Below are 57,164 nucleotides of genomic sequence, written 5' to 3' on the forward strand. Positions count from 1 at the left end.
TCGCCCCGCCGCGTCAAGGTCCCGGTCGAGCTGGTGGCCAGAGGCTCGGGCGAGCTGCCGCCCTCCTGAACACCGTGCGTGAGCGGCGTTCGTCTCGCTAGGGTCGAGTTGTGCCTCTTCCCGCCGCCGACCTCGCCCGGCTTCTTCGCAACCGGCCGGAGCTGGCCGCCGTCCCCTCCGCCGAGGCGCTCGAACGCCTGCTCGCGGCGCCGGAGCTGGCCGTGCCCGCCCTGCTCGCGCTCGACGCCGACTGCCACCTTGTCAGCCAGGCGCTGCAGATCCTGGGCGGTGAGGCCGGCCGCGCGGCGCTGGCCGAGCTGCTCCACGACCCCGGCGACCGGCTCGGCGAGACGATCGAGACCCTGGCCGCGTGGGGCCTCGTGACCCTCGACGGGGCCGGCGACGGGGGCGGCGACGGGGGCACGGTGAGGTCCCCGCACCCGCAGGGGCTGTGGGCGAACCCGTTCGGGCTGGGCCGGCCGTTGCGCGAGCTGACCGCCGAGGATCTGAAGTCCCTGGTCAAGGGGCTGGGCGGCAGGCCCAAGGGCCGCAAGTCGGAGGTGCTCGCCCAGGCGGCGGAGATCGTGCGCGACGGCCGGGCCGTCCGCGCCCGCGCCGCCGCGTTGCCGCGCGAGGCGGCAGCGCTGCTGGAGTCGATGGCGGACGGGCAGCCGGTCTTCCAGCACGCCGTCTGGTACGGCACCGTCGATGCGGACCATCCGGTCACGCGCCTGGCCGAGGCCGGGTTCGTGGTGCGGGACGGCTGGGAGTACGAGATGCCCATGGAGGTCGCGCTCGCGCTGCGCGGCGACGGCTGGAAGCCGGAGCTCACGGGCCAGCCGGACGTGCCGTCGGTGGAGCTCACCGGGCCCGCGGACGGGCTCGCCGCCGCGCTGGCCGCCGTTGACCAGGTGGAGGCGCTGATCGAGCTGACGGGAACGCAGCCCATCGCCGAGCTGAAGGCGGGCGGGGTGGGCGCGCGGGAGCTGAAGCGGGTGGCCAAAGCGCTGGACGTTCCCGAGCAGGCGGTCGTGCTCTGGCTCGACCTCGCCTTCGGCACCGACCTGATCGCCTCCGAGGCCGGCGAGAGGCTGGCCGGCACCACTCTGGCCGACGAGTGGCTGGGCCTGGATCCGGCTTCGCGGTGGCAGGCCCTGGTGGAGTCCTGGCTGGCGATGCCGCAGGCGGCCACGTTCAGGGTGACGGGCTGCTGCGAGGAGCACATGACGCCGCAGGCTCCGCCGTACCAGTTCGAGAGCGGGGCCGGCGAGATCCGGCGGGCCGCGCTGCGCGTGCTCCGGACGCTGCCTCCCGGGCGGGGGTCGAGCCCTGAGGGGTTGCTCCCGGCCGTGGGCTGGCGGACGCGGGCGGTCAAGGAGTTCGCGCCGGCCGCCGCCGAGTTCGTGGCCGCCGCCCTGCGCGAGGGCGAGCTGCTCGGGATGGTCCAGGAGGGTGCGCTGACCGAGCTCGGCCGCGCCCACCTCGACGGCGCCGGCGTGGCCGGCCGCTTCCCCACGCCGACCCACACCGTGACCCTGCAGAACGACCTGACCGCGATCGTGTCAGGGGTGCCCGCGCCGCAGCTGACCGCGTTCCTGAACGGCTGCGCCGACCTGGAGTCACGCGACCGGGCCAGCGTGTGGCGCTTCTCGCACAAGAGCGTGCGCCGGGCGCTGGACGCGGGGACGACGGCCGACGGCCTGCTCGACGAGCTGGCCCGCGTCGCCGCCAAGGCCGTCCCCCAGCCGCTGCGTTACCTCGTCACCGACGTCGCCCGCCGGCACGGCGCCGTCCGCGTCACCTCCGCCGCCTCCGTGGTGACCGCGGAGGACCCGGCGCTCATCACCGAGCTGTGCGGGACCAGGGCCCTGCGCAAGCTGGCGCTGCGCGCCATCGCCCCCACGGTCGCCCTCAGCGCCCTGCCTCCCGACGAGACCCTCCAGCTGCTGCGGCAGGGCGGCCACGCCCCGGTCGCCGTGGCCCCCGACGGCACCATCAAGGCGGAGCCGCCCCAGCGCCGCCGCCTGCCCGTGGAGCCCGACCCGGCCTGGGACGCCACCGCGATCCTCCAGGGCGGCGAGCCCGGCACGCCCGCCGAGGCCCTGTCCGTGGCCTCCGTCACCGGCGAGCCGATCGTCATCGTCTGGCAGCGGCGTGAGCACTACATGGAGGACATCGAGCTCACCCGCGGCACGGTGTCCGGCTACTGCCACGACTGCGGCGCCGAACACACCTTCCAGCGGGCCCGGATCAAGGAGGCGCATCTGCCCTGATCGCCGGCGGGATCACTGGCGGGGTCACTGGTGGGGTCACGACGAGCGGGGGCGCCAGTCGCCGCGGTCGAGGTCGAGGTCCTCCGGGGTGTGCAGCCTGACCATGGTCCTGGCGACCCCGGGCGGCACGCGGTGCGGGGTCAGGAAGGACACCGACACCATCACCGCGAACGCGATCGGCACCGTCCACGCCGCCGGCTGGCCCAGCAAGGCGCCGGCGGGCCCGTCGTACGGACCGGCGACAATCGTGACGAGCACGGCCGCGCACGCGAGCCCGCCGCCCACGAACAGCCCGGCCAGCGCCCCCGTGGTCGACAGGCGGCGCCACCAGATGCCCAGCACGAGCAGCGGGCAGAACGACGAGGCCGCCACCGCGAACGCCAGCCCCACCACGTCCGCCACCGGCAGCGCCCGCGCCCACAGCGCCAGGGCCAGCGGCACCGCGACCGCCATCAGCGTGGCGATCCTGAACGAGCGCACGCTGCCCTTGAGCAGGTCCTGCGCGATCACCCCCGCCACGGACACGGTCAGCCCCGACGACGTGGACAGGAACGCGGCGAACGCCCCCGCCGTCACCAGCGCCGTCAGCAGCTCGCCCAGCGTGCCGCCGACCATCCGCGCGGGCAGCGTCAGCACGACCGTGTCCGTGCGGACCAGGTCGGGCGCGTAGAGGCGGCCGAGCCAGCCGTACACGGCGGGCATCAGGTAGAAGGCCCCGAGCAGCGACAGCACCACCAGCGTCGTGCGGCGGGCGGCCCGGCCGTCCGGGTTGGTGTAGAAGCGCACCAGTACGTGCGGCAGCCCCATGGTGCCCAGGAACGTGGCCAGGATCAGCGAGTACGTCGAGTAGAGCCCGTACTCCTTGCCCCCGGCCAGCGGCACCTGCCAGGTGGCCGCGTCCTGCGGGCCGACCGCGGGCGCGCCGTCGGCCTTCCACGCCATCAGCAGGAACACCAGCGGCAGGGCCAGCGCCGTCAGCTTGAGCCAGTACTGGAACGCCTGCACGAACGTGATCGACCGCATGCCGCCGGACAGCACGTTCACCGCCACGACGACCGCGACCAGCAGGCCGCCGACCCACACGGGCGCGCCGGTGATCTCCCGCAGCACCAGGCCCGCGCTCTGGAACTGCGGCATCAGGTAGAACCAGCCGATCAGCACGACGAGCACGCTCGCGGTGCGGCGCACGGCCATCGACTCCAGCCTGGCCTCGGCGAAGTCCGGCAGCGTGTACGCCCCCGAGCGCCGCAGCGGCGCCGACACCAGCACGAGCAGCACCAGGTAGCCGCCGGTCCAGCCGACGGGCAGCCAGAGCATGTCCACGCCGAACGACAGGATGAGCCCGGCGATGCCCAGGAACGAGGCCGCCGACAGGTACTCGCCGCCGATGGCCGAGGCGTTCCAGAGCGGGCTGACGGTGCGGGAGGCGACGTAGAAGTCGGAGGTGGTGCGGGAGACCCTGATCCCGAACGCCCCGATCAGCACGGCCGCCACCACCACGATCAGCACCGCGGTGAGGCTCATCGGCGTTTGACCAGTTCGGCGAAGTGGCGCTCGTTGCGCTCGGCCTGGCGCACGTACAGCCAGGCGCCGATGACGAAGGCGGGGTAGATGAGCCCGGCGAGCACCGCCCACGGGAGCGGGACGCCGAGCAGGTGGACCGAGCGCAGCTCGGGGATGAGCAGGAACAGCAGCGGCAGCCCGCCGACCACGCACGCCAGCACCGTGCAGACGAAGAGCGCCAGCCGGACCTGGGTGCGCAGGAACGAGCGCATGTAGACCTCGCCGAGCCTGGTCTGCTCGTCGATCTCCCGGGTGGCCGGGTAGCGGGGCCGGCGCGCGGCGGCCGTACGCGGGCTCACCACGGCCACCCGGCGCAGGGTCTCGCGCCGGGACGCCTCGGCGCGGGGCAGCGGGGCCCGGCGCCCGGGACGCGGTTCGGGGCTCATCAGGACCTCGCCTTTCTGGCTCTGCGCACCAGCAGGTCGCGCAGCTCGCGCGTGTGGCGGCGGCTGACCGGCAGTTCGGTGTCCCCCACCCGCACCGTGCACTTGCCCGAGTCGATGTGCAACTCCTCGATGTGCTTGACGGCCACCAGATGGCTCCGGTGCACGCGGACGAACCCGGCCGAGGCCCACCGCTCCTCCAGGGTGGCCAGCGGGATGCGCACCAGATGGCTGCCCGTCGCCGTGTGCAGCCGCGCGTAGTCCCCGTGCGCCTCGACGTAGATCACGTCGGCGCTGGACACGAACCGCGTCACCCCGCCCAGTTCGACCGGGATCGTGTCGGTCTCCCCCGCCTCCGCGGGCACGTCGGCCGAGACCGCCACCCGCCGGATCGCCTCCGCCAGCCGCTCCGGGCGTACCGGTTTGAGCAGGTAGTCCTCGGCCTTGATCTCGAACGCGTCCACGGCGTGCTCCTCGTACGCCGTCACGAACACCACCCGGGGCGGGTTCGCGAACTGCGACAGCAGCCGCCCCAGCACCACGCCGTCGAGCCCGCGCATCCGGATGTCGAGGAAGACCGCGTCGATCGGCCGGCCGTCGGCGATGGCGCGGTCGAGCAGCCGCAGCGCCGCCGCGCCGTCCCTGGCGGTGGCCACCTCGCCGATGCGGGGGTCGGCACGCAGCAGGTACGACAGGTCTTCGAGGGCAGGCAGCTCGTCATCGACCGCGAGGACCCGTAGTTGCGCCATAGACAGTGATAAAACCGACAAGAAAGATCGAGGTCAACGGGCAGAGACGCCTGGGTGATATTTCGGCAACCTGATGTTGACCTTGGTGCCCGCTCCCTGGGCCGTCTCGACCACGAGGCCGTACTCGTCGCCGTAGACCTGGCGCAGCCGTTCGTCCACGTTCGCCAGCCCGACGCCGCCCGTGGGGGCGATGTCACCTGCGAGGATGCGGCGCAGCCGGTCGGGGTCCATGCCGAGCCCGTCGTCCTCGACGCTGATGCGGCACTCCGCCCCGGCGTCCTCGGCGATGATCGTGATGCGGCCGACGCCGTTGCGGCTCTCCAGGCCGTGCCTGACGGCGTTCTCGACGAGCGGCTGCAGGCACAGGAACGGCACCGCGACCGGCAGCACCTCGGGCGCGATCCGGAGCGTCACCTGGAGCTGGTCGCCGAACCTGGCCCGCTCCAGGATCAGGTAGCGGTCGATCGAGCGCAGCTCCTCGGCGAGCGTGGTGAACTCGCCGTGCCGGCGGAAGGAGTAGCGGGTGAAGTCGGCGAACTCCAGCAGCAGCTCCCTGGCCCGCTCCGGGTCGGTGCGCACGAAGGAGGCGATCGTGGTGAGCGAGTTGTAGATGAAGTGCGGCGAGATCTGCGCCCGCAGCGCGCGTACCTCGGCCTCCATGAGCAGCGTGCGCGAGCGGTCCAGCTCGGCCAGCTCGAGCTGCGAGTCCACCCACCCGGCCACCTCCTGCGCGGCCCTGACCAGGCCGGCGGAGGCGTCCTGCCCGTAGGCGGCCAGGGCTCCCACGACCCGGTCGTCGGTGGTGAGCGGCACCACCACGGCCTGGCGGATCGGGCATTCGAGCAGCTCGCAGTCGATGGTCAGCACCTGGGTGCGGCCGTCCTTCAAGGTGGCCGCCGCGTGCTCGAACGCCTGGTCGGCGTGGTGCTCGCCGGCGCCGTCGTAGACGAGCAGCCGCTCACCGTCGGTGATGGCCAGCGCGGCCGAGCCGAGCAGCGCGCGCAGGTGCCGCGAGGCCCGCTCGGCGCCGTCGGCGGTCAGCCCGGCCCGCAGCGGCGGACCGGCCAGCGAGGCGGTGTGCAGGGTCTCGAACGTGGCCCGCTCCGCCGGGCTGGTGCCCAGCTCGCGACGGCCCCGCATGACCCGCCAGAGCACGATCGCGGGCACGCTCACGAGCACCGCGACCACGGCGACGCCCACCACGTACTCCACGCCGCCAGAGCTTAACTCAGAGGCCCTCCTTCGTCGGTCCTCTGAGCAACTCCCGTGTCCATTGGCTCGCTTCGCTCACAGTGCCTTGGCTATCAGGTCCGCGTACGACTCCGCCTCCTCGGTGGAGTCGTACTTGGTGCGCGGCCAGAAGAAGCCGCGCAGCCCGTCCTTCCTGTTGCGCGGCACGATGTGCACGTGCAGGTGGGGCACGCTCTGGCTGACGCGGTTGTTCATGGCCACGAACGTGCCGGCGACCTGCAGCCCCTCCTCCACCGCCCGGGCCACGGCCTGCACCCGCTCGAAGAACGGCCCCACGTCGGTCAGGTCGGCGAGCGTCTCCACGTGGATCCTCGGCACCACCAGCACGTGCCCCTTGAAGACCGGCCGGACGTCCAGGAACGAGACCGCGACCTCGTCGGAGTGGACCATGGTCGCCGATCGCTCACCCGCGATGATCTCGCAGAACAGGTCAGTGCTCACCGCCCGACCCTATCCGCCTCATCCGCGGGGCCGCCCCGCCCGCTCGGCGAAGGCCGTCCAGCTCGTCACGTTGGGCGCCGACCACTCGGCGGGGGCGTGCAGGAAGTGCTCGCCCACCCGCTCGCGCAGCCGCTGCGGCACCTCGGCCACCTTGGCGCCCCGGCAGTGGTAGACCAGCCCGCCCGCGCGCTGCCCCATCGCCATCCACGGCAACCACGGCGAGACCCGGCACCACGAGAACACGCACGGCACGTCCGGCACGCCCGAGTCCAGGTCCTTGGCCGAGGCGAAGAACTGGAACAGCTCCATCGCCCGGTAGGTGTCGTTCGCCGAGTTGTCGGGGTAGTCGGCGACCTTCAGGGGCGAGGGGTAGGCCAGGCGGATGTCGATGTTGTAGACCACCTGGTCGCCCAGGCGGGTCGTCGGCACCGGGTAGGCGCCGAGCCGCTGGTTGACCGGGTCGTTGAAGACGTGCTGCACCTCGACCGTCCGCTCCGTGAGCGGGTTGTCCCAGGTGTCGAGCACCTCCCTCGTCTTCGGGTCGAGGTAGAGGGCGGCCTCCCTGGTCAGCAGCTGCCAGCCGCCGTCGGCCTCGACCGCCCTGGCCACGTTCAGCCCCTCGAACCCGAACAGGTGGTGCGGCCCGCCGTCGTCCTGCCAGCCGTACACGTCGCCGGTCCAATAGGAGATGGTCTCCGCGCCGTCGGAGGAGGCGCGCACCCGGATGAAATCCATGATCCCCACAGTAACCGGGCGGCGCTCTACTTGACCGATACGGTGAAGACGGCCTCGCCCGACTGCTGCCTGCTCTGCTCGTCCGGTGGCGTCGTGGCCTGGCCGCACCGCCAGCAGTCGTACAGTTTGATCTCCGTCGTGCCCGGTCGCTTGCTGTTGAAGACGAAGTAGGTCGTGCCCCCGGCGCCGACCCCGCCGCCCTCGGTCTTGTGCTCCTCGCTGATGAACGAGGCGACCTTCGGGTCCGGCACGGCGACCAGCTTCCACTCGTCGCCCACCGACGGGTTGTCGGCGACGGCCAGCGAGAAGCGCTGGCCGGGGCGCAGCTCGACGGGCACGGTGGTGCCCTTGGCGCCCTTGACCACCGTGCCGAAGTCGCTCACCGCTGAGCCTCCGCCGCACCCGGCCGCCAGCAGGGCGAGCGTGGCGGCGGCGATCGTTCGACGCATCACCACGGCAGGGTATCTGCCAGTGCGGGCGCCGGCCGTACCCGTCCCCTTCTACCGGCGCGTGTGGCGGTTGCGCCGCAGCATCATGCGGCGGACGACGAAGGCGATCACGGCGCCGGCCGCGGCGACGAGCAGCACGGGCCGCTTGCGCGCCTGCCCGGCGGCGTCCTTCACCTGGTGCGGTGTGCCCTCGCGAACCTTGCCCGCCACCTCGGACGCCTTCTCCTTGACGGATCCGGCCATGCCCGCGGCCCTGTCCTTGGCGGTCTCGGCCACATGGGCGGCCCTGGCCTTGACGTCGGCCTTGGCCGCCAGCGCCCCGACGGTCTCGCCCAGCTCCCTGCGGGTTTCCTCGATCTCTTTGCGCACGTTGCCCTCCTCGTGGTGACCTGTCCCGCGTGCCGTCTCACGCGTGTGGTGCGTCCTGCTGTGGTGGTGATGACGCGGCGACTCCGCCTCGGCCCACTCCCGTTCCAGGGCCTGGGCACGCTCGTCGTCGTAAGGGGGTTCGGGGGCGAATGTCTCGTGTGCCGTCCGCTCCTCCTCCACCCGCCGGGCGTTCTCGGCCGCGCCCGGCCTGGTCGGCGGCACGTTGATGGACTCGCGTTCGGTCGGCGTGCCCACAGTCTGCCTGCGGGCGCCGACGTTTCCGGCATATTGCTCGCTGTATCCAGGGTCGGTCTCGCTCATCGCCGCGCCCTCTCCTTGACCATGTCGATGTCGGCCCTGACGCTCGCGATGGTCTCCGACGGGACGGGCGGCCCGGCGCGTCGCACCTGACCCTTACCGACCAGGCCGAGCAGCGCGGCGATGACGAAGAGCAGGCCCGCCACGATGGCGGCGGCGGCCCACGCCGGCAGGACCAGGGCCAGCAGCAGAATGACGGTGGTCACGAGTGCGGCGCCGCCGAAGAACGCGGCCATTCCCGCCGCGCCGAACAGCCCCGCTCCGAAGCCCGCGCGCTTGCCTTTTTCCGCCAGCTCCATCTTCGCCAGGCGGAATTCGTCCCTCACGAGCCTGGAGAACTGCTCGGAGAGGTCGTTGACCAGCTTGTGGGTGTCGTTCACAACGTTCGCCTCCTCGCTGAGGAAGGCGACTACCCAAACGAACGGCCTTCTATCATGCGGTTTTACCGCTTGGCGACCTTGAGCAGAAATCCGAGGGCCGACAGCACCGGGTCTTTCTGCACTTCGCACCAATTGTCTGGCTGCTTGGGCTTGCTCCACGGAGAGGGGAGCTCGCACGAGGGAGCCTGCGGCTTGGGCCGCTCACACCACGATCCGGGAGGGTTCATACCAATATGCTACAACTTCAGGTGGGGCTTATATAAGCCTTTCCTCACCTCTTGCGCAGATGAGGTGGATTAGCGCCGCCACCCTCCGGTAGGGGTCGGTCCGGCCCGCGCGTTCCTCCACCGCCAGAATTTCGTCAATCTCCTCGGGGACGGGCGCTCCGTCCGGCGCGGCGTCGCAGAACACCCGCACGCCGTACCACTGCGGCACCTCCAGCCCCTGCACGGCCAGCCGCCGCGTGAGCTCGTCGAGCCGGTCGGCCCTGGCGGGGACGCCGAGCCGATTGACGTAACCGGTGCCCTCGAACGCCTGCAGCGCCCCCGCCCAGTCGCCCATGAGCCCGTTGCGCATGGCGAGGGCGTCGCCGTTGCGGACGAGGAGCGAGAGCCGGCCGCCTGGCGCGAGGAGGCGGGCGAGGTCGGCGAGCAGCGGGTCGGGGTCGTCGAAGTACATCAGCACGCCGTGGCACAGGACGATGTCGAAACTCCCCGGCCCGAACAGCTCCCGCAGCCGCCCTGCCTCGGCCTGGACCGTCCGGATGCTCATGCCCGGCTGGATCCCGGCCTCCAGGAGGCGGAGGAGGTCGCGGGAGGCGTCGAGGGCGGTGACGTGGTGGCCCCTGGCGGCCATCCTGAGCGCCTGCGTGCCCTGGCCGGAGCCCACGTCGAGGATGCGGCAGGGGGTCTTGGGGAGGTGCGCGGCGAGCTGGCGGGTGACGAGGTCCTGCCGGACAACGTCCCGCAGCGCCCCCAACCGGGCCGCCCACCTGCCCTCTGCCCCTGAGAACCTCATGTGCAGGATCCTAGGCGGACCCGATCTTCCCCTCCTCGCGGGCCCCCGGCCGCAGGCGCGGCGGCGGGGAGCCGCCGACGCGGTAGCCTGCCGGGGTGCTGGTACACGGGGTCTGGGCGGCCGGCGGGCTCGCCTTCTGGGCGGAGATCGCCGAGGCCGGCGACGCGTCCTCCGGGGCCGCCCCGCGCCGGCCGCAGCGCCATCCGACGGGGCCCGCGCCCCACCCGTTCGCCTCCCCCGCGTCCGGCGTCGCCGCCGCGCTCGGCCTCGACGACCCGCCGTCACGGACGCTGGAGCTGCTCCTGCCTGGCTCGGCCAAGGAGCCGCTGCCCTCGCCGGAGACCGGCCGGCTCGCGGAGACGACCCGGCCGCGGCTGCGCCTCTGGCAGGTCCCCGTCGTGGTGCCGACCGTCTCGGAGGCCCTGCACGTGCTGGACGGGCACACCGGCACCGCGACCATGCGCCACTGGGCCGCCGTGGCGGCCTTCGCCCGCGACCTCGTACGCCGGGGCCGCGTCATCCCCCAGCTCGTCCCTTCCTCTGCGGGTGGCCGTGAGCCCGAGGACTCGATGGCCATGTGGGCCGTGCCGGAGGCCGACGCGCGGGCCGTGTGGCGGCCGGTGGTGACCGGGGCCGACGCCGGCTACTTCCGGGAGCTGGCGCTGGCCATGCCGCCCGCGTGCCGTACCTCCCAGGTCGAGCGGCCGTCCGCCGGCGTCCTGCTCGACGCCCTTGAGACGTTCGCCGACGCCCTCGTCCGCCAGACCCTCACCGAGCCGCTGGTCGCCCGGCCCAGGACGCTGCACGAACGCTGGCTGGCCGCCCTGACCGGCGCCGCGCCGCAGTGCCCCGACCTGCCCGGGCTGCGCGAGGAGCTGGAGCGGTGGCACGAGAGCGTCGCGTCGGCCGAGGGCGCGACCCGGGTGTGCTTCCGGCTGCTGGAGCCCGCCGACACCGAGGACTGGCGGGTCGAGCTGGCGCTGCAGGCCGCCGACGACCCCAGCCTGTACGTCCCCGCGGCCCACGTCTGGACCGGCGAGACGGTGACGGGGCTGCCCGGCAGGCCCGAACGCGACCTGCTGGCCGGGCTGGGCCGGGCCGTCCGGCTCTACCCGGAGCTCGACCGCGCCCTGCGCGGGCCCACGCCGAGCGAGCTGGCGCTGGACACGGCCGGCGCGTTCGGGTTCCTGCGGCAGGCCGCGCCCCTGCTGCAGGCGGCCGGGTTCGGGGTGCAGCTGCCCCGCTGGGCCGGGCGTACGAGGCTGGGCCTGAAGCTGACCACCAGGGCCAAGGCGCAGACGGCGGCCACCGGGCAGGGGTTCGGCATGCGGGAGCTGGTCGACTTCCGCATCGACCTGGCGGTGGGCGACGAGACGATCAGCGAGGCGGAGCTGGCCGAGCTGGCCCGGCTGAAGGTGCCGCTGGTCCGGGTGCGCGGCCAGTGGGTGGAGCTGGACGACCGGCAGCTCAAGGCCGCGCTCAGGGCCGTGGAGGGCGCCCGTACGGGGGAGGCGAGCGCCGCCGACCTCCTGCGTCACGTGGTGCAGGAGGACGACGCCGAGCTGCCGCTGCTGGAGATCGACGCCGACGGCGTGCTCGGCGACCTGCTGTCCGGCCAGGCCGAGCGGCGGCTGACGCCCATCGCGACCCCCGCGGGGCTGGACGCCACGCTCAGGCCCTACCAGGAGCGCGGCCTGGCATGGCTCAGCTTCCTGTCGGAGCTGGGCCTGGGCGGCGTCCTGGCCGACGACATGGGGCTGGGCAAGACGATCACCACGCTGGCCCTGCTCGTCCACGAGCGGGCCGGCGCGCCCACGCTGCTCGTCTGCCCGATGTCCCTGGTCGGCAACTGGCAGCGGGAGGCCGCCAGGTTCGCGCCCGGCCTGCGCGTCTACGTGCACCACGGCAGCGGGCGCGACGCGGCGCTGATCCCCGGCGCCGATCTGGTGATCACCACGTACGGCACCGCCCAGCGCGACCTCGAGACGCTCAAACGGCACGAGTGGCGCAGGGTCGTGTGCGACGAGGCCCAGGCGATCAAGAACAGCGGCACGCTCCAGGCCCAGGCCGTGCGCTCGATCCCCGCCGGCGGCCGGCTCGCCCTCACGGGCACCCCGGTCGAGAACCACCTGGCCGAGCTCTGGTCGATCATGGAGTTCGCCAACCCGGGGCTGCTGGGGCCGCGCTCGCGGTTCAGGACCCGCTTCCAGGAGCCCATCGAGGCCCAGCAGGACGAGCAGGCCGCGCGGGCGCTGAAGCGGGCGACGGGGCCGTTCATCCTGCGCCGCGTCAAGACCGACAAGTCGATCATCTCGGACCTGCCGGAGAAGCTGGAGGTCAAGGAGTGGTGCCCGCTCACCACGGAGCAGGCCACGCTCTACCAGGCGGTCGTGGACGACATGCTGGCCAAGATCGACGACAGCGAGGGCATCGAGCGGCGCGGCCTGGTCCTGGCCACCATGGCCAAGCTGAAGCAGGTCTGCAACCACCCGGCCCACCTGCTCAAGGACGGCTCCCGCCTGGCGGGCCGGTCCGGCAAGCTCACCCGGCTGGAGCAGCTGTCCGAAGAAATCCTGGCCGAAGGCGAAAAGGCCCTGCTTTTCACGCAATATGCGGAGTTCGGCACCATGCTGCAGCCGTACCTCGCCCAGCGGCTCGACACCACGGTCCTGTGGCTGCACGGCGGCCTGCCGAAGAAGACCCGCGACCGCCTGGTCGACCGGTTCCAGAACGACGAGGAGCCGATGCTGTTCGTGCTGTCGCTCAAGGCGGCCGGGGTCGGGCTCAACCTGACCGCCGCCAACCACGTCGTCCACGTGGACCGCTGGTGGAACCCGGCCGTCGAGGACCAGGCCACCGACCGGGCGTTCCGCATCGGGCAGCGCAAGAACGTGCAGGTGCGCAAGCTCATCTGCGCGGGCACCCTCGAGGAGCGCGTCGACCAGATGATCGAGCGCAAGAAGGCCCTGGCCGAGCGGGTGGTGGGCACCGGGGAGGACTGGCTGACGGACCTGTCGACGGAGGAGCTGCGCGAGGTGTTCAGGCTCACGGCGGAGGGGGTGGGCGGATAGTGCCGGACTGGTTCCAGGCCACCAGGCCGATCAAGGTCGAGGGCGGCATCAGGGCCCGCACCCAGCGCGGGACCATCGGCTCCACGTGGTGGTCCAGGCGTTTCATCGACATCCTGGAGCGCGTCTGCGACAAGGGCCGGCTCTCGCGGGGCCGCGCCTACGCGCGCCAGGGCCAGGTCCTGTCGATCGACCTGTCCCCCGGCGAGGTCAGGGCCGCCGTCCAGGGCTCGCGGCGGGAGCCGTACGCGATCGTGGTCAGGATCGAGGCGTACGACGAGCGGCGCTGGGCCGTCATCGAGGAGGCGATCGCCGAGCAGGCCGTCCACCGGGCCAAGCTGCTGGCGGGAGAGATGCCGCCGGAGATCGAGGAGCTGTTCGCGGCGCTCGGGATCGACCTGTTCCCGCGCGATCTCGACATGGACTGCTCGTGCCCCGACTGGGGGTTCCCGTGCAAGCACCTGTCGGCGGTGCTCTACCTGCTGGCCGAGTCGTTCGACGACGACCCGTTCCTGGTGCTGGCCTGGCGCGGCCGGACCCGGGAGCAGCTGCTCGGCTCGCTGGCGGAGGACGCGCCCAGGCTGGAGGTGCGGGACGTGCCGTTCGCCGACCGGCTGGCCGACTTCTACGCGCCCGGCGCCACGGCGCACCGGCCCGAGCGCCGCCCCGCGGCCGCCGCCCCGGACCTGCTCCTGCGCGTCTTCCCGCCGCCCGCCGACCTGGCCCGCGCGCTCACCCCGGCGTACCGGCGGCTCGCCGGCTCCTGAGGCTCCGGGTGGTCAGCGGTCCTCGAAGGAGGAGGGCACCATCACGCGCACGCCGTTGGGGACCACGCGCAGCCGGATCGGGGTGCGCAGCCGTACCTCGCCGTCCACGTCGGCCGCCATCGGCGGGTCGGTCTCCAGCAGCATCTCCCGCCCCACCACGAACGGCCCGCCGGCCATGCTGCGCCACCGCCCGGTGGTCGCCCTGATCAGCGTCTCGCCGAGCAGGCGCAGCTTCTTGCCCGAACCGAGCTGGTAGGCCACCAGCATGCCGTTGTCGATGCTGATGTCCTTGGCCACCTGCCAGCCGCCGTGGAAGCGGCCGTTGGCGATGTTGAGCTGGTGGGTGAGCAGCTCGTGGCGCTGCCCCTCGACCGTGATGTACGCGCGGAACGGCGTGTGCCCCGGCAGGATCGTCAGAGCGGTCAGCGGGTAGGCCGGGCGCCCCACGATGCGCTTGAGCCACGGCTTGACCTTGCCCGCCACCTCGACGGACACCCCGAAGCTGGCCAGGTTGGCGAACGGCCGGTCGTCGGCCATCCCCAGGTCGATGTCGGCCACCTTGCCCTCGGCGAACACCCTGATCGCCCCCGCCAGGTCGAGCGGCAGGCCGAGGCTGCGGGCGAAGTTGTTGGTGGTGCCCAGCGGGAGCACCCCGAGCGCCACGTCGCGGTGGGCCACATGGCGCACGGCCGAGGAGAGCGTGCCGTCGCCGCCGCCCACGACGAGCAGGTCGGGCTCGGTGGCCAGGGCCGCGTCGAGCAGCTCGCGCAGCCGCTTGGGGTTGTAGACCGACAGCTCCACCAGCGGCTCGAAGCCGAGGTTGTGGATCTGCTCGATCACCTCGAAATAGTGGCGGCGGCCGCGGCGCGAGCGAGTGTTCACCACCACTGCCACCTTGCGATCTCTCCGGATCGCCTCGGTGTGCTCGTCTTTGGTGCGCAATTCGCTCATGGTCATCAATGGTAGGTGCAGACCGCGCTGCCTAGGGTCGGCCGCCGGCACGCGGAAGGCCGCCGGGACACCCCGGCGGCCTTCTTGATCGTTACTTCTTCGGCGGGACGACCTGGACGATGGCGCCCAGGTTGCCCGGAAGCGGGCTCACCAGCTTGAACTGCACGCCCAGCGCCTTGCCCTCGTCACCGGGGTTGCCGGTGCCGAGCACCGAGCCGGCGGCCACCTGGCCGTACAGCTCCGTGGCGGGGGTGCCGTCCTGGTGCACCACGCGGCTGCTGTACGTCTGGTCACCCTTCGACGGCACGACCGCCGAGGCGTCGAAGTCACGGTAGTAGAGACCACTGCCGATCAGCTCGAGGCCCGGGTACCAGGTCTTCGCGTCGGTGAAGGCCGGGACGCCCTTCTGCGCGGGCAGGTCCGTGCAGTACGCGCTGAACGGCTCGTCCGCCGCCTCCAGGCACTCCTTGAACGGGTACGTCTTGCCGAACCCGAACGCGGCGTTGGACGACTGGACGCGTCCCTGGAGGTTCTTCTGCAGCGTCGGGTCCTTCTCGGCCGCGGTCCCCGTGCGGCGCAGCGGGTCGAAGTGCGAGTCCACGACCAGCAGGCTGCCCTTGGGACCGAGGCTCGGCGGGAGCCGCAGGGTGTCGCCGACGTTGTTGTTGATGAACGTCGAGTCGCGGTACCACACCAGCAAGCCCGGCGCGTTGTACTTCAGCTTCTGCACCTTCCACGCCCCGTCGCGGGAGTAGTCGGTGTCGTAGGCGTACTGCAGGCCCTTGTCGAAGCCGTCGAAGTTGCGCCACTCGGCCAGGTAGAACCGGGAGATCTCGCGACTGCCGTTGTTGCGGGTCCAGCCGGTGCCGCTGGTGTTGGTGAACGTGCCGCCGACGGCCTTCCACCCGTTGTCGCCGTTCTCGACGTCGTCGCTCCACACGGCCGTGCCGCCGTTGGTGAGCTGGAAGTCGTCGGCGTGCCAGCCGCGCTCCTGGAAGGCGGCGTCGGTGTTGTACGTCATCCGCAGCTTGATCGTCTTGCCGGCGAACGGCGTCAGGTTGACGTAGTCGTGCCGCCAGCCGCCGCTGTCACCGGTGAGGCCGTACTTCTTCTCGCCGAAGGCGTGCAGGTTGTTGTTCGGGTCCGGATAGTCGTCGGGCGTGCTGACCTCGGCGCCGGCCTCGTCGAAGACCTTCTGCTGGGCCCAGGTCTGGCCGCCGTCGGTCGAGACCTCGACGAAGCCGAAGTCCCAGTCCTGCTCGATCACGTAGTTGTTCCACATCCACAACTTGAGATCGGTGCCGGCGGGGACTGGCAGGTCGCGGGTCACCGTGAGGTTGGCCCAGTCCTGGTCGAGGCCGCTCCACCAGGCGTTCGAGCCGCTGTGGGGGTCGATCATCTTGAGCGGCGTGGAGGCCAGGTTGACCCGGACGCCGTCCTCGGTGAGCTTGGGCGTGCGCGAGGACTGCCCGACCGTGACGATCTTGGAGGCGTCGCCCGGGTTGAACGTCTTCGGGTTCGCCCAGCCGAGCACCCACTTGTCCCACAGACCCATGTGGGACGGCATCGACTGGAAGATCGGGCCGGAGTGGGAGCCGCTGGACATCAGGTCCCAGAAGTCCACGGCCGAGCTGGCCTGGCCCGAGGTGTCATACAGGTCGGGCAGGCCCAGGTCGTGGCCGTACTCGTGGGCGAAGACGCCGACGCCGGAGTCCTCGGGCTGCACGATGTAGTTGGAGATCTTCTTGTCGGTGCCGGGGATCTTGTAACCGCCGGCGACCGCGCTGGAGTGGGCCCAGATCGCGTACGTGCCCTCGGCGCCGCCGTCGGACGACTTGTCCTTGCCGGCGTGCACCAGCACCAGGTGGTCGATCACGCCGTCGGGCTCGTTGAAGTTGCCGTCACCGTCGGCGTCGGCGACGTCCTCGACGTCGTAGTCCGCCCACGGGAAGCTCGGCTGGGCCTTGACCAGGCTCTCCACCACGTCGATCGGCAACTGCTGGGCGCCGCGCGGGTTGTCGGGGTGGCCGGACATGTCCTGCGGAGGAGCGCCGCAGGCCGCGGCGCCGTACCAGGCCTCGGAGTGCGGGACCTTGATCCAGCCGGCCGCCGAGCCGGTGACGGAGTAGGCGCCCTTGGACATCTCCTCGTACATCTTCTTCATCGTGTAGCCGGAGATGTCGATGCCGGGCTTGCCGTCGCGCGGGTCCTTCAGGTCGGGGCGGACGCGCTCGGTGATGCCCTTGTCGGTGTAGAGCATCTTGTTGAAGTGCTCGGGGCTGAAGTCCTTGACCCAGAAGGAGTTGTTGTCCTTGTGCGGCAGCGTGGCCGGGTTGGGGATCTTGTTGTGGAGGGGCCCGTTCTTGAGCGTGCCGGGCGGCTCCACCACGCAGTCGTTCGCGTCGCTGTCGGTCGTGCGCGGCCGGTTGAAGCCCGAGAAGTCGTCGTTGGCCTGCTCGTTGAACTCGACGAGGATCGTCAGGAGCTTGGCCGTGCGGGTCTGCTTGGAGTTCTTGAAAATCCATTCAGCGGGATTGCGGCCGGTCCTGATGGCCTCGTTCTCGCGGGCGGCGAGAATGCGGCCGGCGGCCGGATTTCCACTGGTGAACTTGCGGTCGAACTTCTGTGCCGGACTGAGCGAGCGCTGGTTCTTGTCGTTGACCGACGGCTCCTGCGGGTCCTTCTCGACCGCCGGAGGAGCGTAGTTGATGTAGTAGTCCGCGGCGGTGGGCTCGTAGTTCGCGACGGACGCCGCCTGAGCCGTGGGCGCGGACAGGGCGGCGCCGAGAAGGGCGACCGCCGGCAATGCTGCTAATAAGCGCTTCGTGCTGGGCACCAGGAACCCTCTCTGCCCGGGGTCGCCGGGCGCATGGCCATAGGGGTGTGCAATGCCGGACGTTAGAGGGTGCTTCAACGAATAGTAAAGTACGTCGTTGAAATGTGATCAAAGGGGGACATTTAGCGCACCGTTGGCATAAGGAATCAGAACAATATGAGCCCGGCCACGATCCCGCCCGCGACGGCGCCGCCATAACAGATCACCGCGATGACCAGGTCGAACCTGGCGATGCCGAGCACCTCCTCGCTGGTGAACCTGATCCGGTGCGCGGCGTGGAAGAGGCACAGCACGGCGACCCCGAGCAGCGCGATCCGTACCGGCACGGGGTCGAGCAGCGCGCGCAGCTGCTCGGGGGCGGGCCAGTCGACCACGCCAAGCGGCATGAGCACCCCGAAGAGCAGCACGAGCACCGGCAGCACGAGCGCCGCCACCACTCCCCCGCCGCTGAAGAGCAGCCACAGGTACGGCTCCAGAGTGCGTCTCATGGCGACCTCAGGACGAAGTAGGCGATCAGGAGGGAGATCGCCACCCACGCCGAGTGGTTGCCGCCCTGGATCATCCAGGCGGGCACCCGCCAGCCGTCCAGGCGGACGACCGTGGCCTTGGGGGCGAGGTTGAGGAACGTGATCGTGTGGAAGACGGTCGCGGCCAGCGCGAGCACGTTGATCGCGATCATCCACGGCCGGGCGGCCAGCGCGGCGAACTCCTGCAGGGTGCCGCCGCGCACCGCGTCGGCGAACATCAGCACGAAGACGATCGACCAGGCCACGAAGACGCTGGTCAGCTCGCGCAGCACGAACACCGCGCAGTGGCGGCTGCGGACGAACCAGAGGTTGTCGCGCGGCGGGCGGTAGGCGGTCGTCATCGCCTGCTCCACGGCAGGACCGAACGCAGGGCTGCGGTCAGCTTGTAGCGCTGGATGGCCTCGGCCGGGTCCACGTGCTTGGGGCAGACCCGCGTGCACTCGCCGACGAACGTGCACCCCCAGACGGCGTCCTCCTGGTTGAGCACGTCGAACCGGTCGCCCATGTCGCGCGAGTCCAGGTTGTATCGCTGGGCGAGCGCGATGGCGGCCGGGCCGAGGAAGTCGGGGTCGAGCACGTAGACGGGGCAGGCCGAGTAGCAGAGCAGGCAGTTGATGCACATGCTGTACTGCTTGTACGCCTCCAGCTGCTCGGGCGTCTGGGCGTACTCGGCGGTCAGCGGCAGCTCCTCGCCCTCCCTGATCAGCCAGGGCCGCACGGACGACAGCTTGGCCAGGAACCCGTCGATGTCCACGACCAGGTCCCTGATGACCGGGAAGCCCTTCAGCGGCTCGATCCTGATCGGGCCCGCGCCGAACTCGGTGAGGAAGGTGCCGCAGGTCAGCCTGGGCTCACCGTTGACGGTCATGCCGCACGAGCCGCACACGCCCATCCGGCACGACCAGCGGTACGACAGGCTGCCGTCGAGCTGGTCCTTGATGTGGTTGAGGCCGTCGAGGACCGCCCAGTCGGCCATGAGCGGCACGTCGTACCCCTGGAACACCGGCTCCTCGTCCTCGCCGGGCCGGTACCGGGCCACCTCGACCCTGATCGTCGCCGTCCCATCAGTCACGTCCGTACACCCTTTCTCCCGGAGGCCAGCGGGTGATCGTCACGGGGAGCAGCCCGACGGACGGGGTGCCGTCGGGTGCGCGGTGCACCAGGGAGTGCGCGAGGTAGGCGGCGTCGTCCCTGGCCGGGAAGTCGGTGCGCTGGTGCGCGCCGCGCGACTCCTGCCGGTTCAGCGCACAGGCCACGATGGTCTGCGCGACCTCCAGCATGGTGTGCAGCTCCTGCAGGTTGATCAGCTCGGTGTTGAACGCGGTGCTCGTGTCGTCGATGCGGACCTCCTCGGCGCGCTCGCGCAGCTCCGCGAGCGTGTCGACGGCCTTGGTGAGCACGTCGCCGGTGCGGTAGATGCCGGCGGCCCCTTCCAGAGTGTGCTGCATCTCCTCGCGCAGGTCGGCGATCCGCTCACCGGTGCTGCTGCCCTCCCGGACGCGTTCCAACCGGCGCCGCTCGTCGGCCCCCTGGCTCCGCACGGCGGCCGGCTCGCCGTCCCGGTGCGACCTGGCGAACTCGGCGGCGGCGATCCCGGCCCGGCGGCCGAAGACCAGGCACTCGGGCAGCGAGTTGGAGCCGAGCCGGTTGGCGCCGTTGATGCTCACGCAGGCGGTCTCCCCGGCCGCGAACAGCCCGGCGACGGGGGTGGCGCCGTCGATGTCGGTGTGGACGCCGCCCATCATGTAGTGCACGACCGGGCGCACCGGGATGAGGTCGGTGGCCGGGTCGAGGTTCTGGTAGCTGCGGCACAGCTCGCGTACGAACGGGATGCGGGCGTCGATCTTGCTCTCGCCCAGGTGGCGCAGGTCCAGGTAGACGACCGGGCCGTACGGGGTGTCCACCGTGCGGCCCTTCTGCTGCTCGTGCACGAACGCCTGGGAGAGGCGGTCGCGCGGGCCCAGCTCCATGCTGCGCAGCTTCGGCGTGGGCGTGGGCTTGCCGAGGTCGTAGTCCTGGAGGTAGCGGTAGCCGTCCTTGTTGATCAGCCAGCCGCCCTCGGCCCTGGCCGCCTCGGTGATGAGGATGCCGGTGAAGGGCAGGCCCGTGGGGTGGTACTGGACGAACTCCATGTCCTTCAGCGGCGCTCCCGCCCGGTAGGCCAGGGCCATGCCGTCGCCGGTCTTGATGGCGGCGTTCGTGGTGAAGGGGAAGACGCGGCCGCAGCCGCCGGTGGCCAGGATGACGGTCCTGGCGGCGATGGTCTCGATGCGGCCGGTCCTGATCTCGACGGCCACGACGCCGTGGACGCGACCGTCGTCGACGACGAGCTTGGTGACGTACCACTCGTCGTACCGCAACACGTCCTGATATTTCAGGGTTGTTTGGAACAAGGTGTGCAAGAGGTGGAAGCCCGTTTTGTCGGCCGCGTACCAGGTGCGCATCTTCTTCATGCCGCCGAACGGGCGGACCGCCACGCGCCCGTCGCTCTCCCGGCTCCAGGGGCAGCCCCAGTGCTCGAGCTGGATCAGCTCCTCGGGCGCCTCGGCCACGAACGCCTCGACGGCGTCCTGGTCGCACAGCCAGTCACCGCCGGAGATCGTGTCGTAGCAGTGCTCGTCGAGCGTGTCGCCGACGCCGATCACCCCGGCGGCGCCGCCCTCGGCGGAGACGGTGTGGCTGCGCATCGGATAGACCTTCGAGACGACCGCCACCTTCAGGGACGGGTCACTCTCGGCGACCGCGACGGCCGCCCGCAGGCCCGCTCCGCCTCCTCCGACGATGAGCACGTCGATCATTACGTCACTTCCCGTGGTCGGGTTGTATCGGGTCCTTCACCCGTTTGCCGTCGTGCCGGATGGCGGACAGGTGGATGCTGCCGTCGTGGTACTCGTGCCGGATCCGGCGGCAGCCGCAGTCGAAGAACTGGTCACGGATCACCAGGCCGTAGCCGTCGTCGTCGACGAGGCGCTCACCGCCGGACTTCTTCCCGCAGGGGGCCGTCTCGGGGGTGAAGGGGATTCGCGTGCCTGACATCGCCGATCTCCCTAGATAGGCGAAATTTCATGATCAGTCGGGATTCTCCGGGCGAGGCTCGGCCTCGGAGGCTTCGTCGTGCTCGACCCCGTGCTGCACCGCTGAGGGCAGCTCCGCCTGCTCGCGGGGGTAGTGCAGGTCGAAGGCGGGCCGTTCGGAGCGGATCGGGGGCATGCTGACGAAGTTGTGGCGCGGCGGCGGGCAACTGGTGGCCCATTCGAGGGAGCCGCCGTACCCCCACGGGTCGTCGAGGGTGACCTTGGGCGCGTACTTGGCCGTCTTCCAGACGTTGTAGAGGAACGGCAGCGTCGAGGCCCCGAGCAGGAACGCCCCGGCGGAGGAGAACTCGTTGAGCGCGGTGAAGCCGTCGCCCGGGCTGTAGTCGGCGTAGCGCCTGGGCATGCCGAGCATGCCGAGCCAGTGCTGCACCAGGAACGTGGTGTGGAAGCCGATGAACAGCGTCCAGAAGTGCACCTTGCCGAGGCGGTCGTCGAGCATCCGGCCGGTCATCTTCGGCCACCAGAAGTAGAAGCCGGAGAACATCGCGAACACGACCGTGCCGAAGACGACGTAATGGAAGTGCGCGACCACGAAGTACGTGTCGCTGATGTGGAAGTCGAGCGGCGGCGAGGCCAGGATGACCCCGGTGAGCCCGCCGAGCAGGAACGTCACCAGGAACCCGACGGCGAAGAGCATCGGCGTCTCGAAGCTCAGATGGCCCCGCCACATCGTGCCGATCCAGTTGAAGAACTTCACCCCGGTCGGCACCGCGATGAGGAACGTCATGAGCGAGAAGAACGGCAGCAGCACCTGGCCGGTCGGGAACATGTGGTGGGCCCACACGGTCATCGACAGCCCGGCGATGGTGATCGTCGCGCCGACGAGCCCCAGGTAGCCGAACAGCGGCTTGCGGCTGAAGACCGGGATCACCTCGGAGATGATCCCGAAGAACGGCAGCGCGATGATGTAGACCTCGGGGTGGCCGAAGAACCAGAACAGATGCTGCCAGAGCAGCGCGCCGCCGTTCTCGCTGTGGAAGACCTGCGTGCCCAGCTTGCGGTCCGACTCCAGCACCAGCAGCGCCGCGGCCAGCACGGGGAACGCCATCAGCACCATCATGCTGGTCAGCAGCACGGTCCAGGTGAACAGCGGCACCCGGAACATGGTCATGCCGGGCGCCCGCATGCCGATGATCGTGGTGATGAAGTTGACCGAGCCGAGGATCGTACCGAGACCCGACAGCGCCAGGCCCATGATCCACAGATCGCCGCCGATCTGCGGCGAGTACAGCGCCGTCGACAGCGGCGTGTAGGCGAACCAGCCGAAGTCCGCCGCCCCGCCCGGGGTGAAGAACCCGGCCACCACCATCAGCCCGCCGAACAGGAACATCCAGTACGCGACCGCGTTCAGCCGGGGGAAGGCCACGTCGGGCGCGCCGACCTGCAGCGGCATGACCACGTTCGCGAACCCCGCGAACAGCGGGGTGGCGAACAGCAGCAGCATCACCGTGCCGTGGATGGTGAACAGCTGGTTGTACTGCTGCTGGTTGACCAGCTGCATGCCGGGGGAGACGAGCTCGGCCCTGATGACCATGGCCATGAGGCCGGCCACGAGGAAGAACCCGAACGAGGTGATCAGGTAGAGATACCCGATGACCTTGTGGTCGGTCGTCGACAGCCAGGAGGCGAGGACGGTCCCGGTGCGGCGGCGCCTGACCTGCTCGATCGAGGTCTCGCGAACAGTCGTCACGGCTGCTCCCTCCAGTGCGGAGTGCTACCTGCGACGGACCGCTGGACGCCGCCCGCCTCAGGCGCGATTCGGCTACCTGCGGCGGACCGCCGGATGCGGCCCACCATGGCCTGCCCCGATCTACCCATTCCACGCCAAGCAGCGCCGCTCGGGAAGACGTTCTTTGACATTCGCACCGGAAGGTTTGACATGCGGGGGCGGCATGCGACCCATGCGTGATCGTCGCTGGTGGATCGGTTGAATCCGGCCTAGCGTTTCCAGGCGTGCCCATGACGCTCGGATTTCACCTGCCCAACGGCTACGCCGGCGCCGACCGGCGCGGCGCCGCCAGGATCGCCGCGCTGGCGGAGGAGCTGGGCTACGACTCGCTGTGGACGGCCGACCACGTGGTCCTGCCCAGCCCCCGGGTCGATCCCTCGCCGCTCGAACCCGGCGCGCCGCTGCTGGACGCCGTGGTCTCGCTGGCGTTCCTGGCCGCGCACACCGAGCGGATCCTGCTGGCCACCGGCTGCGTGGTGCTGCCCCAGCGCGACCCGCTGGTGCTGGCCAAGCAGCTGGCGAGCGTGGACGTGCTCAGTGGCGGACGGCTGGTGTTCGGGGCCGTGGCCGGCTACCTGGAGCCGGAGTTGCGCGCGCTCGGCGTGCCCCTGGAGGGCCGCGGCGAGCGGACGGCCGAGTACCTGCGGGCGATGCGCGCGCTGTGGGAGCAGGACGAGCCCGCCTTCCACGGCCGGTACGTGTCGTTCGAGGGTGTCGACGCCCACCCACGCCCGCTCGGACGCGTGCCGGTCGTCATGGGCGGCCACACGCGCGCCGCGCACCGGCGGGCCGCCGAGCTGGCCGACGGCTGGTACGGCTGGATGCTGGGCCTGCGGGCGGCGGCGGCCCAGATCGAGTCCGTACGCGCCGAGGCCGCGGCGGCCGGCACCAGCCTCCACGTCTCGGTCACCCCGGCCCGCCCCCTCGACCCCGGGACCGTGCGCGCCTACGCGGACGCGGGAGTGGACCGGCTCATCCTGGCCCACCGCCCCGGGCTGTCCCTGCCGGAGGTGGAGGACTTCCTGCGCCGCAACGCCCCCGGCCGCCTCCTCGCCTGACGCGCCACATGTCCCACATTGCGGATATCCGCGGGCTCACCGGGTGAGGTCTTCTATCCTTCGTAGCCGGACCCGACTTCGGAGGAGAAGATCCCGTGACTGCTCAGGCTGACTACGCCGCCCTCGTCCAGCGAGGGCTCTCGCTCGACCTCACCAGGGGCAAGCCGTCGCCGCGCCAGCTCGATCTCTCCAACGACCTGCTCAAGCTGCCCACGTCCTACCGGGCGGCCGACGGCACCGACGGCCGCAACTACGGCAACCTGCAGGGCCTGACCGAGCTGCGCGAGCTGTTCGCGCCGCTGGTCCAGGTGCCCGCCGGCCAGCTCGTCGTCGGCGGCAACTCCAGCCTGGCCCTGATGCACGACACGATCGTGCACGCGCTGCTGACCAAGGTGCCGGGCGCCGCGCGGCGGTGGGTGGAGGAGCCGGAGGTCACGTTCCTGTGCCCGGTCCCCGGATACGACCGGCACTTCACGATCACCGAGCGGTTCGGGATCAAGATGGTGCCCGTCCCGATGAACGCCGAGGGCCCCGACATGGACGTGGTCGAGCGCCTGGTGGCCGCCGACGCGAGCGTCAAGGGCATCTGGTGCGTGCCGAAGTACAGCAACCCGTCCGGCGTCACCTACAGCGACGAGACGGTCCGCAGGCTGGCCGCCATGCCGGTCGCCGCGCCCGACTTCCGGATCTTCTGGGACAACGCGTACGCGGTGCACCACCTCACCGACACCCCGGACGAGCTGGCCGACCTGCTGACTCTGGCCGCCGAGCACGGCAACGCCGACCGCGTGTTCGTCTACGCCTCCACCTCCAAGGTGACGCTGGCGGGCTCCGGCGTGTCCTTCTTCGGCTCCTCGCCCGCGAACGTCGAGTGGTTCCTGCACAACACGGGCAAGCAGTCCATCGGCCCCGACAAGCTCAACCAGCTCCGCCACGTAGAGTTCCTGGGCGACCCGGCGGGCGTGGCCGCGCACATGCGGCGGCACGCGGAGCTGATCGGGCCGAAGTTCGAGCTGGTCGACAAGGTGCTGACCGAGCGGCTCGGCGACCTCGGCACCTGGACGAGCCCCGCGGGCGGCTACTTCATCAGCCTGGAGGTGCCGCACGCCGCCGAGGTGGTGGCCAGGGCCAAGGCCGCGGGCATCGCGCTGACGCCCGCGGGCGCGACGCACCCGTACGGCAAGGACGCCGCCGACCGCACGATCCGGATCGCCCCGACCTTCCCCGGGCTGGACGAGCTGGAGCAGGCCATCGAGGGCCTGGCCGTCTGCGCCCGCGCGGTGGCGGAGGAGCTGGGCTGAGCTAGCGGCCGTTCCTGAAGCCGAAGATGTACTCGCGCGTCTCGCTCGGATGGAACGAGACGCCGACCCCCGGCTCGAACACGACGTTGTCGCGCGCGCAGTAATAGAGGCCCTCCCACACGGCCAGGGCCTTCTCCCTGGCCGGGGCCTCGAGGGTGTCGCGCTTCCTGGCGCCGTACGAGCCGAGCACGTTCAGCAGCCCGAGCCCCCAGAACAGGCCGGTCAGGCAGAACGGGGCGAGCAGCACCTCGCCCCACTTGGGGTCCTGGCCCATGGCGATGACCAGCGACACGACCAGGTGCACCAGGGCCGCCACAAGGAGCAGGAGATAGCCCTGGTTTCTGGCCCACGGGGTGTAGTGGCGGCTGGGGAACGACAGCCAGACCGCGAGCTGCGTACGGCTCATGACGTGTTTCGAGGCGCCCAGCGCCGCCGCCGTGGGCAGGTCGGCGACCTCGCGCACGCCGGGCAGCCGCACTCTGCCGATCTTGTACGTGGTCCCGGAGGCCACCGCTCCGGGGACCGCGGCGACCTGGTCGGTCTCCGAACACACCGGGCACCTGACTTCCACCTGGGCAGTTTGGCCTTAAGTAACGACCTGCGCAAACCGGGAGGCGGAGCGTGTCCGGCCGGACCCTCCGGCCGAGTGGTTTCCACCTAAAGTGCATGGTGTGAAGCCGATTGATGCGTTGGTGAGCTCTCTGCCCGAAGGTCGCGTCCTGACCGACCCGGATGTGATCGACTCCTACGCCCGTGACCGGACGTTCGTGGCGCCGGGCAAGCCGCTCGGCGTGGTGCTGGCCGCCTCGCGTGACGACGTGGTCACGACGTTGAGGTGGGCCACCGAGCACCGGGTGCCCGTGGTGCCGCGGGGCGGCGGCTCGGGCCTGGCGGGGGCCGCCGTCGCCGGTGACGGCTCGATCGTGCTCTCGCTGGCCAGGATGAACGCGATCAGGGAGCTCTCCCCCGCCGACGAGATCGCCGTCGTCGAGCCCGGCGTCATCACCGCCGACCTGGACAGGGCCGCCAGGAAGCACGGGCTCATGTACGCGCCGGACCCCTCGTCGTACGAGATCTCCACGATCGGCGGCAACCTGGCCACGAACGCGGGCGGGCTGCGGTGCGTGAAGTACGGCGTGACCAGGGACTCGGCGCTCGGGCTCGAGGTGGTGCTGGCCGACGGCCGCGTGATCGGCACCGGCCGGCGCACGATGAAGGGCGTCACGGGCTACGACCTGACCGGCCTGTTCGTCGGCTCCGAGGGCACGCTCGGCGTCATCACCGCGGCCACGGTCCGGCTCAAGCGGGCGCCCACGGCGCCGCCGGCCACGTTCGCGGCGGAGTTCGGCTCGCTCCGGGACGCGGGCGCGGCGGTGTCGGCGATCATGGCGGCGGGCTGCCAGCCGTCCCTCATGGAGCTGATCGACCGCGCCTCGCTGGAGGCCCTCGACGACTGGCTCAACATCGGGCTCGAAGCGGACACGCAGGCCACGCTGATCGGCCAGTCCGACGCCACCGACAGCCAGGCCATGGTCGAGCGCATGGAGCGGCTGTGCCTGGAGAACGGCGCCTCCTTCGTGGCCGTGTCCTCCAGCCCGCAGGAGGCCGAGGAGCTGATCAAGCTGCGCCGGCTGGACTACCAGGCCAAGGAGCGGCTCGGGGCGTGCCTGGTGGAGGACGTGTGCGTGCCCCGGTCCCTGCTGCCGGACATGATCACCGCCATCGAGGAGACGTCCGCGCGGCACGGGGTGAAGATCCTCACGGTCGCGCACGCCGGCGACGGGAACCTGCACCCGGTCTTCATCTTCGACCGCGGCATGCCCGAGCCGCCGGCGGAGGTGTGGGCGGCGGCGGACGAGGTGTTCACGCGCGCGCTGGAGCTCGGGGGCACGCTGACCGGTGAGCACGGGGTGGGCCTGCTGAAGCGGCGCTGGCTCGACCTGGAGTCGGGGCCGGTGGTCACCGAGGTCCAGCAGGGCATCAAGGCGGTCTTCGACCCCCTGGGGATCCTCAACCCGGGCAAGGCGATCTAGCTCTGGCCTGGAGAATCTCGGACTGTGGGCACCTTGACCAAGCCGTGACATTGGGGCCCGAAGCCCGTCCGACCTGCGACGAAGGGCTTACAGCGGCCTGACTTCCTTCGTCAAAACATGAAACTTCTGACAGGTCCGGCAGACGTCCCAACCATCACGCTGGTAGCGTTTTGCCCCATCTAATGGGTTGTAATGGGGGTCCGACGTGAATCAGTTCCAGCCGTTGGCGGCGGACGACCCGCGGCGGCTGGGGGCGTATGAAATCGTCGCCCGGCTCGGCGAGGGCGGCCAGGGCGTTGTCTATCTGGGTAAGAGCGATTCCGGGGAGCAGGTAGCGGTCAAGCTGCTGCACAACGCCCTGGTGGCCGACGCCGACGCCAGGACGAGGTTCCTGCGCGAGGTGGCGGTGGCACAGCGGGTGGCCAGGTTCTGCACCGCTCCAGTGCTCCACGCCGACCTGGATGGCAGCCGTCCGTACATCGTGAGCGAGTACGTCCCGGGGCCGTCGCTGCGTGAGATGGTCATCAACGAGGGGCCGCGGCGGGGCGCGGCGCTCGAACGGCTCGCGATCAGCACGGCCACGGCGCTCGCGGCCATCCACCGCGCCGGCATCCTGCACCGCGACTTCAAGCCCGCCAACGTCCTGATGGGGCCCGAGGGTCCCGTCGTGATCGACTTCGGCATCGCCCGCGCCCTGGACTCGCCCGGCGCGACGGCCACGGGGATGGCCATGGGCACGCCCTCGTACCTGGCGCCCGAGCAGCTCAGCGGGGCGGCGGTGTCGGAGGCGGCCGACGTGTTCGCCTGGGGCGTCACGATGGTGTTCGCGGCGACGGGCAAGCCCGCCTTCGGCGCCGACTCCATTCCCGTGGTGATGAACCGGATCCTCAACGAGGAGCCGGAGCTCGGGCGGATGGAGGGCATGCTCGGGGAGCTGGTCGGCCTCTGCCTCTCGAAGGACCCCGCGCAGCGACCCAGCGCGGACGAGCTCATCGTCCGCCTCACCGGCCAGCCGGCCCCGAAGTCCGCCATCGAGCCGGTGACGGGCCAGCAGCTGATCGGCGGCGCCGCGGCCGCGGCCGGTGCCGGCGTGGAGGGTGGCGCCCCTGCGGCGAAGGGACAGGACGTCTACCCGGGCCCCTGGACCCAGCCCACCGGCCCCGTCCCGCCCGTCCCGCAGACGGGCGCATACGGCCGCCCCGCCGCGACCACCGCCCAGGCCGCGTCCCCCATGCCGGGCAACCAGCCCCAGGGCACCCAGCAGCCGGGGACACCTGGTATGCCCGGAACGCCCGGTGGTCCGGGGACCCCCGGTGCGCCTCAGCCCGGGATGCCCGCCGGTTCCCAGCCGGGTATGCCCGCCGGGCCGGTCGGCTCCCACCCCGGAATGCCCGGCAACGGCCCGCAGACGCCTCAGAGCGGTCCTCAAGCGCCTCAGGGCGGCCCGCAGGGTGCGGGCGCACCTGGAATGCCACCGCAGCACGGTGCGGCCGCGCAGCACGGTGCTGTCGCGCCCGGGATGCCGCCGCACGGCCCCGGCACGCCTCAGGGCCAGTCGCCCTTCCAGGGGGGAACGCCAGGCGGACCGGGCAGGCCCGGAGCGCAGGGCGGTCCCACCCGTCCCGGCGGCCCGTCGGGCCCCGGTGACAGCGCGCCCGCGAAGCAGCGCCGCACGCTGACGCTCGCCCTGTCCGGAGCCGCGGCCGCCGCCCTCCTCGTGGTCGTCGGCGCCGTGGTGGTGCAGGCCAACACCAAGGAAGTCCCGGTGGTGGCCGTCGGTAACTCCTCCAACAAGACCAGCGGCGACGGCTCCGGCGGCGGCCAGCCCGTCGACCCGCCGCCCGGCGACCAGACCCCGGTGCCGCTGCCCACGGACACCTCGGTGTCGGTGCCCACCCTGAGCATCGATCCGACGGAGAGCAAGAAGGCCAAGCACACCAAGCAGCCGGAACCCATCGCCGAGGTCCCGAACCCGGTCACCCAGGCACCCCAGCCCCAGACCACGACGAAGCGGCCGCAGCCCACGCCCAAGCCGTCCGAGACCAAGACGAAGAAGAAGTCGTCCGACATGGTCGACCCCGAGGTGGAGCCGACGCAGAGCGACTCGAACGGCGAGCCGTCCTCCGGCCCGACGAGCACGATCGTCCCCAAGCCGACCAAGAAGCCCACCTCCAAGCCGACCGTCGCGCCGAAGCCGAACCCGTACAATGCCGCCAGCCTGTGTGGCGCCGGGTACAAGATCGTCGATTCTCGCGTGCTGGGCGAGAGCGCTGCCACGGTCTACCTGCTCTACAACTCCAGTGCGGGTAAGAACTGCGTGGTCACCCTGTCGCGCCTGGTATATACCGGCAAGGTCGCGATGAACGCGATCCTTCAGGTCAAGGGTGGTTCCAGCGCGAGCAATCCCGGCCAGTTCAGCGCCTACTCCGGTCCGATCCGCCTGCCCGCCAAGGGCAAGTGCGTAATCTGGGGCGGTACGTTCTCGTCACAGAGCTGGAAGTCCGGCTGGAGCCACTGCACCTGACCTGACGACGACATCCCGCTGAAAAGGGCCCCTTGTACGGGGCCCTTTTTGCGTTAGCGTAGTTGACGTGATCGTCAGGTCTTCTGTGCCGACGTCCAGAGGCAGGCGGACGCGGGCCGCGCTCCTGCAGGCTGGGCGGGAGGCGTTCGAGGAGCACGGGTACGACGCCGTGCGGATCGACGACGTCTGTGGGCGGGCCCGGGTGTCCCATGGCACGTTCTACACCTACTTCGACTCCAAGGAAGCGCTGTTCGGCGAGGTCGCGGCGGCCGTGGTCGGGGAGATGTTCGCGGCCAGCCTGGTCGGCGCGGCGGCGGACCCGGACGATCCGTACGCCCGGATCGAGGCCGCCAACCGGCTCTACCTGCGGGCCTGGGCGGCGAACTCGCGGCTGGTGCGGATGGTGGAGCAGGCGGCCACGTCCGAGGAGAGGTTCGGGCGGTTGCTGCTCGAGCTGCGGGAGGTGTTCGTGCGGCGGGGCGCGGAGGGGCTGAAGCGGCTGCAGGAGCAGGGGCTGGCCGATCCGGAGCTGGATCCGCGGCTGACCGCCGTCATGCTGGGCGGGATGGTGGAGCACTTCGCCCACGTGTGGCTGGATCTCGGGGAGCGGGCCGACGAGCAGGTGGCGGTCGATCACCTGACGCGGTTGTGGGCCAGGGCCATCGGTTTGACGGGAACGTCAGGTTGGCGGGAGGAAGGCGCGTGATCAGGAGCAGGCTCGACACCGAGGGCGACGACTATCGCGGGCGCCGCGAGGCCATGCTCGCCAAGCTGGGCGAGCTCGACGCCGAGCACGCCAAGGCGGTGGCCGGGGGCGGCGAGAAGTACGTCGAACGGCACCGCAGGCGCGGCAAGCTCCTGGCCAGGGAGCGGATCGAGCTGCTGATCGACCCGGACTCGCCCTTCCTGGAGCTGTCGCCGCTGGCCGCCTGGGGCAGCGAGTTCCCGGTCGGGGCCGGAATGGTGTCGGGGATCGGGGTGATCGAGGGCGTCGAGTGCGTGATCACCGCGAACGACCCCACGGTCCGCGGCGGCGCGTCGAACCCGTGGACGCTGAAGAAGTCCCTCCGGGCGGCCGACATCGCGCTGCGCAACAGGCTCCCGTACGTGAACCTGGTCGAGAGCGGCGGCGCGGACCTGCCGACGCAGAAGGAGATCTTCATCCCGGGTGGCCAGATATTTCGTGACCTGACCCGGTTGTCGGCGGCGGGCGTTCCGACCATCGCGCTGGTGTTCGGGAACTCCACGGCAGGCGGCGCGTACGTGCCCGGCATGAGCGATTACGTGGTGATGGTGCGGGAACGAGCGAAAGTGTTCCTGGGCGGCCCGCCCCTCGTGAAGATGGCCACCGGGGAGGAGTCGGACGACGAGTCCCTGGGCGGGGCCGAGATGCACGCCAGGACCAGCGGCCTCGCCGACTACCTGGCCCAGGACGAGCACGACGCGCTGCGGATCGGGCGGCGGATCGTCCGTTCCCTCAACTGGCGCAAGCAGGGCATGAGCCCGCAGGCGGCGCGGGAGCCCGGATATCCGGCCGAGGAGCTGCTGGGGATCGTCCCCGAGGACCTGAAGGTGCCGTTCGACCCCCGCGAGGTGATCGCGCGCGTGGTGGACGGGAGCGAGTTCGAGGAGTTCAAGCCGCTGTACGGCGCCTCCCTCGTGACCGGCTGGGCGCGCGTCCACGGCTACCCGGTGGGCGTGCTGGCGAACGCGCGCGGCGTGCTGTTCAGCGAGGAGTCGCAGAAGGCCACCCAGTTCATCCAGCTCGCGAACCAGTCGCGCACTCCGCTCCTGTTCCTCCAGAACACGACCGGTTACATGGTCGGCAAGGACTACGAGCAGGGCGGCATCATCAAGCACGGCGCCATGATGATCAACGCGGTGTCCAACTCGACCGTCCCCCATCTCACCGTCGTCATGGGCGCCTCGTACGGGGCGGGCAACTACGGCATGTGCGGGCGCGCGTACGAGCCCCGCTTCCTGTTCAGCTGGCCGAGCGCCAAGTCGGCGGTGATGGGCCCGGCACAGCTCGCCGGGGTGCTGTCCATCGTGGGCCGCGCGTCCGCGCAGGCCAGAGGGCAGGTGTACGACGAGGAGGCCGACGCGGCGATGCGCGCAATGGTGGAGGCCCAGATCGAGGCGGAGTCGCTGCCGTTCTTCCTGTCGGGCCGCCTGTACGACGACGGGGTCATCGACCCGCGCGACACCCGTACCGTCCTGGGCCTGTGCCTGTCGGCCGTCAACAGCGCGCCGGTGCCCGAACCGGCGGGATTCGGGGTGTTCCGGCCATGATCACCCGCCTGCTCGTCGCGAACCGGGGCGAGATCGCCCGCCGCGTCTTCCGCACCTGCGGGTCGCTCGGCATCTCGACGGTCGCCGTCTTCTCCGACCCCGACGCGGACGCGCCGCACGTGGCCGAGGCCGACCTGGCCGTACGGCTGCCGGGCGCCCGCCCGTCCGACACGTACCTGAACATCGGCCGCATCCTGGATGCCTGCCGCGCCTCCGGTGCGGACGCCGTGCATCCCGGATACGGCTTCCTGTCCGAGAACGCGGAGTTCGCGCGGGCCGTGCTGGACGCCGGGCTGGTGTGGGCCGGGCCGCCACCCGAGGCCATCGCGGCCATGGGGTCCAAGGTCGAGGCCAAGCGGCTGATGGCGGAGGCGGGCGTGCCCGTGCTCCCCTCGCTCGACCCGGAGGCGCCCGGGGAGTTCCCGGTCCTGGTCAAGGCGTCCGCCGGTGGGGGCGGGCGCGGCATGCGGATCGTCCGCGAGGCCGGGGAGCTGGCGCGGGAGGTCGAGTCGGCGCGGCGGGAGTCGGCGTCGGCGTTCGGCGACGGGACCGTGTTCGTGGAGCCCCTGCTGGAGAACGCCCGGCACGTCGAGGTGCAGGTGCTGGCCGACCGGCACGGCACGGTGTGGACGCTGGGCGAGCGCGAGTGCAGCGTGCAGCGGCGGCACCAGAAGGTCGTCGAGGAGTGCCCGTCGCCGGGGATCTCGGCCGAGCTGCGGGAGCGGCTGTGCGAGGCGGCGGTCAGGGCCGCGCGGAAGATCGGCTATGTCGGGGCCGGGACCGTGGAGTTCCTGGTCAAGGGGGATCGGGTGGCGTTCCTGGAGATGAACACCCGGCTCCAGGTCGAGCATCCGGTCACCGAGCTGGTCTACGGGGTCGATCTGGTGCGGCTGCAGCTCGAGGTGGCCGAGGGAGCCGCCCTGCCCGCGACGCCGCCCGAGCCTGCCGGGCATGCCGTGGAGGTGCGGCTTTATGCGGAGGACGGGGATTATCTGCCGCAGAGCGGGGTGTTGCGGCGGTTCGAGGTCTCCGGGGAGGTGCGAGTGGATTCGGGGGTGGAGTCCGGGTCGGTGATCTCGCCGTACTACGACCCGATGCTGGCGAAGGTGATCGGGTACGGGCGGGTACGAGCGGAGGCGGTGCGGAAGCTGGTCACGGCGCTCCGGTGGGCGAAGCTCCACGGGGTCGTGACAAATCGCGATTTACTGGTAAAAATCCTGACAAATTCGGCCTTCGGAGCGGGTGACACCCACACTGGCTTCCTCGCCCCCGGCGGCCCTCTCGACGGCAGCTCCCCGGACGGGCCCGGCGAGTTCCCGGTGCTGGCCGCCGCGCTCGCCATGGCCGCCGAGAACCGCCGCCGGGCGACGGTGCTGGCGGGCCTCCCGAGCGGCTGGCGCAACGTGCGCTCCCAGCCCCGCCGGGCCCGCTTCGAGGAGGCCGAGGTCGTCTACGACCCGCTCCCCCAGGGCGTCACCGTGATCAGCGCGGAGCCGTACGAGGTGATCCTGGAACGCGACGGCGTCCGGCACACCTTCGAGGTGGCCCGCTACGACGAGGACGGCAAGGTCTACGTCGACCACGTCGGCGGGTGCGCCGAGCTGACCCCGCTCCCCCGCCTCCCCGAGCCGGTCGAGCACGTCGCGCCCGGCTCCCTGCTGGCCCCCATGCCGGGCAGCGTGCTCCGGGTCGAGGTGGAGCCCGGCGACCGGGTGACGAAGGGGCAGCCGGTGCTGGTGCTCGAGGCGATGAAGATGGAGCATCGGATCGCGGCGCCGTCCGACGGCGTGGTGTCGGACGTACACGTCGAAAAGGGCCGGCAGGTCGAAGCGGGCGCGGTGCTGGCGATCATCCAGGAGGAGACTGCATGACGAGCCTGGTGCACAAGGACCTGGCGGCGGGCGTCGCGACCGTCACGCTGGACTCGCCGCCCAACCGCAACGCCCTGTCCGTACGGCTCCTCGCCGACCTGTCCGACCGGTTCCACTGGGCGCTGGCCGAGCCGGAGGCCAGGGTGATCGTGCTGACCGGCACCGGGAACGTGTTCTGCTCGGGCGCCGACCTCAAGGAGCAGAAGGCCTCGGGCGCGGCGGTGACGGCGTCGTTCCCCGACGTCCTCACGCTGATCTGGGAGAGCCCGAAGCCGGTCATCTGCCGGCTGAACGGCACGGCGCGGGCGGGCGGCCTGGGCCTGGTGGCGGCGTGCGACTTCGCGATCGCGCCGCTGACGGCGTCCTTCGCCTTCTCCGAGGTACGGCTCGGCGTCGTGCCCGCCATGATCTCGGTGCCGGTGCTGCGCCGGGTCGAGCCCCGGGCGGCGGCCGAGTACTTCCTGACCGGCGAGGTGTTCGACGCGGCCCGGGCGGCGGAGATCGGGCTGCTCTCGCGGGCCGTCCCGGAGGACGAACTGGACGCGACGGTCGCGCACTACACCGATCTGCTGATCAAGGGCGGCCCCGAGGCACTGGCCATCGCGAAGCGGATGGTGCGGGAGGTGCCCGCGCTGTCGTTCGAGGAGGGGCTGCGGCGGATGACCGAGCTGTCGGCCGAGCGCTTCACCTCGGAGGAGGGCCAGGAGGGCATCGCGGCGTTCAGGGAGAAGCGGCCGCCCAGGTGGGCCGCCCGATGACGCTGCGGATCGCGAACTGCAGCGGCTTCTACGGCGACCGCCTCTCGGCCGCCAGGGAGATGGTCGAGGGCGGGCCGATCGACGTGCTCACCGGCGACTGGCTGGCCGAGCTGACCATGCTCATCCTCGCCGGGAACCGCCTCAAGGGCCGCCCCGGGTACGCGCCGACGTTCCTCCGGCAGATGGAGGACGTCCTGGGCCCTTGTCTCGATAAATCCATCAAAATCGTGACGAACGCCGGCGGCCTGGACCCGGCCGGCTGCGCGGAGGCCGTACACGACCTGGCCACCCGCCTCGGCCTCTCCCCTACGATCGCCCACATCACGGGCGACGACCTCACCGGCCGCCCCCTGGACCTGACCAACGCCGACACCGGCGAACCCCTCACCGCGACCCCCCTGACCGCGAACGCCTATCTCGGCGGCCGCCCCATCGCCACCGCCCTCGCGTCGGGCGCGGACGTGGTGGTGACCGGCCGCGTGACGGACGCCGCCCTGGTGACCGGCCCCGGCATCTGGCGGTACGGGTGGGGGCCGGGCGACCTGGACCAGCTGGCGGGCTCGGTGGTGGCGGGACACGTCATCGAGTGCGGCTGCCAGGCGACCGGCGGGAACTACGCGTTCTTCCAGGACGTACCGGACCTGGCGCACTGCGGCTTCCCCATCGCCGAGCTGAACGCGGACGGCTCCGCCGTGATCACCAAGCACCCCGGCACCGGCGGGCTGGTCTCGGTCGGCACGGTCACGGCGCAGCTCGTGTACGAGCTCGGGGGCCCGCGCTACCTGGGGCCTGACGTGGTGGCCCGCTTCGACACGATCACGCTCACGAACGACGGGCCCGACCGCGTCCTGATCTCGGGTGTCCGGGGTGAGCCGCCACCCGGCACCCTCAAGGTGGCCGTCAACTACCTGGCGGGCTATCGCAACACGATGACCCTGGTGCTGACGGGCCTGGACGTGGAGGCCAAGGCCCGGGCCGCCCAGGACGCCCTCTGGGCCCGCGTCCCCCGGGACTCGTTCGACCGGGTGGACGTGGAGCTGACGGACTCGGGCCTGCTGCGGATCACCGTCATGGACGCCGACGAACGCCGGGCGGGACGCGCGTTCTCCTCCGCCGTGGTGGAGACGGGGCTCGCCAGCTACCCGGGCTTCTACGCCCTCACCCCACCGGGCAACGCCACGCCGTACGGGGTCTACTGGCCCGTCCTCGTCCCCGCCTCGGAGGTCCGCCCCCGGATCTTCCTCAACGGCAACGAACTCCCTCCCACCACCCCCGACACGCCAGGAGCCGGGCCCGCGACCGGGAGCGGCGGTCAGGGGCTCCGGCCTCCAGGCGCGGCGGAGACGGCGAGCGAAGCGGGCGACGCAGCCGAAGCCGCCACCCCGCGCCCCGCACCGGCCGTCCTCTCAGCGCCGGGTCGGCGGGACGCGGCACCACGCGGCCCGGCGCCCACGAACGGTGGCCAAGGGGCCGAGAGCGCCACCGGAAACGACGGGCAAAGGGCCGGGAGCGGCGGGCAGGGGCTTGGGCCCTCAGGCGCGGGGCAGGCGTCCGCGGTCGGGCCCCAGACAGCCGGCCAGGCGTCGGTGGTCGGGGCTCAGGTGCGGGTGCCGTTGGGGTGGATCGCCGGGGCGCGGTCCGGGGACAAGGGCGGGAACGCGAACCTGGGCGTCTGGGCCGACACCCAGGAACGGTACGACTGGCTGGCCGCCCACCTCACCCCCGACACCCTCCAACGCCTCCTCCCAGCCCTCGCCCCGCACCGCGTCGACCGCTACGAGCTCCCCAACATCAAGGCGCTCAACTTCGTCATCCACGGCCTCCTCGGCAGGGGCGTGGCCGCGAGTCCCAGGATGGACCCGCAGGCGAAGGCGTTGGGCGAGGAGCTGCGGGCGAAGGAGGTGGACATACCTCCGCTCCTACGAGATTGATCGCCAGCCCAGCAGCCCCGCCCCGAGGAGCCCGGCACGTACGCCGAGGGACGACGCCACCACCTCCGGCGTCCGCCGGAAGGCGAGCCGCCCCGCCAGCCGCTCCCGCAGCGGCGCCAGCAGCGCGTCCCCCGCCAGCGAGACCCCGCCCCCGATGACGATGCGCGCCGGGTCGAGCACCAGGGTGTACGTGGCCAGCGCCAGGGCGAGCGCGTCCACGGCCGACGACCACACCTCCGCCGCCCGCTCGTCCCCCTCGGCGGCCAGGCGCACCACGTCCGCGGAGGTGCCCGATCCGTAGCGTGCCGCGATGGCCCCGCCCGACGCGTACGCGGCCAGGCACCCGCGCTGCCCGCACCCGCACGCCAGGCCGTCGGGCCGGACCGGGATGTGACCGATCTGCCCGGCGAAGCCCCCGGCTCCCCCGTACAGCGAGCCCGACAGGACGACCGCGCCCGCGATACCCGTACCGATGGGGAGGAACAGGACGTCGTCCCCGCCCGTCCCGAAGGCCAGCTCGGCCTCCCCGGCCGAGCGGACGTCGTGCCCGAGCGCCACCGGCAGGTCCACGTCCGCGAACGACGAGACGGGCACGTCCCGCCACCCGAAGGCCGCGGAGTAGACGGCGTGGGTGGGCGTGACCAGCCCCGGCACCGCCAGCCCCACGGCGAGCGGGCGGCGCCCGGCGCGGGGCCGCGCGAGGTCGGCGACGAAGGCGGAGATGGCCGCGATCACCTGGTCGGCGCCGCGAGGCGTCGCACGTCGCTCGAAATGCAGAATTGTCCCGTCTCGGGCGACAAATCCGCCTTTGAAGGTGGTACCGCCGACATCGACCGCAGCGACGTAATCCAATCGTGCCATCGTGCCATCGTCCCCTAGGGTGCAACCATGGCCATCCGCCGCCTCACCCACGAGGACCTCGACGACTGCACCCGCCTGGCCAAGGATCGCGACTGGCCCCCCGAGCGCCACAAGTGGGGCCTCCTGCTCGAGGTCGGCGAGGTGTACGGCATCGACGCCCCCGACGGCGACGGCCTGGCCGCCACGAACGTCCTGACCTGCTACGGCGACGACCACGCCGTGATCAGCATGGTCCTCACCGCGTCCAGGTACGCCAGGCAGGGGCTGGCCCGCCGGCTCATGGAGCACGTGATGGAGCGGGCCGGCAGCCGTACGGTCTCCCTCTTCGCCACCGACAACGGCCGCCCCCTGTACGAGCAGGTGGGGTTCCGGGCCGTCGGCGGGGTCGTCAAGCACACGGGCGTGTTCGCGGGCGAGCCGTCGGGCCGGACCCGCCCGGCCACGGAGGCCGACCTGGGCGAGATCGTGAAGCTGGACGCGGAGCTGTTCGGGACGGACAGGTCGGCGCTGCTGCGGCGGATGTTCGGCTTCGGCGAGCGGGTACGGATCGCGGACGGCGGCTTCGGCCACTGCTGGCGCAACGACGACAACACCGTGATCGGCCCGGTCGTGGCGCGGGACGAGGAGACCGCGCGGGCGCTGATCGCGGACCTGGCGCTGGACGTGGGCGGCGAGGTGCGCATGGACCTGGACGAGGCGATGGACGGCCTGGTCGCGTGGGCGGTCGCGCACGGCATGGGCCACCCGTGGCGGACCGCGAGGATGGTGCACGGCGGCGACCTGCCGGGCGAGCGCGCCTGCCAGTTCCTGCCGTTCATGCAGGCGCTGGGCTGACCGCACGGCGCCGGGTTGACCGGGTGCGCGGCGCTCTCGTAGGGTCGGGCGACCAGAATATGATTCTGCCGAAGGGCGATCATGACCTCCACCCACATCGACGTCAGCGCCATCGACCTCGCCGCGCTCGGCACGTGGATGGACGCCCAGGGCCTGCCCGGCGGCCCGATCACGGACGTCGCGCCGGTCCTGGGCGGCACGCAGAACGTCATGGTCCGCTTCGAGCGCGGCGGCCGCCCGTACATCCTGCGCCGGCCTCCCCTGCACGCCCGCAGCAGGAGCAACGAGGTGCTGCGCCGCGAGGCGCGGGTGCTGGCGGCGCTGCGCGGCACGCCCGTGCCCGCGCCCAGGCTGGTGGCCGCGCAGACCGAGCGGGAGCCGGTGTTCTACCTGATGGAGCCGGTCGACGGGTTCAACCCCTCGACGGGCCTGCCGGAGCCGCACGCCTCCGACGCCGCGATCAGGCACCGCATGGGGCTGGAGGCCGCGGCCGCGCTGGCCGAGCTGGGGCGGGTCGATCCGGGGGTGCTGCCGGGGTTCGGCAGGCCGGAGGGGTTCCTGGAGCGGCAGGTGCCGCGCTGGCTCAAGGAGCTCGACTCGTACGGCGAGCTGGACGGCTATCCGGGCCCCGACATTCCGGGCCTGCCCGAGACGGCCGACTGGCTGGCGCGCAACCTGCCCCGGACGTTCACCCCGGGGATCATGCACGGCGACTACCACTTCGCGAACCTGATGTTCGCCTGCGACGGCCCCCGCGTGGCCGCGATCGTGGACTGGGAGATGAGCACGATCGGCGACCCGCTGCTCGACCTCGGCTGGCTGCTGGCCACCTGGCCCAGCAACAACGGCCACGTCCCCGGGCTGCCGGAGCCGCGCGAGCTCATCGAGTACTACGCGGCGCTGTCGGAGCGCGACCTGTCGGCCATCGGCTGGTACGCGGTGATGGCCTGCTTCAAGCTCGGCATCGTCCTGGAGGGCTCGCACGCGCGGGCGTTCGCGGGAAAGGCACCAAAGGACATAGGGGACGTACTACACGAAACAACCCTGCAACTGTTCGAACGGGCACATCAGTTTATGGACGGCGTTCTCGGCTGATTTCCGGAAAAACGATCACTTCTTAACCCCCGAGTCGTACAATTGCGCGCAATTGCACCGGTTATCGGGGAAGGATCGTCATGCGAATGCGGTTCCTCGGCTCCACCTCGGAGGCGGGCGCCTGTCCCACCCTGTACGAGACCGATCGCGGCACCATCGTCGTGCAAGGTCTGCAAGTCACCGACGCGGAGGCGCTCGCGGACCTCCGTGACGTGCTCGATGGCGAGACCGCGGTCGAGGTTCCGCGCGAGCTCATCACCGAAATCGCCCGCCGGGTCCTCCCCGACGGCCCGGCAACCGCTTTCCCGACCAGCGGAGGAACACCCTCGGCCACCGCTTGATCACAATTGCGAGTGACACTGGCATGATCCACGCAAGCAGGGCTAGCCTCTTGCGGCGTGACGTCGTTTCAGCAGGCGCGCATCGACCTTGGCGGCCAGTTACGACAGCTGCGCGAAGCCGCGCACCTGTCGGGCAAGGAGCTGGCCCAGCGGCTGGGCTGGCAGCCGTCCAAGGTCTCCCGCCTGGAGAACGCCCGGCAGACTGCCACGGAGGATGACGTGGTCGTGTGGGCGCAGGCCGTACGCGCCTCGCCCGACACGACCGACGAGCTCATCAGGCAGGCCATCGCGCTGCTCGAACGGCACGACGACTGGAAGCAGCGCCACCGCAGCGGCCTGGCCGCCCTCCAGGAGGACATCCGCGACCTGGAGGCGCGCACGAAGCTCTTCCGCGTGTTCGAGCCCGGCATCATCGTGGGCCTGCTGCAGACCTCCGAGTACGCCAGGCACGTCTTCCGCAAGGTCAAGCGCCTCTACAGCGCGGCCGACCAGATCGACGCGGCGGTGCGGGTGCGCATGCAGCGCCAGGAGATCCTGTACGACCGGACGCGCACGTTCAGGTTCGTGGTGACGGAGGCGGCACTGCGTACCTCCCTCGCCCCGCCCGAGGTGATGCGCGGCCAGCTCGACCGATTACTCGCCGTCAGCACGCTGCCGAACGTCGAGTTCGGCGTGATCCCGTTCAGCACGGAGCTGCCGTCGAGCCCGATCAACGGCTTCTGGATCTACAACGAGGCCATGGTCGGGGTGGAAACCATGACGAAGGACCTGATCCTTCGCGATCCCGATGACATCGGCTTCTACGTCCGGGCCTTCGATGACTATGCGAAGGTGGCGGAGTTCGACGAACCCGGGCGGGAGGTCATCATCGGAATTCTTCACGATTACCGCAAACAAACATCACATTAACCGCAGCAATTGCTTGCCTCCCCACCCAAGATCGTGCAATTCTGTCGCGAGACGTTGCGGAGGTGACGCATGATGCTTGATACCGCGCTCTGCCTCGAGCGATTCGCCTGGCACGCAGGTCGTCACGCTGACCTGACCATCCAGAGCCTCGCCCTGTCGAGCGACCCGGCCTACGTGTCGGTCCGCAATCGCTTCTCGGCCACGCTGACGGAGACGGTGACGTGCTCGGACGAGGGCGCGTACATCACCTCGTGGGGCTACCGCCTGGGCACCGCCGAAGACGTCGAGTCCGCCGCCGCCCGCCTCGCCTTCCTCCTCGCCGCCCTCCCCGCCTGACTCTTCCCGCGCTCAGCCCGAAACACGGCTTACGGCCTCCGACGCGGAATTTCGGCCCTGCGCCCCGCAGCCACCACCAACCGGCCCCGGCACGCGCCCTCCGGCAGGGGTCCCACCACGGGCCCACACCGCCCACACCCACGCCCCAGCGCCTCAGGACGCCTCTCGCGCCGACCGGGCGGGCGAAGGCGGGCAGGAGGTCGCAGCGCCCCTTTGGACGCCGTTCGATGCCGCCCGCCCGTCTCCCGGGTGCGCGGTCGCGGGCGGCGCCGCCGGGTCGGCGGCTCAGCGGACGGCGCCGAGCCGGCGAGCGCGCCGAAGCGGCGGTCCGGGCCGGTCAGCAGCCGGCCTTGTAGAGGATCTTCTGCACCTCCGGCTGGTCCACGTTCTGCGCGGTGACGATGGTGGCGTCCGTCGGGATCGACGGCGTGACCTGCTGCCCCTTGACCGCCGCGACCGCCTGCTCCACCCCCTTGGCCCCGATGTCCCCGGGCAGCTGCGCGATGAGCGCCTGTACGACGCCGTCCTTGAGCTGCTTCACCTGCGCGGGCCCCGCGTCGAAGCCCACCATCTTGACCTGACCCAGCTTGCCCGCCTGCTGGAGGGCGGATCCGGCGCCGGTGGCGGAGTTGAGGTTCGCGGCGAAGATCCCCGCCAGGTCGGGGTCCTTGGCCAGAGCGGCGTTGACGATCTTGGAGGCCTCACCGACGTCGTTGTGCGAGTACTGCACACCCAGGAACGTGATCCCGGGATGCGAAGCCTTGATCTCCTCCTCGAACCCCTTGATGCGGGCGTCCACGGTGCTCACGCCCGGGTCCGTGGAGATGACCAGCGCCTTGCCCTTGTCGCCGATCTGCTCCGCCAGCGCCTTGGCCGCCGCCGCCCCGCCCTTGACGTTGTCGGTGCTGATCCTGGACAGGCCGATGCCCGGGTCCTCGACCACCGTGTCCACCAGGATGATCTTGATGCCCTGCTGCCTGGCCTGGGTCAGCGGCGCGATCATGGCCTTGACGTCGGTCGGCGCGATGAGCATGGCGTCCGGCTTGCTCGCCACCACCGAGTTGACGATCGGCGTCTGCAACGTCGGGTCGAACTTCTGCGGCCCCTGGACGTCCAGCGCCACGCCCAGTTCCTTGGCCTTGGCCTTCGCCCCGCAGGCCATGGTCTCGTAGAACTCCTCGCCCGCCAGCCCCTGCACGAGCGTCACCCTGACCTGGCCGCCGCCTCCGCTCTGCCCGCCCTGCCCGCCGCAGGCGGCGATCGTCAACAGCAGCGTTCCCAGAGCTGCCACAGCCTTGCGCATCGTGGTGCCTCCTCCTACTGGTCCCGGGCCCTGCGCCTCCACTGGTCGACGTAGACGGCGGCGACGAGCACGGCGCCCACCACCACCTGCTGCCAGAACGGCCGCACGCCCAGGATCTGGAAGCCGTTCTGCAGCACGACCGGGATGAACACCCCGATGACCGTCCCGGCCACCGTCCCCACGCCGCCGAACAACGAGGTGCCGCCGATCACCACGGCGGCGATGGCCTGCAGGTTGTCGGTGGAGTGGGCGGACACGCCGGTGATGCCGTACTTGGCGAGCGACAGGTGCCCGGCCAGCCCGGCCAGCAGGCCCGCCAGGCCGTACACCTTGATCAGGTGCCGGCGCACGGCCACGCCGCCGCGCCGGGCGGCCTCGGCGTTGGACCCGATCGCGTACGTGTGCCGCCCGAAGCGGGTCCAGGCGAGCATGAGCGCGAGCGCGGCCGTGATGGCGGCGCAGATCCACACGATCAGCGGTACGCCCAGCCAGCGCGCCAGACCGAGACCGAGGTTCAGGTCCGTGGGGGCGCGCAGATCGACCCCGCCGGTGAGCAGCAGGGCCCCGCCGAGCGACATGCCCAGCGTCCCGAGCGTCACGATGAGCGCGGGGATGCGGCCCAGGGCGATCAGCACGCCGTTCAGCACGCCCCACGCCAGCCCCGTCACGAGGGCGGCCAGGGTGCCGAGCGCGAGCGAGCCGGTGGCGTCCATGACCTCGGCGGCCGCCACCGCCGAGAACACCAGCACCCCGCCCACCGACAGGTCGATCCCCGCCGTGATGATCACGTACGTCATGCCGGTGGCGAGCAGCAGCAGGATGGCCGCGTCGCTGACGAGGTTGAGCAGGTTGAACGAGGTGGGGAACGTGGTGGGCGCCAGGATCGAGAACGCCGCCAGCAGCGCGACCAGCACCAGGCCGATCCACACGACCTGCAGCTCCCCCAGCCGCACCCCCTTCATCGGCCGCCCTCCCGCCCGTCGGGACCAGGGCCGTCCGGCTCGCCGTCCCCGTCCAGCGCTTCGTCCAGCGCTTCCTCCCGCGCTTCGATCGCGCCGGTCATGGCCCCGACCAGCTCCTCCATCGAGACGCGCGCGGTCTCGAAGCGGGCCACCCGGCGTCCGAGCCGCAGCACCTCCACCCGGTCGGACACCGCCATCACGTCCTGCATGTTGTGGCTGATCAGCACCACGGACACGCCCGAGTCGCGCACGCCCCGGATGAGGTCGAGCACGCGCTGGGTCTGCACGACCCCGAGCGCGGCCGTGGGCTCGTCCATGAACACCACCCGCCGCGCCCACGTCACCGCCCTGGCCACCGCGACGCCCTGCCGCTGCCCGCCGGACAGGCCGGAGACCGGCGCGGTCTGGGACGCGAGCCGCACGCCGAGCCGTTCGCACGCCTCGCGCGTGGCCCGGCGCATGGCGGCGTTGTCCAGTACGCCGAGCAGGCCGAGGAGGCCGGGCCTGAGCAGTTCCCTGCCGAGGAAGAAGTTGGCCGCGGGGCTGAGGTCGGCGCAGAGCGCGAGATCCTGGTAGACGGTCTCGATCCCGGCGCCCCTGGCCTCCTCGGCTGAGCCGAACGCCACCGGCTCGCCGTCCACCTCGACCGTCCCGGCGTCCGGCCGTTCGACGCCCGAGAGGATCTTCGCGAGCGTGGACTTCCCCGCGCCGTTGTCGCCGATCAGGGCGACCACCTCGCCGGGCCGCAGGGTGAAGTCCGCGCCGCGCAGCGCCTCGACGTGGCCGTAGCTCTTCATGATCCCGCGGGCGGCGATCAGTGGTACGGCCATAAGAACATCAAGAAGCCGATTGACATCGTTGTCAAGGCCGCGCGGCCGTCAGGGCACCCGCGATCCCGCCGCGAGGTCGTGGTAGGCCTCCCACAACTCGCCCAGGAACAGCCGGCCGAACCGCACCAGCCCCGCGGCCCCGTCGGGCCCCCACGTGCGGAACGTCGTCAGCTGGTGCAGGAAGTCCGGCAGGTGGATGCGGATGATCCCCGCGGCGACCACCTCGGCCTCCGCGTCGTCCGCCGGGCGGGTGTGCCCGCGCAGGATCCGGACGTACAGGGTGGAGGTGTCGGACCACAGATCGGCCCCGGGGTCGTCGTGCACGTCCTTGACCCCGGTGAGCGTCAGCGGAGCGTCCCCGTCGCCGGTGAAGTGCAGGCGGTAGAGCATCCGCCGCCGGGCCGGGTCCTCTCCCGCCACGAACAGGTTGAACGACCCGCCCTCCACCCGCAGGCGTCCGCCGCCGAGCACGGGACAGGTCACCCACCCGGCGGCGGACGCCTCGTGCCCGGCGTCGGCCACGAACCGCTCGACGTCGCCGGCGGTGATGGTCAGGTGAACCGCCAGCGGGTGCCCGTTCGCGCGTCCCAGCCGCTCGCCCTCCTCCGGGTCGGCGGAGCCGGGCATGACGTGGCCGCGCATCTCCTCGGTGAAGCTCAGGCCGGACGATACCCCGGCGCGCCGCGCCGCCGTCCGGGGCGCGGTCTCCAGGACGTGCTCGCAGGCCCGGTCCGAGATCGCGGCGATGGTCAGGGAGGGGTTGACGCCGACCGGGCCGGGCACGCAGGCCCCGTCCAGGACGTACAGGCCCGGATGCCCGAACACCTCGCCGTACTCGTCCACGACGCCCTCCGTGGGGTGGCGGCCCATCGGGGCGCCGCCGAGCGGGTGCACCGTGATTACCTTGCGGGCCAGCCACAGGGGGTTGTCGCGGTAGCCGGCCCGCAGGACCCGGGCCATGTCCCGCATGACCGCGCGCATCGTGGTGAAGTACGGCATGGACGTGGCGGTCGTCCAGTCGACGTCGAGGTAGCCGCGGCGCAGGCGCATGACGCCGTCGGGGACGTCGCGGCCCATGCCGAGCAGGCCCAGCGACCCGTCGGACAGGTGCCCGTCGCCGAGCAGCGCGGCCAGTTCGGCGTTGATCCGGCTGCTCGGCGAGTGGCTCAGCAGGGCCCCGATCCTGCGCAGCACGAACCTGCCGGCCCTCCTGGCCTGGCCGCGCACCCCGGCGAACTCCCCCAGCCACTCGGCGAAGGGCGGGTAGCCCGCGTCCTCGACCAGGAAGCCACGGCGGTCCCCGTGCCCCGAGTCGGCCGCGTCCGGCACCCGGATGGCGCTGGTGATCACGGGTCCGCGGCTGCCCTCCAGCGAGCGGTGGCGGCCCGCGCCGTCGCGGGCGTCCGTGACCAGCGTGAGGAGGTCGCCGTTGCCGCTGAAGCGGGCCCCGAGCATGGGGCTCAGGCCGGGGAACTCCGAAGCGCAGGTCAGCAGCAGGTACGTCGTCCCGAGCGTGCCCGCGGCCAGGACGAGCCGGTCACAGGTGATCGTGCGCTGGGGCAGCCGCCGGGTGTTGACCCGCCGCCGGTCCTCGCGCGGTTCGTGCACCACGTAGCTCACGGCGTAGCCGCCGCCGGGAGCGGGGGCGAGCCACCGTACCTCGTGCAGGGTGCGCAGGTCGGCGCCGGCGTGCCGGGCCGCCGACAGGTACGTGTGGTCGAGGGAGTTCTTGGCGCCGTCGTTGCAGCCGAGGTCGCACTCGCCGCGCAGCCGGCACGTCGTACGCGGCAGGCCGTGCAGGTTGCCGTACTCCGGGTCCGGGATGGGCAGCCCGGGAGCGGGATGGCCGCCGGGCTCCGGGGCGAAGGCGACGGCCAGCGGCGGCAGCTCCCACTCCAGTCCCAGCCGCCCGGCCGCCTCGCGCATGGCGAGGGTCTTGGCCGTGGTGTCGTACGGCGGCTGGCCGAGGGGGTAGCGCTGGGGCTGGAGCATCCGCTCCACGGCGTCGTAGTGCGGGTCGAGGTCGGCCCGCGTGACGGGCCAGTGCTCGTAGCCGCCGCCGGGTAGCGGGCTCTCCTTCACGAACCACCGCTCCGGCTTGCGCAGCAGCACATTGGCGTAGATGAGGGAGCCGCCGCCGAGCCCGCTGGAGACGGCCGCGCCGAGCCCGCGGAAGCTCCACAGGTCGAACAGGCCGTACAGGCCCTCGCTCGGATCCCACAGGTTGCGCGCCATCGCGGCGGGCGCGCGCGGGAACGACCCCGGCGGGTACGACCGGCCGCGCTCCAGCACGACCACCCGCAGCCCCGCTTCCGCGAACCGATAGGCCGCCACGGCGCCGCCGAACCCCGAGCCCACCACGACGACGTCGGCGTGCTCGCGGGCAGGACGTCTTGCCTGGTCAGAACCGTTATGGCGCATTGTCTCTCCCTCGTCCGGACAGGTCCGAAAAGTCGGGGAGATGTAGAATGCAAGAGTAACCGATCGGTGAGCTGAGCACCGGAACCAGGAAGTCCAGGAGTCCAGACCAGGTCTGCCGGCCCGGGGCCGGCAGCGGCCCGAGATCGTGGCGATCGGTATGCATGGACGACCCGCTACACACGAACGCGTCGTACCCTTCACCGCCGGAGACGGCAAGAACCTGCGCCTCGTCAACGTGCGCGGGCACGCCCCGCCGGCCAAGCCCCCGGTCCTCCTCGTGCACGGCGCGGGGGTCCGGTCCAAGGTGTTCCGTGCGCCGGTGCCTGCCAGCGTCGTCGACATGCTCGTCTCGCAGGGCTACGACGTCTGGCTGGAGGACTGGCGGGCCAGCATCGACCTGCCGCCCAACCCGTGGACCCTCGACCAGGCGGCGGGATACGACCACCCCGCCGCGGTGCGCAAGGTCGTCGAGGAGACCGGGGCCGACCGGATCAAGGCGATCATCCACTGCCAGGGCTCGACCTCGTTCATGATGTCCGCGTGCGCGGGCCTGGTGCCCCAGGTCGACACGATCATCACGAACGCGGTGTCCCTGCACCCGGTCGTGCCGCGCTGGTCGCGGGCCAAGCTCCGGTACGCGGTGCCGGTCACGCGCAGGTTCCTGCCCTACCTCGACCCGTCCTGGGGCGACCACCCGCCACCGGGCGCGGCCGCGCTGATCACCCAGCTGGTCAAGGCCGCCCACGCCGAGTGCGGGAGCACGGTGTGCAAGCTGGTCAGCTTCACGTACGGCAGCGGCTGCCCCGCGTTGTGGCGGCACGAGAACCTCGGCGCGGCCACGCACGACCTCTGGATCCCGCACGAGTTCGGCCCGGTGCCGCTGACCTTCTTCCGGCAGATGGACAAATGCGTACGCAGCGGCCACCTGGTCAGCTACGAGCACATCGACGGCCTGCCGGACGACTACACGGCGCAGGAACCGCGTACGGACGCCCGGATCGTCTTCCTGGCGGGCGAGCTGAACCGCTGCTTCCTCCCGGAGAGCCAGCGCCGGTCCTACGACTTCTTCTCCCGCTTCGCCCCCCACCACTCCTTGCACCTTCTCTGCGGATACAGCCATCTGGACGTGTTCTTCGGCGAGCGCGCCCACCGCGACGTCTTTCCGCTGATCATCGAGGAGCTGGCCGGCACGCCGGCCCGGCACAGGGGGGACCGATGACCTTCACCGCACGACGCCGGCGCCCAGCCGGCAGAGTCGTCGGCCGATTCGCCAACGTGGACGGCATCCCGTTCCGGATGCCGGTGGGGACGCGGAGCAGCCCGGCGTTCATCGCCGCCTACCCGATCGACCCGCGCGGCGCGCGTGAGGCGCTGCCGGAGGAGCTGAGCCCGTACCGGATCCGCGGCGAGGGAGTGCTGCTGATCGCGGTCGTGGACTACCAGGACACCCCGATCGGCACGTACGTGGAGTTCTGCACCGGGATCCTGTGCACGCCGGGCGACCGGCCCGCCCCGCCGCTGCTCCCGCTGCTGTTCCGCTCGGCCTTCGGCACCGGCGTCCACATCGGTGACATGCCGGTGAGCACCGAGATCTCCGTCAAGGGCGGCCGCGGCATCTGGGGCATGCCCAAGCGGCGCGCCTCGCTCGACTTCGTCACCGACGGGTCCACGGTCAGCAGCCAGTACGACCTCGACGGGCGACTGGTCATGCGCGTGGACGTGCCGCGCCCGCCGCGGGCGTGGCTGCCGATGCGGTTCACCGGCATCGGCTACGCCTCCTTCCGCGGGATGCTCTGGAAGTCGTCCGTCACGCTCTGCGGCCGGATGGGCCTGTCGTGGGGCGGCGGCCCGGAGAGCCGGCTCCTGCTCGGCGACCACGAGCGGGCGGACTGGCTGAAGCGGCTCGACATCCGCGACCGGCCGTTCCTGACCGCCTTCATCCCCTCCGTGCGCGGGGTGCTCCACGACCACGTGGAGAGCTGGTTCCGCACCTCGGCCACGCCGCCCCCGCCGCCCCGGGAGGGCCTGGAGTCCGTGGTCGGACTGGGGCTCGGGCAGGACCGGCTGCCGCCTCCCGACCGCGCGGCGACGGACCGCCTCCTGGGCCTGCCCCGGCCGCGCGAGTATGCGGCGCCGATGCCGTAGCCGACCGCTCACAGAAAACCCGCAGCCGACCGCCCACGGGGAGATCCGATGAAGCACCGACTCCGTATCGCCGCGCGCCTCACCGCCGCCTCCGCCCACGCCACCGCGCCCGCGCCCGAGCGCGCCGAAGCGCCCGAACGCGTCCGGCCGCCCGCCGGGCGGGAACCGCCGGTCGCCGGGGCGGGCTATCGCCGCTCATGGTTCTGGACCGCCTACGACGCGCTGGCCCGGGCGCTCGACCACCGCTTCGGCTGGGACCGGCTGCCCACTCCGCTCGGCCTGGCGGTCCTGGTGGGCATCCGCAACCGGCTGCGCAAACAGAACCTGTACGACACCGGCCGCCTGCCCTCCGTCGGCCCGCCGCCCCCCGTCCCGGATCCGAAGGGTCACGACGTACGGCGGACCGCCAACGGCTCGTACAACGACGTGGACCATCCGGCCATGGGCATGGCCGGGACCCGGTTCGGGCGGAACGTCCCGTTGGACCACGCGTACGCCGAGCCTCCCGAGCGGGTCATGACGCCGAACCCGCGCACGATCAGCCGGCGGCTCATGACGCGGACCGAGTTCCAGCCCGCGCGCTCCCTCAACGTCCTGGCCGCGACCTGGCTGCAGTTCATGATCAGGGACTGGTTCAGCCACGGGATCAGCCCGTCGGAGGACCCGTGGACCATCCCGCTGGAGCCGGGCGACGACTGGCCCGAACCCCTGCTGACGATCCCGCGGGTCCCTCCCGACCCGACCCGCCCGCCCGGCTACGAGGGCCCCGCGACCTCGCTGAACACGCTCACCCACTGGTGGGACCTGTCGCTGGTCTACGGCCTGAGCGACGAGGAGCAGCGCGCCCTTCGCACCGGAACCCGGGGGAGGATCCGCCATCGCCCGTCCGGGACCCGGGCGATGGCGGGCGGAAAGGCCGACCCGACCCGCGAACCGGGCTTCTGGCTCGGCCTGGTGATGATGCAGGGGCTGTTCGAGCACGAGCACAACGCCATCTGCGAACGGCTGCACGCCGAGTATCCGGCCTGGGGCGACGACGAGCTGTTCGAGCGCGCCAGGCTGATCAACGCCGCGCTCGTCGCCAAGATCCACACCGTGGAGTGGACTCCCGCGGTCATCAGCCACCCCACGGCGGTGACCGGCCTGCGGGCCAACTGGTGGGGCCTGGCCTCCGAGCCGATCAACAAAGCGCTGGGCAGGATCAGCCGGAGCGAGACGATCAGCGGCATCCCGGGTTCGCGCACGGACCACTTCGGGGTGCCGTTCAGCATCACCGAGGAGTTCGCCGCCGTCTACCGGATGCACCCGCTGATCCCCGACGACTACAGCCTGCGCCACCTGCGCGACGACTCCCGGATCCGCGACACCACGCTGCGCGAGTTGTCCGGCCCCGCGGCGCTGCGGGTCGCCTCGGCCATCTCCGCCGCCGACCTGCTGTACTCCTTCGGGACCGAGCACCCGGGCGCGATCGTCCTGCACAACTTCCCGCGCCTGCTGCAGGAGTTCGAACGTCCCGACGGCAAGCTGGTGGACCTGGCGGCCACGGACCTGATCCGCTGCCGGGAGCTGGGCGTGCCCCGCTACAACGAGTTCCGCAGGCTGCTCAACCTGCCGCCGGCGAGCGGGTTCGACACGCTCACGGACGACCCGGCGCTGGCGGAGGAGCTGCGCGAGGTGTACGCGGACCGGCTGGAGGACGTCGACCTGGTCGTGGGCATGTTCGCCGAGAAGCGCCCGGAAGGGTTCGCCTTCAGCGACACGGCCTTCCGGGTCTTCATTCTCATGGCCTCGCGGAGGCTCAACAGCGACAGGTTCTTCACCCCTGACTACGCCGAGCGCGTCTACACGAGGGCAGGGCTGGACTGGATCGCGAACAGCAGCATGGCCTCAGTGATCCTGCGCCACCATCCGGAGCTGCGCCCGGCCCTGCACCGCGTGGGGAACGCGTTCGCGCCGTGGCGCCGGTCCGGCGTCACGGCCTGAGGTGCCGTCCCCGCCGCGTCAGGCGAGCCGGTCGTCGTCCGACGGCAGATTGACGCCCGCCGCGGCGGGGACCTGCATGCCGGAATGCACCCAGGCCAGCAGCTTCGTGCCGGGGCAGTCGGTGTCGCCCACATCGCCGTGGCCGCGCTTGTCCAGCGTACGGCCGGCCTTGGCGCAGGCCTCGTCGTACAGGGCCCGGAGCGCCATCTTCACGGCGTCGGTCGGGTTGTTCAGGCCGATGTAGGCGCATCCGATGCCGCGGACGTTGTGATCCGTGGCGTGGGCCCCCTGCACGTCCCAGCCGCGGCCCTCGTACACGGTGCCGTCGTCCCGCACGAGGAAGTTGTAGCCGATGTCGTTCCACCTCCGCTCGTCCATGTGGAAGTCCTGGATCTGCCGCGGCGTCTGCGTCGTCGGTCCCTCGGTGTAGTGGACGACGAACTCCCTGCGCTTCGACCACGGGACCTTGACGACGGCGTCCGGGTCTGCCGGCGGGCGGGCGTTCCAGGCACTGCGCTTGACGATGTTGATCGTCATGGTCTCCCCCTAGTTAAGTGCTCGACTTTTCGCAGGTTAGGCAGCAGAGGAGCGGGAGAGAGAAATGCGACGCGCGGGGATGCCGGGATCGTTGGCCATATTTCATCCTGCCTTGGGCGACTTGGGCCTTGATGGGCAGATGGCCCGAGAATGTGCTGGTTGATGGGTAGGGGCACCGTCAAGGCGCCCCTTTCCCGTTACGCGGCGCAGTCGTAGAGGCCGTCCTGGCCGTCCACGGCCTTGCAGTTCTGCTGGACCCAGGTGGTCACCTCGGTGTTGCCCCGGCCCGGACCGCCGCGGTCGCCGCCCGACAGAACGTAGCGGAGTTGCCCGGAGGAGGTGAGCTCTTTGAGGCGATCCACGGTCATGGCGGCGTCGCTGCCGGTGAAGCCGCCCATGGCGAGCACGGGCCTGCCGGTGGATAGGATGGTCGGCGAGGCCTGCATGGCGCTGTTCACCGCGACCAGCCAGGTGGCCTTGCCCTGGTTCGCCAGGAGGTACTTGACCATGGAGTCGCTCATCCCGCCGCCGGGACCGCCGCCCATGAAGCCTGCCCGGCCGGTCCGCCCCGTCCCGTCGCCCGCGTCCTGCCCGGTGGGCAGCTGGCCGTTGGGTGTCTGGCCGCCGGGGAAGTCGCGGCCGGGGAACTGGCCGCCCGGGAACTGACCGCCCCGGAACTGGCCGCCCGCGCCGCCGCCCATCCGGCCGAAGCCCATCTGCCCCGCGTTCGGGCCGGCGGTCGGGTTCGTCCCGTTCACCTGCGACCCCAGCGGCGTGACGGCGTACGCGGCGGGCCCGGCCAGCCCGGCGACCACCGTGGCCGCCAGCGCGAGGGCGGCGATCCTGATCGTCACCTGCGCCCGTACCCTGGCCAGCACCAGCACCACCACGGCCGCCAAGGTCGCCCCGAGCACGACCCAGGCCAGCCACGGCGCCCAGTCGGGCGTGCGGCGCAGCACCACGAACGACCAGCCGCCCGTCAGCGCCACCGCCAGCGGCAGCGCCCAGGCCCAGGTCCGCGAGCGGCGATACTCCTGCCATATGGCCACCCCGCCCAGTCCGCACAGCGCGGCCACGGCGGGCGCCATCGCGGTCGTGTAGTACGGGTGGAAGGTGCCGCTGGAGAAGCTGAACACGACGTAGTGGACGACCAGCCAGCCGCCCCACACCAGCCACGCCGCCCCGGACGGGCCTTCGATCCGGCGCACCCGCATGACCGCGGCGAACGCCAGCGCCACCACGCAGAACGGCAGCAGCCAGGAGATCTGCCCCGCCAGGATGTCGTTGAACAGCCGCCCGGCCCCGGACTCCCCGCCGAAGCCGCCACCACCACCGCCACCACCGGGTCCGCCGCCGGGGCCGCCGCCCTGGCCGAAGATCCGGCCGAGCCCGTTGTAGCCGATCACCAGGTCCCAGACGGAGTTGTCCGTGGAGCCGCCGACGTACGGGCGCGAGTCGCTGGGCCAGAGGTCGACGATCACCATCCACCAGGCGCTCGACACCAGCATGACCAGGCCGGCCGCCAGCAGGTGCCCCACCCGCCTGAGCCACGGCACGCGGGCGCACAGCAGGTACGCCAGCGCGAAGGCCGGCACCACCAGATACGCCTGGAGCATTTTCGCGTTGAAGGCCAGCCCCACGAAGAGCGCGCACACCAGCAGCGACCGCAGGCGCCCGGTACGCAGCGACTCCAGGCAGAACCAGGCCGCCAGCACGAGCAGCAGCACGAGGATCGTGTCGGGGTTGTTGTCCCGGTTGATCGCCACGGTGATCGGAGTGAGCGTCATGACCACGGCCGCGACCAGGGCCGCCGCGTCGGCGTACGTCCTCCCGGAGCAGGCGCGGCGCACGGCCGAGTAGACGAGGCCGACGGCGGCCACCCCGGCCAGGGCCTGCGGGAGCAGCATGCTCCACGTGCCGTAGCCGAAGATCCGCGCGGACAGCCCCATCACCCACAGCGCCAGCGGCGGCTTGTCCACGGTGATGAACGACCCGGCGTCGAGCGCGCCGAAAAAAAACGCCTTCCAGCTCTGCGTGCCGGACAGGACGGCGGCGGCGTAGTACTCGTTGGCGTTGCCGCTCAGCCCCCACGCGTACAGGACGAAAGCGACGGCGAGCACCGCCCACATGGCGGGCCGCGACCAGCGCGGGTCCTCCTCGGCGCCCAGCAGGACGCGTGCGGGCAGGCTGCGGCTCGTGGCGGCCCGGTGCCCGGGCCGCATGGCGGTGGCGGTCATCGTGCCGTCCTCCGCCTGGGGTTGAAGACCCACACACGCAGCAGCAGGAAGCGGACGAGCGTGGCCGCCGCGTTGGCGATGATGACCGCGACCAGCTCCACCCCGTGCGAGACGCCGGCGGGCAGCAGCGCGAGGCTGCCCGAGGTGAGCGCCAGCCCGACGAAGAACGCGATCAGGCCCTCGAACTGGTGCCGCATCGCCCCGACCGAGCCCTTGACGCCGAACGTGAAACGGCGGTTCGCGGCGGTGTTGGCCACGGCCGTGACCAGCAGCGCGACCGCGTTGGCGGCCAGTGGGGAGACGATCTGCCGCAGCAGCGAGAACAGCGCCAGGTACGCCAGCGTGCTCACCACGCCGACGATCGCGAACCTGGGCAGCTGCTTGGCCATCCCCTTCGGCAGCTCGGCCCGCTGGACCCGGGCCGGCACCGGGATGCGGGCCGCCCCCGACAGCGTCTTACGCGCGACCCTGGCCAGGCCGCGCAGGTCGTCGAGCGCGGTCTGGATGATGTCGACCCGGCTGTCCGGATCGTCCACCCAGTCCACGGGCACCTCGTGGATGCGCAGCCCGTGCCGTTCGGCGAGCAGCAGCAGCTCGGTGTCGAAGAACCACTGCTCGTCCTCGACGCCGGGCAGCAGCGCCTGCGCGATCTCCGTACGGACGGCCTTGAACCCGCACTGCGCGTCCGAGAACCCGGCCCCCATCACCGAGCGCAGCAGCAGGTTGTACGAGCGGGAGATGAACTCGCGCTTCGGCCCCCGCTCGACCCGCGATGCCCTGGCCAGGCGGGTGCCGATGGCCAGGTCGCTGTGGCCGGACAGGAGCGGCGCGACCAGCGGGAGGAACGCGTCGAGGTCGGTGGACAGGTCCACGTCCATGTAGCTGACGACGTCGGCCTCGCTCTGCGACCAGACCAGCCGCAGCGCCCGGCCGCGGCCCTTCTCGTCGAGGTGCACGGCCCGCACGTGCGGGAGCTCCTGGGAGAGCTCCGTGGCGATCTGCCAGGTGTTGTCGGTGCTGGCGTTGTCGGCGATCGTGATGCGGAAGCCGTAGGGGAAGTTGCCGGTGAGGTACGTCTGCAGCCGGGTGATGCTCTCGCGGAGCGCCCGCTGCTCGTTGTAGACCGGGACGACCACCTCGACCAGGCGCGTCCTTACTGCTGTTATCTCCATGCAGCCAGCTCACGGGTCGGGTCTTTAACGGGACTTATCCGATTCTGAGTTACGCATGAGAGTTCCGGGAAGGTCCATTGTCGCGATCGCTCCACCACCGGGCGCGTTCGCCAGACGTACCTCTCCCCCGGCCTCCGCGACGGCCTGCGCCACGATCGCCAGGCCCAGCCCGGATCCGGGCAGGCCACGGGCGGACGGGGAGCGCCAGAAGCGCTCGAAGACGTGCGGCAGCTCCTCCTCCGGCAGCCCTGGGCCGTGGTCCCGCACGGACAGCCGGCCGTGCGACAAGGACACCTCGACCTGGCCGCCGGGACTGAACTTTGCGGCGTTGTCGATGAGGTTGAGCACGGCGCGTTCGAGGGAGGTGGCGCTGCCGACGACGTACCAGGGCCTGAGGTCGCTGACCACCTCGGCGCCGCGCAGCCTGGCCCGCTCGACGGCCGCCGTCACGACCTCGTGGAAGGGCAGCTCGACGTGCGGCTCGTGCTCGGTGTCGCCCCTGGCCAGCTGGAGGAGGTCGGCGACGAGCGTGGACAGCTCGGCGAACTGGGCCTTGACGTTGGTGAGCAGGCGTTTCTTGGCCTCGGGGTCGAGGCTGCGGCCCGTCTGCTCGCTGCGGAGGAGGAGGTCGATGTTGGTGCGCAGGGTGGTCAGGGGGGTGCGCAGCTCGTGGCCGGCGTCGGCGACGAGCTGCTTCTGACGCTCGCGGGAGCCGGCCAGGGCGGTGGTCATGGCGTTGAAGGAGGATGAGAGGCGGGCGATCTCGTCGTTGCCTTCGACGGGGATGTGAGTGTCGAGGTCCTCGGTCTGCGCGATGTGCTCGACCGCTTTGGTCAGGCGACCCACGGGACGCAGCGCGGCCCGGGCGATGAGCAAGCCGGCGGTCGCCGCGGCCAGCACGCCCAGCGCGGCCACCGCGCCAAGAAGCAACGCCACCATCTTCAGCGTGTTGCGCAGCTGACCGAGTGGGACGGCATCCATCACAGCCATGCCCGGCCCCACGTTCTCGGTGAGGATGCGCATCTCCGTGCCGTCGTCGGTAACCCCGTTGTGCCAGTGCTTCGCCCCCGGGCTGGCGGCCACCCCTTTGTCCTCCTCGGTGACCACGAGAGCGGCGCTCGTGTAGCACGGAGGACGGTCGTCGGCGAAGATGAGCTGGGTGGTGCCCGGCGGGCCGTAATGGTCCTGGGGGTTCGGGACCGGGCCGCACTCGCGCTGGAGCCACTCCAGCTGCCCGCGTGGACTCTTGCCGGGCGGGTTGCCGAGCTGCCGGTCCACCTGCTCGTACAGCTGGTGCCGGACGATCATGAAGCACGCACCCGCGCTGACCGCCACCGCCAGGGCGACGGCGACCGCGACCAGGAGTGTGAGGCGGGTGCGGAGGCTGCGCCAGATCACGGCGTGGCCCGTAGGACGTACCCCACCCCGCGCACCGTGTGGATCACGCGGGGCTGCCCCCCGGCCTCGGTCTTGCGCCGCAGGTACATGACGTACACGTCGAGCGAGTTGGACGTCGGCTCGAAGTCGAACCCCCACACCTCGCTGAGGATCTGGTCCCTCGTGAGCACCTGACGCGGGTGCGCCAGGAACAGCTCCATCAGCAGGTACTCGGTCCGCGTCAGGTCCAGCCGGCGGTCGGCGCGCGTGACCTCCCTGGTCGCCAGGTCCATGCGCAGGTCGCCGTACGTGAGCGTGTCGGCGCCCTCGGCGGGGCTCGAGCTCAGCGCGCCCCGCCGCAGCAGCGCGCGGACGCGGGCCAGCAGCTCGTCCAGCTCGAACGGCTTGACGAGGTAGTCGTCGGCCCCCGCGTCGAGCCCCGAGACCCGGTCGCCCACCGCGTCGCGGGCGGTGAGCATGAGGACCGGGATGTGGTTGCCCGAGGCGCGCAGGCGCCGGCACGCGGTCAGCCCGTCGAGCCGGGGCATCATGACGTCGAGCAGCACGGCGTCGTAGGTGTCGGCCGCGACCGCGTCCAGCGCCGCCTGCCCGTCGTTGGCCGTGACGACCTTGTAGCCCTCGAACTCCAGGCTCGACTGCAGCGCCTCGCGCAACGCGGGCTCGTCGTCCACCACCAGCAACCGTGCGGGCTCACTCATGCGACAAACGCTAGAGGCTCATCATGAAAACCTGATAAACGCCATCATGCGCGTTCCATGAGATCACCACGCCACAGGCATCGCCTTGAGCCCGAAGATGGGTCCGTCGCTCTTGATCGGCAGCTCCTCGTCCGGCACGGTGACCCGCAGGCCGGGGATGCGCTCGAACAGCGTGCGCAGCGCGATCTCCATCTCGGCCCTGGCCAGGTTCTGGCCGAGGCACTGGTGGACACCGTACCCGAACGCCACGTGGTGGCGGGCCCCGCGCTCGACGTCGAACTCGTCCGGCCGCTCGAACGCCCGCTCGTCCCTGTTGGCGGAGGCGCCGAGCACGAAGATGCCCTCGCCCTCCCTGACGAGCTGTCCGTCGATCTCCTGGTCCTCGACGGCCACCCGGTCGAACGCCACCCAGTCCACGATCGAGTGGTAGCGC

The 57,164-nt window shown here is 71.4% G+C and carries 51 protein-coding genes (2 of these 51 running past the window's edge); 21 read left to right on the forward strand and 30 right to left on the reverse strand.

Features of this window, described 5'->3' with window-relative positions; translation table 11 throughout:
• Positions 1-69, forward strand: partial view of a LacI family DNA-binding transcriptional regulator gene (locus ACWEPL_RS00250; protein ID WP_452434418.1) — the end only. Its footprint begins 966 nt before the window's first position; 69 of the gene's 1,035 nt are visible here — the last part of the coding sequence; its start codon lies beyond the left edge, outside the window; it ends in the stop codon at positions 67-69.
• A gap of 41 nt (positions 70-110) precedes the next feature.
• Complete coding sequence (locus tag ACWEPL_RS00255; RefSeq protein ID WP_452434420.1) at positions 111-2,273, forward strand: helicase-associated domain-containing protein; 2,163 nt, start codon at positions 111-113, stop codon at positions 2,271-2,273.
• A gap of 36 nt (positions 2,274-2,309) precedes the next feature.
• Here ACWEPL_RS00255 and ACWEPL_RS00260 read toward each other — a convergent pair whose 3' ends face one another.
• The 10 genes from ACWEPL_RS00260 to ACWEPL_RS00305 all read right to left on the reverse strand — a co-directional run bounded on the left by ACWEPL_RS00260 (position 2,310) and on the right by ACWEPL_RS00305 (position 9,928).
• Positions 2,310-3,797 (reverse strand): sodium/solute symporter, encoded by a 1,488-nt coding sequence (locus tag ACWEPL_RS00260; RefSeq protein WP_350722197.1) that lies wholly within the window; start codon positions 3,795-3,797, stop codon positions 2,310-2,312.
• Complete coding sequence (locus ACWEPL_RS00265) at positions 3,794-4,222, reverse strand: hypothetical protein (protein ID WP_452434421.1); 429 nt, start codon at positions 4,220-4,222, stop codon at positions 3,794-3,796. The genes ACWEPL_RS00260 and ACWEPL_RS00265 overlap by 4 nt, the downstream gene beginning before the upstream one ends.
• Positions 4,222-4,968 carry a LytR/AlgR family response regulator transcription factor gene (locus ACWEPL_RS00270; RefSeq protein ID WP_350722200.1) on the reverse strand — a complete coding sequence of 249 codons (747 nt, stop codon included), beginning with the start codon at positions 4,966-4,968 and terminating at the stop codon, positions 4,222-4,224. The genes ACWEPL_RS00265 and ACWEPL_RS00270 overlap by 1 nt, the downstream gene beginning before the upstream one ends.
• Positions 4,969-5,001: 33 nt before the next feature.
• Positions 5,002-6,180: a histidine kinase gene (locus ACWEPL_RS00275; protein ID WP_192786257.1), complete on the reverse strand. Its 1,179-nt coding sequence runs from the start codon at positions 6,178-6,180 to the stop codon at positions 5,002-5,004.
• A 75-nt stretch (positions 6,181-6,255) separates the two neighbouring features.
• Positions 6,256-6,660 (reverse strand): HIT family protein, encoded by a 405-nt coding sequence (locus tag ACWEPL_RS00280; protein WP_452434423.1) that lies wholly within the window; start codon positions 6,658-6,660, stop codon positions 6,256-6,258.
• Positions 6,661-6,678: 18 nt separating this feature from the next.
• Positions 6,679-7,395, reverse strand: a complete 717-nt coding sequence (locus ACWEPL_RS00285) for a DUF1838 family protein (protein WP_363965359.1) — start codon at positions 7,393-7,395, stop codon at positions 6,679-6,681.
• Positions 7,396-7,421: 26 nt separating this feature from the next.
• A complete protein-coding gene (locus ACWEPL_RS00290) occupies positions 7,422-7,844 on the reverse strand; it encodes a protease inhibitor I42 family protein (protein WP_397365473.1) in 423 nt (140 codons plus the stop codon).
• 51 nt (positions 7,845-7,895) lie between these two features.
• Positions 7,896-8,534 carry a DUF3618 domain-containing protein gene (locus ACWEPL_RS00295; RefSeq protein ID WP_452434425.1) on the reverse strand — a complete coding sequence of 213 codons (639 nt, stop codon included), beginning with the start codon at positions 8,532-8,534 and terminating at the stop codon, positions 7,896-7,898.
• Positions 8,531-8,911 (reverse strand): phage holin family protein, encoded by a 381-nt coding sequence (locus ACWEPL_RS00300; RefSeq protein WP_363965363.1) that lies wholly within the window; start codon positions 8,909-8,911, stop codon positions 8,531-8,533. The genes ACWEPL_RS00295 and ACWEPL_RS00300 overlap by 4 nt, the downstream gene beginning before the upstream one ends.
• 255 nt (positions 8,912-9,166) lie before the next feature.
• Entirely contained in the window at positions 9,167-9,928 is a 762-nt protein-coding gene (locus tag ACWEPL_RS00305) for a methyltransferase domain-containing protein (RefSeq protein ID WP_350722209.1), read from the reverse strand.
• 95 nt (positions 9,929-10,023) lie between these two features.
• Here ACWEPL_RS00305 and ACWEPL_RS00310 point away from each other — a divergent pair, with 95 nt between their 5' ends.
• A complete protein-coding gene (locus ACWEPL_RS00310; RefSeq protein ID WP_452434427.1) occupies positions 10,024-12,999 on the forward strand; it encodes a DEAD/DEAH box helicase in 2,976 nt (991 codons plus the stop codon).
• Positions 12,999-13,763, forward strand: a complete 765-nt coding sequence (locus tag ACWEPL_RS00315) for an SWIM zinc finger family protein (RefSeq protein ID WP_363965367.1) — start codon at positions 12,999-13,001, stop codon at positions 13,761-13,763. Before ACWEPL_RS00310 ends, ACWEPL_RS00315 begins: the two co-directional genes overlap by 1 nt.
• A 12-nt stretch (positions 13,764-13,775) precedes the next feature.
• Here ACWEPL_RS00315 and ACWEPL_RS00320 read toward each other — a convergent pair whose 3' ends face one another.
• From ACWEPL_RS00320 to ctaD, 8 genes are all read right to left on the reverse strand, one after another.
• Entirely contained in the window at positions 13,776-14,714 is a 939-nt protein-coding gene (locus ACWEPL_RS00320) for a diacylglycerol/lipid kinase family protein (protein ID WP_350722214.1), read from the reverse strand.
• Positions 14,715-14,805: 91 nt separating this feature from the next.
• Positions 14,806-17,520, reverse strand: coding sequence for an immune inhibitor A domain-containing protein (locus tag ACWEPL_RS00325; RefSeq protein WP_452434429.1), 2,715 nt, complete (start codon positions 17,518-17,520; stop codon positions 14,806-14,808).
• Between the two features lie 176 nt (positions 17,521-17,696).
• Entirely contained in the window at positions 17,697-18,038 is a 342-nt protein-coding gene (gene frdD, locus ACWEPL_RS00330; protein WP_350722216.1) for a fumarate reductase subunit FrdD, read from the reverse strand.
• Positions 18,035-18,418 carry a hypothetical protein gene (locus ACWEPL_RS00335; protein ID WP_452434431.1) on the reverse strand — a complete coding sequence of 128 codons (384 nt, stop codon included), beginning with the start codon at positions 18,416-18,418 and terminating at the stop codon, positions 18,035-18,037. The genes frdD and ACWEPL_RS00335 overlap by 4 nt, the downstream gene beginning before the upstream one ends.
• On the reverse strand, positions 18,415-19,149 hold the full coding sequence (sdhB, locus tag ACWEPL_RS00340) for a succinate dehydrogenase iron-sulfur subunit (RefSeq protein ID WP_350722219.1): 735 nt from the start codon (positions 19,147-19,149) through the stop codon (positions 18,415-18,417). The genes ACWEPL_RS00335 and sdhB overlap by 4 nt, the downstream gene beginning before the upstream one ends.
• The gene (gene frdA / locus ACWEPL_RS00345; RefSeq protein WP_363965377.1) at positions 19,142-20,875 is read right to left on the reverse strand and encodes a fumarate reductase (quinol) flavoprotein subunit; all 1,734 of its coding nucleotides are present in this window, start codon (positions 20,873-20,875) and stop codon (positions 19,142-19,144) included. The genes sdhB and frdA overlap by 8 nt, the downstream gene beginning before the upstream one ends.
• Before the next feature lie 4 nt (positions 20,876-20,879).
• Positions 20,880-21,113 carry a hypothetical protein gene (locus ACWEPL_RS00350; RefSeq protein ID WP_350722223.1) on the reverse strand — a complete coding sequence of 78 codons (234 nt, stop codon included), beginning with the start codon at positions 21,111-21,113 and terminating at the stop codon, positions 20,880-20,882.
• A gap of 33 nt (positions 21,114-21,146) precedes the next feature.
• Entirely contained in the window at positions 21,147-22,862 is a 1,716-nt protein-coding gene (gene ctaD, locus ACWEPL_RS00355; RefSeq protein ID WP_363965379.1) for an aa3-type cytochrome oxidase subunit I, read from the reverse strand.
• A gap of 269 nt (positions 22,863-23,131) precedes the next feature.
• On the opposite strand from ctaD, the gene ACWEPL_RS00360 reads away from it, so the two are divergent.
• The gene (locus tag ACWEPL_RS00360) at positions 23,132-23,959 is read left to right on the forward strand and encodes a TIGR03619 family F420-dependent LLM class oxidoreductase (protein WP_363965381.1); all 828 of its coding nucleotides are present in this window, start codon (positions 23,132-23,134) and stop codon (positions 23,957-23,959) included.
• 95 nt (positions 23,960-24,054) lie between these two features.
• Positions 24,055-25,260 carry an aminotransferase class I/II-fold pyridoxal phosphate-dependent enzyme gene (locus ACWEPL_RS00365; protein ID WP_452434434.1) on the forward strand — a complete coding sequence of 402 codons (1,206 nt, stop codon included), beginning with the start codon at positions 24,055-24,057 and terminating at the stop codon, positions 25,258-25,260.
• A 1-nt stretch (position 25,261) separates the two neighbouring features.
• Here the strand turns inward: ACWEPL_RS00365 and ACWEPL_RS00370 are convergent, their stop codons facing one another.
• Positions 25,262-25,831 (reverse strand): hypothetical protein, encoded by a 570-nt coding sequence (locus tag ACWEPL_RS00370; RefSeq protein WP_350722230.1) that lies wholly within the window; start codon positions 25,829-25,831, stop codon positions 25,262-25,264.
• A gap of 100 nt (positions 25,832-25,931) precedes the next feature.
• On the opposite strand from ACWEPL_RS00370, the gene ACWEPL_RS00375 reads away from it, so the two are divergent.
• From ACWEPL_RS00375 to ACWEPL_RS00405, 7 genes are all read left to right on the forward strand, one after another.
• A complete protein-coding gene (locus ACWEPL_RS00375; protein ID WP_452434436.1) occupies positions 25,932-27,293 on the forward strand; it encodes an FAD-binding oxidoreductase in 1,362 nt (453 codons plus the stop codon).
• Between the two features lie 205 nt (positions 27,294-27,498).
• Positions 27,499-29,817 carry a protein kinase domain-containing protein gene (locus tag ACWEPL_RS00380; protein ID WP_452434438.1) on the forward strand — a complete coding sequence of 773 codons (2,319 nt, stop codon included), beginning with the start codon at positions 27,499-27,501 and terminating at the stop codon, positions 29,815-29,817.
• Positions 29,818-29,884: 67 nt separating this feature from the next.
• A complete protein-coding gene (locus ACWEPL_RS00385; protein ID WP_363965389.1) occupies positions 29,885-30,523 on the forward strand; it encodes a TetR/AcrR family transcriptional regulator in 639 nt (212 codons plus the stop codon).
• Between the two features lie 53 nt (positions 30,524-30,576).
• Positions 30,577-32,109 (forward strand): acyl-CoA carboxylase subunit beta, encoded by a 1,533-nt coding sequence (locus tag ACWEPL_RS00390; protein ID WP_452434667.1) that lies wholly within the window; start codon positions 30,577-30,579, stop codon positions 32,107-32,109.
• The gene (locus tag ACWEPL_RS00395; protein ID WP_452434439.1) at positions 32,106-33,980 is read left to right on the forward strand and encodes an ATP-binding protein; all 1,875 of its coding nucleotides are present in this window, start codon (positions 32,106-32,108) and stop codon (positions 33,978-33,980) included. The genes ACWEPL_RS00390 and ACWEPL_RS00395 overlap by 4 nt, the downstream gene beginning before the upstream one ends.
• Complete coding sequence (locus ACWEPL_RS00400) at positions 33,977-34,738, forward strand: enoyl-CoA hydratase-related protein (protein ID WP_452434441.1); 762 nt, start codon at positions 33,977-33,979, stop codon at positions 34,736-34,738. Before ACWEPL_RS00395 ends, ACWEPL_RS00400 begins: the two co-directional genes overlap by 4 nt.
• Positions 34,735-36,669, forward strand: coding sequence for an acyclic terpene utilization AtuA family protein (locus tag ACWEPL_RS00405; RefSeq protein WP_452434443.1), 1,935 nt, complete (start codon positions 34,735-34,737; stop codon positions 36,667-36,669). The genes ACWEPL_RS00400 and ACWEPL_RS00405 overlap by 4 nt, the downstream gene beginning before the upstream one ends.
• Here the strand turns inward: ACWEPL_RS00405 and ACWEPL_RS00410 are convergent.
• On the reverse strand, positions 36,658-37,530 hold the full coding sequence (locus ACWEPL_RS00410; protein WP_452434444.1) for an ROK family protein: 873 nt from the start codon (positions 37,528-37,530) through the stop codon (positions 36,658-36,660). The two genes, ACWEPL_RS00405 and ACWEPL_RS00410, sit on opposite strands and share 12 nt — an antisense overlap.
• A gap of 27 nt (positions 37,531-37,557) precedes the next feature.
• Here ACWEPL_RS00410 and ACWEPL_RS00415 point away from each other — a divergent pair, with 27 nt between their 5' ends.
• From ACWEPL_RS00415 to ACWEPL_RS00435, 5 genes are all read left to right on the forward strand, one after another.
• On the forward strand, positions 37,558-38,364 hold the full coding sequence (locus ACWEPL_RS00415) for a GNAT family N-acetyltransferase (RefSeq protein WP_452434446.1): 807 nt from the start codon (positions 37,558-37,560) through the stop codon (positions 38,362-38,364).
• 81 nt (positions 38,365-38,445) lie between these two features.
• Positions 38,446-39,459, forward strand: a complete 1,014-nt coding sequence (locus ACWEPL_RS00420) for a phosphotransferase family protein (protein WP_452434448.1) — start codon at positions 38,446-38,448, stop codon at positions 39,457-39,459.
• Positions 39,460-39,545: 86 nt separating this feature from the next.
• Positions 39,546-39,800 carry a hypothetical protein gene (locus ACWEPL_RS00425; protein ID WP_355194919.1) on the forward strand — a complete coding sequence of 85 codons (255 nt, stop codon included), beginning with the start codon at positions 39,546-39,548 and terminating at the stop codon, positions 39,798-39,800.
• A gap of 57 nt (positions 39,801-39,857) precedes the next feature.
• A complete protein-coding gene (locus ACWEPL_RS00430; protein WP_363965403.1) occupies positions 39,858-40,709 on the forward strand; it encodes a helix-turn-helix domain-containing protein in 852 nt (283 codons plus the stop codon).
• A 69-nt stretch (positions 40,710-40,778) separates the two neighbouring features.
• Entirely contained in the window at positions 40,779-41,045 is a 267-nt protein-coding gene (locus tag ACWEPL_RS00435; RefSeq protein ID WP_192786285.1) for a hypothetical protein, read from the forward strand.
• A 337-nt stretch (positions 41,046-41,382) separates the two neighbouring features.
• Here the strand turns inward: ACWEPL_RS00435 and ACWEPL_RS00440 are convergent, their stop codons facing one another.
• The 4 genes from ACWEPL_RS00440 to ACWEPL_RS00455 are packed head-to-tail and all read right to left on the reverse strand — an operon-like array spanning position 41,383 to position 46,561.
• Positions 41,383-42,348, reverse strand: coding sequence for an ABC transporter substrate-binding protein (locus tag ACWEPL_RS00440; RefSeq protein WP_452434451.1), 966 nt, complete (start codon positions 42,346-42,348; stop codon positions 41,383-41,385).
• Between the two features lie 14 nt (positions 42,349-42,362).
• A complete protein-coding gene (locus ACWEPL_RS00445; RefSeq protein ID WP_355194914.1) occupies positions 42,363-43,310 on the reverse strand; it encodes an ABC transporter permease in 948 nt (315 codons plus the stop codon).
• Positions 43,307-44,140 carry an ATP-binding cassette domain-containing protein gene (locus ACWEPL_RS00450; RefSeq protein WP_452434453.1) on the reverse strand — a complete coding sequence of 278 codons (834 nt, stop codon included), beginning with the start codon at positions 44,138-44,140 and terminating at the stop codon, positions 43,307-43,309. The genes ACWEPL_RS00445 and ACWEPL_RS00450 overlap by 4 nt, the downstream gene beginning before the upstream one ends.
• A 48-nt stretch (positions 44,141-44,188) precedes the next feature.
• Positions 44,189-46,561, reverse strand: coding sequence for a GMC family oxidoreductase (locus ACWEPL_RS00455; protein ID WP_452434455.1), 2,373 nt, complete (start codon positions 46,559-46,561; stop codon positions 44,189-44,191).
• Positions 46,562-46,718: 157 nt separating this feature from the next.
• Here ACWEPL_RS00455 and ACWEPL_RS00460 point away from each other — a divergent pair, with 157 nt between their 5' ends.
• From ACWEPL_RS00460 to ACWEPL_RS00470, 3 genes are read left to right on the forward strand one after another with little or no spacing between them, the layout of a single operon-like run.
• Positions 46,719-47,780: a hypothetical protein gene (locus tag ACWEPL_RS00460; RefSeq protein ID WP_363965413.1), complete on the forward strand. Its 1,062-nt coding sequence runs from the start codon at positions 46,719-46,721 to the stop codon at positions 47,778-47,780.
• A complete protein-coding gene (locus ACWEPL_RS00465) occupies positions 47,777-48,706 on the forward strand; it encodes an acetoacetate decarboxylase family protein (RefSeq protein ID WP_452434458.1) in 930 nt (309 codons plus the stop codon). Before ACWEPL_RS00460 ends, ACWEPL_RS00465 begins: the two co-directional genes overlap by 4 nt.
• Before the next feature lie 48 nt (positions 48,707-48,754).
• Positions 48,755-50,689: a peroxidase family protein gene (locus tag ACWEPL_RS00470; RefSeq protein ID WP_452434460.1), complete on the forward strand. Its 1,935-nt coding sequence runs from the start codon at positions 48,755-48,757 to the stop codon at positions 50,687-50,689.
• Between the two features lie 18 nt (positions 50,690-50,707).
• On the opposite strand, the gene ACWEPL_RS00475 is transcribed toward ACWEPL_RS00470, so the two are convergent.
• From ACWEPL_RS00475 to ACWEPL_RS00500, 6 genes are all read right to left on the reverse strand, one after another.
• Positions 50,708-51,226, reverse strand: coding sequence for an N-acetylmuramoyl-L-alanine amidase (locus ACWEPL_RS00475; protein WP_363965421.1), 519 nt, complete (start codon positions 51,224-51,226; stop codon positions 50,708-50,710).
• Positions 51,227-51,423: 197 nt separating this feature from the next.
• Positions 51,424-53,463, reverse strand: coding sequence for an ArnT family glycosyltransferase (locus ACWEPL_RS00480; protein WP_452434462.1), 2,040 nt, complete (start codon positions 53,461-53,463; stop codon positions 51,424-51,426).
• Positions 53,460-54,635, reverse strand: a complete 1,176-nt coding sequence (locus tag ACWEPL_RS00485) for a bifunctional glycosyltransferase family 2/GtrA family protein (RefSeq protein WP_363965425.1) — start codon at positions 54,633-54,635, stop codon at positions 53,460-53,462. Before ACWEPL_RS00485 ends, ACWEPL_RS00480 begins: the two co-directional genes overlap by 4 nt.
• A 24-nt stretch (positions 54,636-54,659) precedes the next feature.
• Positions 54,660-56,033 carry a HAMP domain-containing sensor histidine kinase gene (locus tag ACWEPL_RS00490; RefSeq protein ID WP_355194896.1) on the reverse strand — a complete coding sequence of 458 codons (1,374 nt, stop codon included), beginning with the start codon at positions 56,031-56,033 and terminating at the stop codon, positions 54,660-54,662.
• Positions 56,030-56,731, reverse strand: a complete 702-nt coding sequence (locus ACWEPL_RS00495; protein WP_350722270.1) for a response regulator transcription factor — start codon at positions 56,729-56,731, stop codon at positions 56,030-56,032. Before ACWEPL_RS00495 ends, ACWEPL_RS00490 begins: the two co-directional genes overlap by 4 nt.
• A 63-nt stretch (positions 56,732-56,794) precedes the next feature.
• Positions 56,795-57,164, reverse strand: the end of a protein-coding gene (locus ACWEPL_RS00500; RefSeq protein WP_363965428.1) for a cytochrome P450. 833 nt of this gene lie beyond the right edge of the window; only the last 370 of its 1,203 coding nucleotides appear in the window; its start codon lies off the right edge, out of view — the gene reads right to left on this strand; its stop codon occupies positions 56,795-56,797.

Source organism: Nonomuraea sp. NPDC004186, from assembly GCF_053603495.1.

Coding starts and splice junctions, on each gene's coding strand:
- ACWEPL_RS00480 (WP_452434462.1), bottom strand. CDS start 53,463: ATGACCGCCACCGCCATGCGGCCCGGGCACCGGGCCGCCACGAGCCGC.
- ACWEPL_RS00260 (WP_350722197.1), bottom strand. CDS start 3,797: ATGAGCCTCACCGCGGTGCTGATCGTGGTGGTGGCGGCCGTGCTGATC.
- ACWEPL_RS00495 (WP_350722270.1), bottom strand. CDS start 56,731: ATGAGTGAGCCCGCACGGTTGCTGGTGGTGGACGACGAGCCCGCGTTG.
- ACWEPL_RS00460 (WP_363965413.1), top strand. CDS start 46,719: ATGCATGGACGACCCGCTACACACGAACGCGTCGTACCCTTCACCGCC.
- ACWEPL_RS00405 (WP_452434443.1), top strand. CDS start 34,735: ATGACGCTGCGGATCGCGAACTGCAGCGGCTTCTACGGCGACCGCCTC.
- ACWEPL_RS00485 (WP_363965425.1), bottom strand. CDS start 54,635: ATGGAGATAACAGCAGTAAGGACGCGCCTGGTCGAGGTGGTCGTCCCG.
- ACWEPL_RS00320 (WP_350722214.1), bottom strand. CDS start 14,714: ATGAGCGAATTGCGCACCAAAGACGAGCACACCGAGGCGATCCGGAGA.
- ACWEPL_RS00350 (WP_350722223.1), bottom strand. CDS start 21,113: ATGTCAGGCACGCGAATCCCCTTCACCCCCGAGACGGCCCCCTGCGGG.
- ACWEPL_RS00285 (WP_363965359.1), bottom strand. CDS start 7,395: ATGGATTTCATCCGGGTGCGCGCCTCCTCCGACGGCGCGGAGACCATC.
- ACWEPL_RS00415 (WP_452434446.1), top strand. CDS start 37,558: ATGGCCATCCGCCGCCTCACCCACGAGGACCTCGACGACTGCACCCGC.
- frdA (WP_363965377.1), bottom strand. CDS start 20,875: ATGATCGACGTGCTCATCGTCGGAGGAGGCGGAGCGGGCCTGCGGGCG.
- ACWEPL_RS00420 (WP_452434448.1), top strand. CDS start 38,446: ATGACCTCCACCCACATCGACGTCAGCGCCATCGACCTCGCCGCGCTC.
- ACWEPL_RS00305 (WP_350722209.1), bottom strand. CDS start 9,928: ATGAGGTTCTCAGGGGCAGAGGGCAGGTGGGCGGCCCGGTTGGGGGCG.
- ACWEPL_RS00360 (WP_363965381.1), top strand. CDS start 23,132: ATGACGCTCGGATTTCACCTGCCCAACGGCTACGCCGGCGCCGACCGG.
- ACWEPL_RS00450 (WP_452434453.1), bottom strand. CDS start 44,140: ATGGCCGTACCACTGATCGCCGCCCGCGGGATCATGAAGAGCTACGGC.
- frdD (WP_350722216.1), bottom strand. CDS start 18,038: ATGAGACGCACTCTGGAGCCGTACCTGTGGCTGCTCTTCAGCGGCGGG.
- ACWEPL_RS00445 (WP_355194914.1), bottom strand. CDS start 43,310: ATGAAGGGGGTGCGGCTGGGGGAGCTGCAGGTCGTGTGGATCGGCCTG.
- ACWEPL_RS00290 (WP_397365473.1), bottom strand. CDS start 7,844: ATGCGTCGAACGATCGCCGCCGCCACGCTCGCCCTGCTGGCGGCCGGG.
- ACWEPL_RS00475 (WP_363965421.1), bottom strand. CDS start 51,226: ATGACGATCAACATCGTCAAGCGCAGTGCCTGGAACGCCCGCCCGCCG.
- ACWEPL_RS00440 (WP_452434451.1), bottom strand. CDS start 42,348: ATGCGCAAGGCTGTGGCAGCTCTGGGAACGCTGCTGTTGACGATCGCC.
- ACWEPL_RS00410 (WP_452434444.1), bottom strand. CDS start 37,530: ATGGCACGATTGGATTACGTCGCTGCGGTCGATGTCGGCGGTACCACC.
- ACWEPL_RS00435 (WP_192786285.1), top strand. CDS start 40,779: ATGATGCTTGATACCGCGCTCTGCCTCGAGCGATTCGCCTGGCACGCA.
- ACWEPL_RS00425 (WP_355194919.1), top strand. CDS start 39,546: ATGCGGTTCCTCGGCTCCACCTCGGAGGCGGGCGCCTGTCCCACCCTG.
- ACWEPL_RS00455 (WP_452434455.1), bottom strand. CDS start 46,561: ATGCGCCATAACGGTTCTGACCAGGCAAGACGTCCTGCCCGCGAGCAC.
- ACWEPL_RS00295 (WP_452434425.1), bottom strand. CDS start 8,534: ATGAGCGAGACCGACCCTGGATACAGCGAGCAATATGCCGGAAACGTC.
- ACWEPL_RS00395 (WP_452434439.1), top strand. CDS start 32,106: ATGATCACCCGCCTGCTCGTCGCGAACCGGGGCGAGATCGCCCGCCGC.
- ACWEPL_RS00470 (WP_452434460.1), top strand. CDS start 48,755: ATGAAGCACCGACTCCGTATCGCCGCGCGCCTCACCGCCGCCTCCGCC.
- ACWEPL_RS00465 (WP_452434458.1), top strand. CDS start 47,777: ATGACCTTCACCGCACGACGCCGGCGCCCAGCCGGCAGAGTCGTCGGC.
- ACWEPL_RS00390 (WP_452434667.1), top strand. CDS start 30,577: ATGCTCGCCAAGCTGGGCGAGCTCGACGCCGAGCACGCCAAGGCGGTG.
- ACWEPL_RS00400 (WP_452434441.1), top strand. CDS start 33,977: ATGACGAGCCTGGTGCACAAGGACCTGGCGGCGGGCGTCGCGACCGTC.
- ACWEPL_RS00335 (WP_452434431.1), bottom strand. CDS start 18,418: ATGACGACCGCCTACCGCCCGCCGCGCGACAACCTCTGGTTCGTCCGC.
- ACWEPL_RS00270 (WP_350722200.1), bottom strand. CDS start 4,968: ATGGCGCAACTACGGGTCCTCGCGGTCGATGACGAGCTGCCTGCCCTC.
- ACWEPL_RS00265 (WP_452434421.1), bottom strand. CDS start 4,222: ATGAGCCCCGAACCGCGTCCCGGGCGCCGGGCCCCGCTGCCCCGCGCC.